This is a genomic window from Methylobacterium hispanicum (assembly GCF_022179285.1).
Classification (GTDB): domain Bacteria; phylum Pseudomonadota; class Alphaproteobacteria; order Rhizobiales; family Beijerinckiaceae; genus Methylobacterium; species Methylobacterium hispanicum.
Map to the genome: position 1 here is coordinate 53696 of NZ_BPQO01000010.1, position 56592 is coordinate 110287.

The 56592-nt window shown below is 73.7% G+C and carries 49 protein-coding genes and 2 pseudogenes (2 of these 51 only partly in view); 40 read left to right on the forward strand and 11 right to left on the reverse strand.

The features are described 5' to 3' along the window. From MFF56_RS13330 to MFF56_RS13405, 16 genes and pseudogenes are all read left to right on the forward strand, one after another. Nucleotides 1–639 carry the 3' end of a magnesium chelatase subunit H gene (locus MFF56_RS13330; RefSeq protein ID WP_066919417.1) on the forward strand. 3111 nt of this gene lie to the left of the window's left edge, so 639 of the gene's 3750 nt are visible here — the last part of the coding sequence; the start codon falls outside the window, past its left edge; its stop codon occupies nucleotides 637–639. Continuing rightward, nucleotides 636–1526, forward strand: coding sequence for a ferredoxin:protochlorophyllide reductase (ATP-dependent) iron-sulfur ATP-binding protein (gene bchL, locus MFF56_RS13335; protein ID WP_066919421.1), 891 nt, complete (start codon nucleotides 636–638; stop codon nucleotides 1524–1526). The genes MFF56_RS13330 and bchL overlap by 4 nt, the downstream gene beginning before the upstream one ends. Continuing rightward, nucleotides 1526–2225: pseudogene (gene bchM, locus MFF56_RS13340) on the forward strand (magnesium protoporphyrin IX methyltransferase); the annotation flags it as partial. The gene bchL and the pseudogene bchM, both read left to right, overlap by 1 nt. Before the next feature lie 322 nt (nucleotides 2226–2547). After that, the gene (locus MFF56_RS13345) at nucleotides 2548–3990 is read left to right on the forward strand and encodes a BCD family MFS transporter (protein ID WP_066920576.1); all 1443 of its coding nucleotides are present in this window, start codon (nucleotides 2548–2550) and stop codon (nucleotides 3988–3990) included. Nucleotides 3991–4008: 18 nt separating this feature from the next. After that, on the forward strand, nucleotides 4009–4803 hold the full coding sequence (gene puhA / locus MFF56_RS13350) for a photosynthetic reaction center subunit H (protein ID WP_066920574.1): 795 nt from the start codon (nucleotides 4009–4011) through the stop codon (nucleotides 4801–4803). Beyond that, a complete protein-coding gene (gene puhB / locus MFF56_RS13355) occupies nucleotides 4800–5471 on the forward strand; it encodes a photosynthetic complex putative assembly protein PuhB (protein WP_066920571.1) in 672 nt (223 codons plus the stop codon). The genes puhA and puhB overlap by 4 nt, the downstream gene beginning before the upstream one ends. Nucleotides 5472–5475: 4 nt before the next feature. Next, a complete protein-coding gene (gene puhC, locus MFF56_RS13360) occupies nucleotides 5476–6012 on the forward strand; it encodes a photosynthetic complex assembly protein PuhC (protein ID WP_238230113.1) in 537 nt (178 codons plus the stop codon). Then, entirely contained in the window at nucleotides 6009–6305 is a 297-nt protein-coding gene (locus MFF56_RS13365) for an O2-dependent cyclase accessory protein (RefSeq protein ID WP_066920570.1), read from the forward strand. Before puhC ends, MFF56_RS13365 begins: the two co-directional genes overlap by 4 nt. Next, nucleotides 6302–7390 (forward strand): magnesium-protoporphyrin IX monomethyl ester (oxidative) cyclase, encoded by a 1089-nt coding sequence (gene acsF, locus MFF56_RS13370; RefSeq protein ID WP_066920568.1) that lies wholly within the window; start codon nucleotides 6302–6304, stop codon nucleotides 7388–7390. Before MFF56_RS13365 ends, acsF begins: the two co-directional genes overlap by 4 nt. A 14-nt stretch (nucleotides 7391–7404) precedes the next feature. Beyond that, nucleotides 7405–8199, forward strand: a complete 795-nt coding sequence (gene puhE, locus MFF56_RS13375; RefSeq protein WP_066920566.1) for a putative photosynthetic complex assembly protein PuhE — start codon at nucleotides 7405–7407, stop codon at nucleotides 8197–8199. A 59-nt stretch (nucleotides 8200–8258) separates the two neighbouring features. Continuing rightward, the gene (gene hemA, locus MFF56_RS13380; protein ID WP_066920564.1) at nucleotides 8259–9476 is read left to right on the forward strand and encodes a 5-aminolevulinate synthase; all 1218 of its coding nucleotides are present in this window, start codon (nucleotides 8259–8261) and stop codon (nucleotides 9474–9476) included. Nucleotides 9477–9829: 353 nt separating this feature from the next. Further along, nucleotides 9830–10801, forward strand: a complete 972-nt coding sequence (gene bchI, locus MFF56_RS13385; protein ID WP_238230144.1) for a magnesium chelatase ATPase subunit I — start codon at nucleotides 9830–9832, stop codon at nucleotides 10799–10801. 158 nt (nucleotides 10802–10959) lie between these two features. After that, complete coding sequence (locus MFF56_RS13390; RefSeq protein WP_238230114.1) at nucleotides 10960–12771, forward strand: magnesium chelatase subunit D; 1812 nt, start codon at nucleotides 10960–10962, stop codon at nucleotides 12769–12771. Beyond that, the gene (gene bchO / locus MFF56_RS13395) at nucleotides 12768–13661 is read left to right on the forward strand and encodes an alpha/beta fold hydrolase BchO (RefSeq protein ID WP_066923762.1); all 894 of its coding nucleotides are present in this window, start codon (nucleotides 12768–12770) and stop codon (nucleotides 13659–13661) included. Before MFF56_RS13390 ends, bchO begins: the two co-directional genes overlap by 4 nt. Before the next feature lie 134 nt (nucleotides 13662–13795). Continuing rightward, nucleotides 13796–15331, forward strand: a complete 1536-nt coding sequence (locus tag MFF56_RS13400) for a phytoene desaturase (protein WP_066923760.1) — start codon at nucleotides 13796–13798, stop codon at nucleotides 15329–15331. Next, nucleotides 15303–16439 carry a phytoene/squalene synthase family protein gene (locus MFF56_RS13405; RefSeq protein ID WP_238230115.1) on the forward strand — a complete coding sequence of 379 codons (1137 nt, stop codon included), beginning with the start codon at nucleotides 15303–15305 and terminating at the stop codon, nucleotides 16437–16439. Before MFF56_RS13400 ends, MFF56_RS13405 begins: the two co-directional genes overlap by 29 nt. Nucleotides 16440–16631: 192 nt before the next feature. Here the strand turns inward: MFF56_RS13405 and MFF56_RS13410 are convergent, their stop codons facing one another. The 3 genes from MFF56_RS13410 to crtD all read right to left on the reverse strand — a co-directional run bounded on the left by MFF56_RS13410 (nucleotide 16632) and on the right by crtD (nucleotide 19566). Beyond that, entirely contained in the window at nucleotides 16632–16901 is a 270-nt protein-coding gene (locus tag MFF56_RS13410; protein ID WP_238230116.1) for a hypothetical protein, read from the reverse strand. A 248-nt stretch (nucleotides 16902–17149) separates the two neighbouring features. Next, complete coding sequence (locus tag MFF56_RS13415) at nucleotides 17150–18007, reverse strand: carotenoid 1,2-hydratase family protein (RefSeq protein ID WP_066918333.1); 858 nt, start codon at nucleotides 18005–18007, stop codon at nucleotides 17150–17152. Continuing rightward, complete coding sequence (gene crtD, locus MFF56_RS13420) at nucleotides 18004–19566, reverse strand: 1-hydroxycarotenoid 3,4-desaturase CrtD (RefSeq protein WP_238230117.1); 1563 nt, start codon at nucleotides 19564–19566, stop codon at nucleotides 18004–18006. The genes MFF56_RS13415 and crtD overlap by 4 nt, the downstream gene beginning before the upstream one ends. A gap of 290 nt (nucleotides 19567–19856) precedes the next feature. On the opposite strand from crtD, the gene MFF56_RS13425 reads away from it, so the two are divergent. The 12 genes from MFF56_RS13425 to pufC all read left to right on the forward strand — a co-directional run bounded on the left by MFF56_RS13425 (nucleotide 19857) and on the right by pufC (nucleotide 31005). After that, the gene (locus MFF56_RS13425) at nucleotides 19857–20759 is read left to right on the forward strand and encodes a polyprenyl synthetase family protein (protein WP_066926290.1); all 903 of its coding nucleotides are present in this window, start codon (nucleotides 19857–19859) and stop codon (nucleotides 20757–20759) included. Next, nucleotides 20759–22000 (forward strand): methyltransferase, encoded by a 1242-nt coding sequence (locus tag MFF56_RS13430; protein ID WP_238230118.1) that lies wholly within the window; start codon nucleotides 20759–20761, stop codon nucleotides 21998–22000. Before MFF56_RS13425 ends, MFF56_RS13430 begins: the two co-directional genes overlap by 1 nt. A 147-nt stretch (nucleotides 22001–22147) precedes the next feature. After that, entirely contained in the window at nucleotides 22148–23086 is a 939-nt protein-coding gene (gene bchC / locus MFF56_RS13435; protein ID WP_238230119.1) for a chlorophyll synthesis pathway protein BchC, read from the forward strand. After that, nucleotides 23083–24081, forward strand: a complete 999-nt coding sequence (locus MFF56_RS13440) for a chlorophyllide a reductase iron protein subunit X (RefSeq protein ID WP_066919351.1) — start codon at nucleotides 23083–23085, stop codon at nucleotides 24079–24081. Before bchC ends, MFF56_RS13440 begins: the two co-directional genes overlap by 4 nt. Before the next feature lie 5 nt (nucleotides 24082–24086). Continuing rightward, complete coding sequence (bchY, locus tag MFF56_RS13445; RefSeq protein ID WP_066919354.1) at nucleotides 24087–25679, forward strand: chlorophyllide a reductase subunit Y; 1593 nt, start codon at nucleotides 24087–24089, stop codon at nucleotides 25677–25679. After that, nucleotides 25679–27133 (forward strand): chlorophyllide a reductase subunit Z, encoded by a 1455-nt coding sequence (bchZ, locus tag MFF56_RS13450; protein ID WP_238230120.1) that lies wholly within the window; start codon nucleotides 25679–25681, stop codon nucleotides 27131–27133. The genes bchY and bchZ overlap by 1 nt, the downstream gene beginning before the upstream one ends. Before the next feature lie 98 nt (nucleotides 27134–27231). Continuing rightward, nucleotides 27232–27432 carry a hypothetical protein gene (locus tag MFF56_RS13455; RefSeq protein ID WP_238230145.1) on the forward strand — a complete coding sequence of 67 codons (201 nt, stop codon included), beginning with the start codon at nucleotides 27232–27234 and terminating at the stop codon, nucleotides 27430–27432. Between the two features lie 144 nt (nucleotides 27433–27576). Further along, entirely contained in the window at nucleotides 27577–27834 is a 258-nt protein-coding gene (gene pufB / locus MFF56_RS13460) for a light-harvesting antenna LH1, beta subunit (RefSeq protein ID WP_066925275.1), read from the forward strand. An 11-nt stretch (nucleotides 27835–27845) separates the two neighbouring features. Then, entirely contained in the window at nucleotides 27846–28028 is a 183-nt protein-coding gene (gene pufA / locus MFF56_RS13465) for a light-harvesting antenna LH1, alpha subunit (RefSeq protein WP_066925235.1), read from the forward strand. Nucleotides 28029–28116: 88 nt separating this feature from the next. Beyond that, nucleotides 28117–28944, forward strand: a complete 828-nt coding sequence (pufL, locus tag MFF56_RS13470; protein ID WP_066925238.1) for a photosynthetic reaction center subunit L — start codon at nucleotides 28117–28119, stop codon at nucleotides 28942–28944. 13 nt (nucleotides 28945–28957) lie between these two features. After that, complete coding sequence (gene pufM / locus MFF56_RS13475; protein ID WP_066925241.1) at nucleotides 28958–29935, forward strand: photosynthetic reaction center subunit M; 978 nt, start codon at nucleotides 28958–28960, stop codon at nucleotides 29933–29935. Further along, entirely contained in the window at nucleotides 29932–31005 is a 1074-nt protein-coding gene (gene pufC / locus MFF56_RS13480) for a photosynthetic reaction center cytochrome PufC (protein ID WP_066925244.1), read from the forward strand. Before pufM ends, pufC begins: the two co-directional genes overlap by 4 nt. Before the next feature lie 365 nt (nucleotides 31006–31370). Here pufC and MFF56_RS13485 read toward each other — a convergent pair whose 3' ends face one another. Continuing rightward, nucleotides 31371–31976, reverse strand: a complete 606-nt coding sequence (locus MFF56_RS13485; protein ID WP_373324068.1) for a YidB family protein — start codon at nucleotides 31974–31976, stop codon at nucleotides 31371–31373. 99 nt (nucleotides 31977–32075) lie between these two features. Here MFF56_RS13485 and MFF56_RS13490 point away from each other — a divergent pair, with 99 nt between their 5' ends. The 5 genes from MFF56_RS13490 to MFF56_RS13510 all read left to right on the forward strand — a co-directional run bounded on the left by MFF56_RS13490 (nucleotide 32076) and on the right by MFF56_RS13510 (nucleotide 39434). After that, on the forward strand, nucleotides 32076–34388 hold the full coding sequence (locus tag MFF56_RS13490) for a sensor histidine kinase (RefSeq protein ID WP_066925247.1): 2313 nt from the start codon (nucleotides 32076–32078) through the stop codon (nucleotides 34386–34388). Further along, nucleotides 34385–35749, forward strand: a complete 1365-nt coding sequence (ntrX, locus tag MFF56_RS13495) for a nitrogen assimilation response regulator NtrX (protein ID WP_066925250.1) — start codon at nucleotides 34385–34387, stop codon at nucleotides 35747–35749. Before MFF56_RS13490 ends, ntrX begins: the two co-directional genes overlap by 4 nt. 214 nt (nucleotides 35750–35963) lie before the next feature. After that, a complete protein-coding gene (hfq, locus tag MFF56_RS13500) occupies nucleotides 35964–36218 on the forward strand; it encodes an RNA chaperone Hfq (RefSeq protein WP_066925253.1) in 255 nt (84 codons plus the stop codon). Between the two features lie 554 nt (nucleotides 36219–36772). Further along, complete coding sequence (gene hflX / locus MFF56_RS13505) at nucleotides 36773–38179, forward strand: GTPase HflX (RefSeq protein ID WP_238230122.1); 1407 nt, start codon at nucleotides 36773–36775, stop codon at nucleotides 38177–38179. A gap of 7 nt (nucleotides 38180–38186) precedes the next feature. Further along, on the forward strand, nucleotides 38187–39434 hold the full coding sequence (locus MFF56_RS13510) for an adenylate/guanylate cyclase domain-containing protein (protein ID WP_066927101.1): 1248 nt from the start codon (nucleotides 38187–38189) through the stop codon (nucleotides 39432–39434). An 18-nt stretch (nucleotides 39435–39452) separates the two neighbouring features. On the opposite strand, the gene MFF56_RS13515 is transcribed toward MFF56_RS13510, so the two are convergent. After that, complete coding sequence (locus tag MFF56_RS13515; RefSeq protein ID WP_238230123.1) at nucleotides 39453–40970, reverse strand: OpgD/OpgG family glucan biosynthesis protein; 1518 nt, start codon at nucleotides 40968–40970, stop codon at nucleotides 39453–39455. A gap of 342 nt (nucleotides 40971–41312) precedes the next feature. On the opposite strand from MFF56_RS13515, the gene glmU reads away from it, so the two are divergent. The 5 genes from glmU (at nucleotide 41313) to MFF56_RS13540 (ending at nucleotide 50878) form a co-directional block, all read left to right on the forward strand. Next, complete coding sequence (gene glmU, locus MFF56_RS13520; RefSeq protein ID WP_066927103.1) at nucleotides 41313–42692, forward strand: bifunctional UDP-N-acetylglucosamine diphosphorylase/glucosamine-1-phosphate N-acetyltransferase GlmU; 1380 nt, start codon at nucleotides 41313–41315, stop codon at nucleotides 42690–42692. 517 nt (nucleotides 42693–43209) lie between these two features. After that, nucleotides 43210–45036 carry a glutamine--fructose-6-phosphate transaminase (isomerizing) gene (gene glmS, locus MFF56_RS13525; protein WP_238230124.1) on the forward strand — a complete coding sequence of 609 codons (1827 nt, stop codon included), beginning with the start codon at nucleotides 43210–43212 and terminating at the stop codon, nucleotides 45034–45036. 262 nt (nucleotides 45037–45298) lie between these two features. After that, nucleotides 45299–46075, forward strand: coding sequence for an ImuA family protein (locus MFF56_RS13530; RefSeq protein WP_066926948.1), 777 nt, complete (start codon nucleotides 45299–45301; stop codon nucleotides 46073–46075). Next, nucleotides 45990–47501 (forward strand): DUF6504 family protein, encoded by a 1512-nt coding sequence (locus tag MFF56_RS13535; RefSeq protein WP_082773331.1) that lies wholly within the window; start codon nucleotides 45990–45992, stop codon nucleotides 47499–47501. The genes MFF56_RS13530 and MFF56_RS13535 overlap by 86 nt, the downstream gene beginning before the upstream one ends. A 50-nt stretch (nucleotides 47502–47551) precedes the next feature. After that, a complete protein-coding gene (locus MFF56_RS13540; RefSeq protein WP_066926950.1) occupies nucleotides 47552–50878 on the forward strand; it encodes an error-prone DNA polymerase in 3327 nt (1108 codons plus the stop codon). A gap of 204 nt (nucleotides 50879–51082) precedes the next feature. On the opposite strand, the pseudogene MFF56_RS13545 reads toward MFF56_RS13540, so the two are convergent. The 4 genes and pseudogenes from MFF56_RS13545 to MFF56_RS13560 all read right to left on the reverse strand — a co-directional run. Then, nucleotides 51083–51175: pseudogene (locus tag MFF56_RS13545) on the reverse strand (integrase core domain-containing protein); the annotation flags it as partial. Between the two features lie 329 nt (nucleotides 51176–51504). After that, nucleotides 51505–52764, reverse strand: a complete 1260-nt coding sequence (locus tag MFF56_RS13550) for a PDZ domain-containing protein (protein ID WP_238230125.1) — start codon at nucleotides 52762–52764, stop codon at nucleotides 51505–51507. Between the two features lie 61 nt (nucleotides 52765–52825). Beyond that, nucleotides 52826–53059, reverse strand: a complete 234-nt coding sequence (locus MFF56_RS13555; RefSeq protein WP_066921280.1) for a helix-turn-helix domain-containing protein — start codon at nucleotides 53057–53059, stop codon at nucleotides 52826–52828. Then, the gene (locus MFF56_RS13560; protein WP_066921282.1) at nucleotides 53059–53664 is read right to left on the reverse strand and encodes a DUF2975 domain-containing protein; all 606 of its coding nucleotides are present in this window, start codon (nucleotides 53662–53664) and stop codon (nucleotides 53059–53061) included. Before MFF56_RS13560 ends, MFF56_RS13555 begins: the two co-directional genes overlap by 1 nt. 244 nt (nucleotides 53665–53908) lie before the next feature. Here MFF56_RS13560 and MFF56_RS13565 point away from each other — a divergent pair, with 244 nt between their 5' ends. Together MFF56_RS13565 and MFF56_RS13570 are read left to right on the forward strand one after the other, a co-directional pair. After that, on the forward strand, nucleotides 53909–54430 hold the full coding sequence (locus MFF56_RS13565; protein WP_238230126.1) for a DUF2721 domain-containing protein: 522 nt from the start codon (nucleotides 53909–53911) through the stop codon (nucleotides 54428–54430). A 115-nt stretch (nucleotides 54431–54545) separates the two neighbouring features. Continuing rightward, complete coding sequence (locus tag MFF56_RS13570; RefSeq protein WP_238230127.1) at nucleotides 54546–55325, forward strand: DUF502 domain-containing protein; 780 nt, start codon at nucleotides 54546–54548, stop codon at nucleotides 55323–55325. Between the two features lie 70 nt (nucleotides 55326–55395). Here MFF56_RS13570 and MFF56_RS13575 read toward each other — a convergent pair whose 3' ends face one another. Together MFF56_RS13575 and recG are read right to left on the reverse strand one after the other, a co-directional pair. After that, nucleotides 55396–55680 (reverse strand): hypothetical protein, encoded by a 285-nt coding sequence (locus MFF56_RS13575; protein ID WP_066924837.1) that lies wholly within the window; start codon nucleotides 55678–55680, stop codon nucleotides 55396–55398. A gap of 271 nt (nucleotides 55681–55951) precedes the next feature. After that, nucleotides 55952–56592 carry the 3' end of an ATP-dependent DNA helicase RecG gene (recG, locus tag MFF56_RS13580; protein ID WP_238230128.1) on the reverse strand. The gene runs 1498 nt beyond the window's last position, so only the last 641 of its 2139 coding nucleotides appear in the window; its start codon lies off the right edge, out of view; the stop codon is at nucleotides 55952–55954.

Genomic DNA, 56592 nt, shown 5'->3' on the forward strand with positions numbered 1-56592 from the left:
CGCCGCAAGTCCTTCGCGTACAACCGCTCGGGCAAGCCGGCGCCGCAGCGCGCCCTGATGCAGGCGGTGCTGGCGCGCGTCGATCTCGCCTACCAGAACCTCGACTCGGTCGAGCTCGGGGTGACCTCCGTCGACCACTATTTCGACGGGCTCGGCGGCGTCGGCCGGGCGGTGGCGCGGGCCAAGGGCGAGGCCGTCCCGATCTACATCAGCGACCAGACCCGCGGGGAGGGCCGGGTGCGCTCGCTGCCCGAGCAGGTGGCCCTGGAGACGCGCACCCGCATGCTCAACCCGAAATGGTACGAGGGTCTGCTCGGCCACGGCTACGAGGGCGTGCGCCAGATCGAGGCGACCTTGACCAACACGGTCGGCTGGTCGGCCACCGCGGGCGCGGTCCAGCCCTGGATCTACCAGCGCATCACCGAGACCTTCGTGCTCGACGACGCGATGCGCGCCCGCCTCTCCGAACTCAACCCCACCGCCTCGGCAAAAGTCGCGAGCCGCCTGATCGAGGCGCATCGCCGCGGCTTCTGGACGCCGGACCCGGCCACCCGCGACGCGCTGGCGCGCGCCGAGGAGGAGCTGGAGGATCGGCTGGAAGGGGTCTTCGTGAACGCCACGCCGGGAGTCGCCGCATGAACATCGCGATCCGCAACCCCGTCCCCCGGCGGGAGGAGGGCAGCGTCCAGGTGGCGCTCGACCCGAACCTCAGGATCGAGGGCGCCAAGGTCTTCGCCGTCTACGGCAAGGGCGGCATCGGCAAGTCCACCACCTCCTCGAACCTCTCGGTGGCCTTCTCCAAGCTCGGCAAGCGGGTGCTCCAGATCGGCTGCGACCCGAAGCACGACTCGACCTTCACGCTAACGAAGCGCCTCGCCCCGACCGTGATCGACGCCCTGGAGGCGGTGAACTTCCACTCCGAGGAGCTACGCCCCGAGGACTTCGTGGTGCCGGGCTACAACGGCGTACTCTGCGTCGAGGCGGGCGGGCCGCCCGCCGGCACCGGCTGCGGCGGCTACGTGGTCGGCCAGACCGTGAAGCTCCTGAAGGAGCATCACCTCTTGGAAGACACCGACGTCGTGGTCTTCGACGTGCTGGGCGACGTGGTCTGCGGCGGCTTCGCCTCGCCGCTCCAGCACGCCGACCGGGGGCTGATCGTCACGGCCAACGACTTCGACTCGATCTTCGCGATGAACCGGATCGTCGCGGCGATCCAGGCCAAGGCGAAGAACTACGGCGTGCGGATCGGCGGCGTCATCGCCAACCGCTCGGCGGCCACCAACGAGATCGACCGCTTCAACGCGGCCACCGGCCTGCGGCGGCTGGCGCACTTCCCCGATCTCGACGTGGTGCGGCGCTCGCGCCTGAAGAAGGCGACGTTGTTCGAGATGGAGGAGACGCCGGAGCTGCGCGCCGTGACCGACGAGTACATGCGGCTCGCCGAATCGCTCTGGTCCGGGGTGGAGCCCTGCGCGGCCACGCCGATGAAGGACCGCGACCTCTTCGAGTTCCTGGGGTTCGACTGATGGGCGGCCCCACCACCTACGACGCCCGCCGGGGCGAGCTGACCACCTATTTCGACCGCACCGCGGCCGACGCCTGGGCCCGGCTGACCTCGGACGCGCCGGTGAGCCGGATCCGCGCCACGGTGCGGGCCGGCCGCGACGCCATGCGGGCGAACCTGCTGGCCTGGCTGCCGGAGGATCTCACCGGCGCGCGGCTGCTCGATGCCGGCTGCGGCACCGGCGCGCTCGCGGTCGAGGCCGCGCGCCGCGGCGCCGCGGTGGTGGCAATCGACGTCTCGCCGACGCTGGTCGGCCTCGCCCGCGAGCGCCTGCCGGAGATCGCCGGGCCCGGACGCGTCGAGTTCCGGGTCGGCGACATGCTCGATCCCGCGCTCGGGCGCTTCGACCACGTCGTGGCGATGGATTCGCTGATCCACTACCGCGCCGCCGACATCGTGCGGGCGCTGGCCGCGCTGGCACCGCGCACCGCGGGCTCGCTGCTCGTCACGGTGGCGCCCCGCACCGCGCTCCTCACGCTGATGCACGCGGCCGGCAAGCTGTTCCCGAAGGGCGACCGGGCGCCCGCCATCGTGCCGATCACGGAAGCGGCGCTGCGGCGGCGCATCGCGGGCGAGCCGGCGCTGGCGGACTTCGCGGTGGCGCGCACGCGCCGGATCGACAGCGGCTTCTACCTCTCCAACGCGATCGCCCTGACGCGCGCTCTCTCTTCCTTCTCTGCGGGGGCGCACGTCGAAGCCGGGCACTCGGGGCAGGGCGACGAGGACAGGGCAGCGACGCCGCAGAATGAGGCGCGGGTCCCCTCTCCCGTGCGGGAGAGGGACAGGGTGAGGGGCCCGGAGCCATCCGGAGAAGCCACTGCGGTTCCGCGGCGGCGCTGCGTCCCTTCCGTAGAGTTCTCGTCCCTCACCCCAACCCTCTCCCGCACGGGAGAGGGGGCGCGTTCCGGTTCACGCCCCACACCGGACGCCGGTTTGTCGTCCAATGAATTGTCGTCCCGGCCCCTCACGGAAGGGGAAGGGCGATGACCGCCCCAACCCAAACCCTCACCCGCGCCCTGATGCGCCTCACCCCCGCGATCCTGCCCTTCGCGGACGCGGCGACGCCCGAGCTGCCGCTCGGCCGCCTCCTGCGGCTCGCGCTGTTCCAGGTCACGGTCGGCATGGCGGCGGTGCTCCTCATCGGCACGCTCAACCGGGTGATGATCGTCGAGCTGCGGGTCCAGGCCTCGGTCGTGGCCGTGATGCTGGCGCTGCCCCTCGTCTTCGCGCCCTTGCGGGCGCTCGTCGGCTTCCGCTCGGACACGCACCGCTCGGTGCTGGGCTGGCGGCGGGTGCCCTACATCTGGTTCGGCACGCTGCTGCAGTTCGGCGGCCTCGCCATCATGCCCTTCGCCCTGCTGATCCTGTCGGGCGACACCACCGGCCCGCTCTGGGTCGGGGACGCGGCGGCAGCGCTCGCCTTCCTGTTCGTCGGCGCAGGCCTTCACACCGTCCAGACCGCGGGCCTCGCGCTCGCCACCGATCTCGCCCCGGCCCAGGCCCGCCCGCGGGTGGTGGCGCTGCTCTGCGCCGCGCTCGTCGCCGGCATGATGGCGAGCGCCGTGCTGTTCGGGCTCGTGCTCGCGAACTTCTCCCCCGTGCGGCTGATCCAGGTGATCCAGGGCGCGGCGCTGCTCACGATGCTGCTCAACGGCATCGCCCTCTGGAAGCAGGAGCCGCGCGCCCCCGCCCGCACCCGCGCAACCGCTCGCCCGGCCTTCTCCGACTCCTGGCGCGGCTACGCAGGGACCGGCCGGGCGCGGCGGCGGCTCGTGGCGATCGGGCTCGGCACGGCCGGGTTCTCGATGCAGGACGTGCTGCTCGAACCCTATGGCGGGGAGATCCTGCGCCTCTCCGTCGCCGCCACCACGGCGCTCACCGCGATCCTGGCGGCGGGCGGCGGCCTCGGGCTCTGGCTCGCCGCGCGCTGGCTCGCCCGCGGGGGCGACCCGTTCCGCGTGGCGGCGGCCGGCTGCGGGGTCGGCATCCTGGCCTTCTCGGCCGTCACCTTCGCGAGCCCGCTCGAATCCGCCCGGCTCTTCGGCACCGGCGTGGCGCTGATCGGGCTCGGCGGCGGGCTGTTCGCCCACGGCACGCTGACCGCCGCGATGAACGCCGCCGGCCCCGAGGAGACCGGCCTCGCGCTCGGCGCCTGGGGCGCCGCCCAGGCGAGCGCGGCCGGCATCGCCATCGCGGCCGGCGGCCTCCTGCGCGACGCCGGCGGGGCGCTCGCCCGTTCGGGTGCGCTCGGCGCGGGGCTGGAGGGGCCCGCGAGCGGCTACCTCATCGTCTACCACATCGAGATCGCGCTGCTCTTCGGCGCCCTCGTCGCCCTCGGCCCCCTGGTCCGCAGCCAGGCCGCACGCCCCGTTCCCGGCCCGGTCACGGGCCGCGACCGCACCCGCCTCACCGAGAGACCCGCCTGAAGAGGGGAGGACGCCACCATGCCGACCGCTCTGCCGAACGCCGTCCCGATCGGGGGACTGACCAGCTATCTCGACGTCGCCCAGGTGGTGCTCTACGCCTTCTGGCTCTTCTTCGCGGGGCTGGTGTTCTACCTGCGCCGCGAGGACCGGCGCGAGGGCTATCCCCTCGAGAACGAGGCGGTCGGGCGCCTGAAGAGGCCGGACCCGATCCTGATCCCGACCCCGAAGGCGTTCCGGCTCACGAGCGGCCACACGATGTGGGCGCCGCAGACCGGCGTCGCGATCGAGACAGAGGTGCCGAGCCGCAAGGTCGAGCCCTGGCCGGGCGCGCCCTACGAGCGCACCGACGCCTCGCTCCGGGCCGGCGTCGGACCCGGCTCCTACGCGCCCCGCAACGACGAGCACGACCGCACCTGGGACGGGGAATACCGCATCGTACCGCTGCGGGTCGCCGACCACTTCGTGGTGCACGAGGACGGCCCGAACCCGATCGGCCTCACGGTGGTGGGTGCCGACCGTAAGCTCGCGGGCGTCGTGGTCGATCTCTGGGTCGATCGGGGCGAGTCCTTCGTGCGCTACTACGAGGTGGAGCTGCCCGGCGGCGGCCGGCGGCTGATGCCGGTCACCTTCTGCCGCGGCCCGCTCTTCGGCCGCAACGTCACCACCGAGGCGCTGCTGGGGGAGCAGTTCGCCGACATCCCGACGACGAAGGACCCGGATTCGGTGACGCTCCGGGAGGAGGAGCGGATCATGGCCTATTTCGGGGCCGGCACCCTCTACGCCACCCCCGCCCGCGCGGAGCCGCTGCTGTGAGCGCGCATTGCGACTTCCTGCCCGAGGGCACGCAACGGGGCCTGCCGGGGCCGCTGCCCACGGGGGAGCGCATCCTCTGGCAGGGCGCGCCCTCCACCCGCGGCCTCTGGCTGCGCGTCTTCCACGCGCCCCTCGCCGGGCTCTGGTTCGCGGTCTGCGGGATCGGCGTCGTCGCGGTGGCCCAGAACCCGGCGGGCACGGCCGCCGCGCTCGCCGGGGTGCTGGGGCTGGCGCTGGCGCTTCTCGGCGTCCTCGCCTTTGCTGCCCACCGCACCACGCTCTACACGGTGACGAACCGGCGCCTCGTGCTCCAGATCGGCATCGCGCTGCCCGTCACCTACAATCTTCCGTTCGGGCAGGTGGAGAGCGCGGAGCTGCGCCTGTTCGGGGACGGCAGCGGGGACGTGCCCCTGCGGCTGAAGCCCGCCGCCCGCATCGCCTACCTGCAGCTCTGGCCGCACGCCCGGCCCTGGCGGATCACCCGGCCCGAGCCGATGCTGCGCAGCGTGCCGGGCGCGACCGAGGCCGCCGCGATCCTGGGACGCGCGCTGGCGGAAGCGCGGGACGCCGAGGTCCGCGCGGCGGCGCCCGGCATCGTGGCCGACCTGCCGGTGATCGTGGCCCGGCCCGGCCGGGCCGCGCCCGGCCGCCTCGTCGCCGCGGAGTAGGCCGATGCGCGCGCCCGTGCATTCCGAGATCCTCGGCTCCGGCCCCGGCCCCGTGCTCCTCGGGGCCGGTGGCCTCCTGGCCTTCACGCTGCTCGCCGTGCTCGCCGGCCGGGGACCGTCCGTGGCGGCCCTGCCGGAGGTCGAGGCCCCGCCCGGGATCGGGGCCCCGCCCGCCGCCGCGCTCGCCTTCCGGGCCGAGGACCGGGACGACGGCTCGATCGCGCTGCGCGAGGCCGAGAGCCTGCGCGTCGTGGCGACCATCCGCCCCGGCGAGGACGGCTTCGTCCGCGGCACCCTGCGCGGCCTCGCCCAGGCCCGCCAGCGCGAGGGGCTGGGGCCGGACGAGCCCTTCCGCCTCGTGCGACACGCCGACGGGCGGCTCGCGCTCGATGACGCCGCCACCGGCCGGCACGTGGCGCTGCAGGCCTTCGGGCCGACCAACGCCGCCGCCTTCGGGCGGATCCTCCAAGATGCCCAACGGCAAGATGCCCAACGGCAAGATGCCCAACGGCGAGATGCCCACCGGGAGGCGCACCCATGAGCTGGCTCACCCGAACCGCGGTCGAGGTGCCCTGCACCGTCGAGATCGAGCAGACCCCCGAGAGCCTGCACGCCCACGTCACCCTGGAGGCCGGCTTCGAGATCGAGCCCGGCGACGCGGTGATCGTGCACGATTCCCCCGTCTCGGTGCCGTACGGCGAGCGCCTGGTCGTGCGCCGCCACGCCACCGTCACCCGCGCCTCGAAGCTCGAGCGCGCCTGGACCAAGCTGATCGCCCATCTCGAGCTGACCGAGCTCTACGAGGTGAGCTTTTCCGAGAGGAGGAGCCTGTGAACGCGCACGTCCACCCCGCCCAAGGCCAGATCGCGCCGAAGCTGCCGATGAACGAGTCCACCCGCGCCGCGCAGGAGACGACGTTCCTGTCCCCGCGCTTCTACACCACCGATTTCGAGGAACTCGACCGCACCGACGTCGAGCCGGTGCGCGCCCAGTGGGACGTGCTGATCGCCGAACTCCGCTCCGACCCGAACAAGCGCCACTTCATCCGGAACGAAGAATTCGACTGCGACCTCTCGCAGATGGATCCGGAACTCCGGAAGGAGTTCCTGGACTTCCTGGTCTCCTCGATCACCGCCGAGTTCTCGGGCTGCGTGCTCTATGCGGAGATGAGGAAGCGGGCCAAGAACAAGGACATCCGCGAGCTGTTCGGCTTCATGAGCCGGGACGAGGCCAGGCATGCCGGCTTCATCAACGACACGCTGAAGGATTTCGGCATCGGCGTGGACCTCGGCTTCCTCACGAAGACGAAGAAGTACACCTTCTTCCGGCCGAAGTTCATCTTCTACGCGACGTACCTGTCCGAGAAGATCGGCTACGCGCGCTACATCACCATCTTCCGCCACCTCGAGCGGCACCCGGACCGGCGCATCCACCCGATCTTCAAGTGGTTCGAACTCTGGTGCAACGACGAGTTCCGCCACGGCGAGGCCTTCGCGCTCCTGATGCGGGCCAACCCGAAACTGACGAGCGGGCGCAACCGCTACTGGATCCGCTTCTTCCTGCTGGCGGTGTTCGCGACGATGTACGTGCGCGACCACCACCGCCCGGCCTTCCACGCCGCACTCGGCATCGACCCGACCGACTACGATTTCCGGGTCTTCCGCATCACCCAGGAGATCGCGCGCCAGACCTTCCCGGTGCTCCTCGACCTCGACGACCCGCGCTTCCGGGCGGGGCTCGACCGGCTGCTCGCCTGCGCGCGCGGCATCGACGCGGCCCGCGCCCGCGGCGGCCTGACGGGCCGGCTCGCCCAGGGCTGGCACGCGGCGCGCGCGGCGCTCACCTTCGGGCGGCTCTACGCGCTGCCGGTGCGCGAGAACGCGATGCCCGCCGACATCCGCCTCGAGCCGGTCTGGTAGGGGGCGTCGTCCGCATGCCGGCGCTCGCCCTCCCGGTCGTCCTCGCGCTGGTCGCCTGGTGGTTCTCCACCGGGCTGATCCTGGCGCTGCAGCACCTGCCCCGGCGCACCCACGCCTGGAGCCTCGGGGGCGCCTCGCTGGTGCTGGCGGGCGCCCTCTGGACGATCGGACGGAGCGCGGACGACACCGGGGAGGCGGGGGCCTATGCGGGGTTCCTGGGCGCGCTCGCGGTCTGGGGCTGGCAGGAGATGGCCTACTACATGGGCTTCGTCTCCGGCCCGCGGCCCGTGGCCTGCGCGCCGTCCGCCCGGGGGCTCGACCGGTTCCTCTCCGCGCTCGCCACCAGCCTCTGGCACGAATTCGCGATCCTGGCCGGTGGCTTGGCCATCCTCTGCCTGGTCTGGGGCGCGCCGAACCGGGTGGGCCTCTGGACCTACGCCGTGCTGGTGCTGATGAACGCCTCGGCCCGGCTCAACCTGTTCCTGGGGGTGCGCAACCTCCAGCTCGAGTTCCTGCCCGCCCATCTCGGCTACCTCGCGGGCTACCTGCGCCAGCGCGCGATGAACGGGCTGTTCCCGCTCTCGGTCAGCCTCGGCACCGCGGCCGCCGTGCTCCTCGGGGCGGCCGCGCTCGGGGCCGGGACCGCGCCGGAGCGCACGGGGCTGGCGCTGGTGGCCACGCTGACCGCGCTCGCGGTGCTGGAGCACTGGTTCCTGATGCTGCCGCTCCCGGCCGCCGCGCTCTGGCGCTGGAGCCTGCCGGAGGCGGACAAGCCCACCGAGGCCGGACCGGCCGGGGAGGGGGCGTGAGCGCGATGCGGGCACCGACGAGACAGCCAACGAAACGACCCACAGGGGAGAGCCGGCCGATGGACTACGAAGCCTTCTTCGGCGCCGAGATCGCGGGCCTGCGCGGCGAGGGCCGCTACCGGGTCTTCACCGAACTGGAGCGCCGGGCCGGCGCCTTCCCGCGGGCGACCCACCATCACGAGGGGGGCACGCGGCCCGTCACGGTCTGGTGCTCGAACGACTATCTCGGCATGGGCCAGCACGCGGGCGTGCTCGCCGCGATGCACGCGGCGATCGACCGCTGCGGGGCCGGCGCCGGGGGCACCCGCAACATCTCGGGCACCAACCACGAGCACGTGCTCCTGGAGGCCGAACTCGCGGATCTCCACGGCAAGGAGGCGGCGCTCCTCTTCACCTCGGGCTACGTCTCGAACTGGGCGGCGCTCGGCACGCTGGCGGCGCGTCTGCCGCACTGCGCGGTGTTCTCGGATTCGGAGAACCACGCCTCGATGATCGAGGGCATCCGGGCGAGCCGCGCGGAGCGCCACATCTTCCGCCACAACGACCCGGCCGACCTCGACGCCAAGCTCCGCCTCGTCGATCCGGCCCGGCCGAAGATCGTGGCCTTCGAGTCGGTCTACTCGATGGACGGCGACATCGCGCCGATCGCGGAGATCTGCGACGTGGCCCAAGCCCACGGGGCGCTCACCTACCTCGACGAGGTGCACGCGGTCGGCCTCTACGGAGCGCGGGGCGGCGGCATCTCGGAGCGCGACGGCCTCGCCGACCGCCTCGACGTGATCGAGGGGACGCTCGGCAAGGCCTTCGGCGTGCACGGCGGCTACATCACGGGCTCGGCCCGGCTCTGCGACTTCGTGCGCAGCTTCGCCTCGGGCTTCATCTTCACCACCTCGCTGCCCCCGGCGGTCGCGGCGGGGGCGGCGGCGAGCATCCGCCACCTCAAGGCGAGCGGGGCCGAGCGGGCGCGCCACCAGGACCGGGTCGCCCGCACCCGGGCCGCGCTCAGCCGCGCCGGGATCCCGGTCCTGCCCAACGACAGCCACATCGTGCCGGTGATGGTCGGCGACCCCGTGCTCTGCAAGGCGATCTCCGACACGCTGCTGGACGAGTTCCGGATCTACGTGCAGCCGATCAACTACCCGACGGTGGCGCGCGGCACCGAGCGCCTGCGCATCACGCCCTCGCCGCTGCACACGGATGCCGACATCGCGCACCTCGTGGCGGCTTTGTCGATCGTCTGGGCGCGGATGGGCGTGGAGCGGCGCGCGGCGGAGTGAGGGCGTGAAACCCTCCCCCCTCTGCGGGGGAGGGTGCCTCGCGGATGCGAGGCGGGAGAGGAGACGCCGCCTCAGGAAGGTGCTCGGCATCGATGCCGCGCTCGTGCCTGAACCGTTGCTCCCCTCTCTGCGGGACTTCGTCCCGATCGACCCGGCCTTACGGCCGGCCCACCCTCCCCCGCAGAGGGGGGAGGGAGAGTTGCGTCGGTGAACCAGGAGCGACGCCCATGGACAGCGTGACCGCACGGCACCGGGACGGCGAGCCGGATACCGTCTTCGAGCCCACACCCGTCGCGTCCGCCCCGCCGCCGGCACCCGTCTTCCCCTTCTCGGCCATCGTCGGCCAGGACGCGATGCGCGAGGCGCTGCTGATCGCGGCGGTCGATCCGCTGATCGGCGGCGTGCTGGTGCTGGGCGACCGCGGCACCGGCAAGTCCACGGCGATCCGGGCGCTCGCCGCCCTGCTGCCGCCGATGCGGGCGGTGGCCGGCTGCCCCTACGCCTGCGACCCGGAGGCGCCCGCCGCCGCCTGCCCGCACTGCGCAGGCGGGGCCCCGCGCCGGGCGGAGACGCGGGCCGTGCCGGTCGTGGACCTGCCGCTCGGCGCCACCGAGGACCGGGTCGTCGGCGCGCTCGACCTGGAGCGGGCGCTCACCCGCGGCGAGCGGGCCTTCGAGCCGGGGCTGCTCGCCCGGGCCAACCGCGGCTTCCTCTACATCGACGAGGTGAACCTCTTGGAGGACCACATCGTGGACCTCCTGCTCGACGTGGCGGCCTCAGGGATCAACACGGTGGAGCGCGAGGGGCTGTCGCTGCGCCACCCGGCCCGCTTCGTGCTCGTCGGCTCCGGCAACCCGGAGGAGGGGGAGCTGCGCCCGCAGCTCCTCGACCGGTTCGGGCTGGCCTGCGAGGTGGCGACGCCGGCCGACATCCCGACCCGGGTCGCGGTGGTGCGCGCCCGCGACGCCTTCGAGCGGGATCCGGCGGGCTTCCACGCCGCGCACGCCGCCGCCGAGCGGGCGACCCGTGAGACGATCCTGGCGGCGCGCGCCCGGCTCGGCGCGGTCGCGGTGCCGGACGCCGCCTTGGAACAGGCCGCCCGGCTCTGCCTCGCCCTCGGCACGGACGGGTTGCGCGGCGAGCTGACCCTGATGCGCGCCGCCCGCGCGCTCGCCGCCCTCGACGGCGCGGCGACGGTCGGCGACGCCCACCTCGCCCGCGTCGCCCCCGCGGCGCTCCGCCATCGCCTGCGCCGCAACCCGCTGGACGAGGCCGGCTCGACCGCCCGGGTCGCGCGGGCGGTGGCCGAGGTGTTCGCCGCGTGAGCGGGCAGACGTCACCGTCCGACGCGGGCGCCGCGCAGCAGCGCGCAGCGGAGACGTCCGGGCATGCGCCAAAGCCGCGCCGCGCCGCCTTTCCCGCACGGGAGAGGGGACCCGCGCTTTCCGCGGCACCGGCGAGCCCTGCCCGGAGCGATGATGCGGTGGAGACGCCCTGGACCACCGCCCTGCGGGTCGCCGCGCTCCTGGCCGCCGACCCGCACGGGTTCGGCGGGGTCGTGGTGCGGGCGGGTGCCGGGCCGGTGCGGGATCGCTGGCTCGACACCCTGCGGACCCTGCTCGACGCGCGTCCCCTGCGCCGCCTGCCGCCGGGGACCGGCGACGACCGGCTGATCGGCGGGCTCGACCTGCCCGCGACCCTGGCGCTCGGGCGGCCCGTGCTCGGGCGCGGCCTGCTGGCGGAGGCCGACGGCGGCGTGCTGGTGGTGCCGATGGCCGAGCGGACGAGCCCCGCCACTTCCGCCCGGCTCGCCGCCGCGCTCGATGCCGGCACGGTCGCGGTCGAGCGCGACGGGATCGGCGCGCGCCATCCCGCCCGGATCGGGCTGGTGCTGCTCGACGAGGGGGAGGGGGACGAGACCGTGCCGGAGGCGCTCGCCGACCGCCTCGCCTTCCGGATCGACCTCGGCGGGATCGGGCTGGGGGAGACGCGAGCGCCGGGCGCGCGCGCCTCTTCATCTCGGGCGGACGGCTCCAGCGCCTTCCCGCCCACCGCAGAGAGGGGAGGGAGCGCGGCGGCCGGTGCGGGCCATGACGTGCCGCCATACGACCACGAAGGCACCCCCGTCCGCGACCCCGTCGCCACGCTCTGCACCACCGCCGCCGCGCTCGGCATCGCCTCGCCGCGGGGGCCGCTCCTCGCCCTGCGGGTCGCGCGCCGGATCGCCGGGGCGGGCGCGGTGGACGCGGCGGCCCTGGCCGAGGCCGCCCGCCTCGTCCTGGCGCCGCGGGCGACCTGCCTGCCGGCTTCCGAGGCGACGGCACCCGACCCGGACGAGACCCCGCAGGACGCGGCCGACGACGAGGCCCGGGACGGATCCGCGACCGAGCCTCCACCGGACGACGGACCGCGCGACGAACCGCGCGACGCCTCCCCCGGGCCCGCCCCGGAGGACCTCGTCCTCTCCGCCGCCCGCGCGGCGATCCCCGCCGACCTGCTCGCGACCCTCGCGGGCGGCGCCTCCGGCAAGGCCGCCGCCCGGGCCGGGCGCTTCGGTGCGGGGGCGCCCGATCCCCGCCGGGGCCGCCCGGCCGGCGCGCGCGCCGGCGACCCGCGCCGGGGCCGGCTCGATCTCGTCGCCACGCTTCGCGCCGCCGCCCCCTGGCAGCGCCTGCGACCGGGGCCGCAGCCGGTCCGCGTCCGGGCCTCGGACCTGCGCGTGCGCCGCCTCGTGCGGGCGCCCGAGACCACCACGATCGTCTGCGTGGACGCCTCCGGCTCGGCGGCGCGCGAGCGGCTGGCCGAGGCCAAGGGCGCCGTCGAGCTGATGCTGGCCGAGGCCTATGCCCGCCGCGACCGGGTGGCGCTGGTGGCCTTCCGCGGCGCGGGGGCCGCGCTCGTCCTGCCGCCCACCCGGGCGCTGGCCCGGGCGCGCCGCGACCTCGCCGGCTTGCCCGGCGGCGGCGGCACGCCGCTCGCCGCCGGCCTCGACGCCGCCGCGGCGCTGGCGCGCGGGGTGGCCCGGGGCGGCGGGCGCCCGGTGGTGGTGGTGCTCACCGACGGGCGGGCCAACGTGGCGCGCTCGGGCGCGGGCGGCCGGGCCGCCGCCCGGGCCGACGCCGAGGCCGCGGCCCGCGCGCTCGCCGCCCTCGCGGTGCCGGTGCTGGTGCTCGATACCGGCGCGGCCGGCGAGGGCGCCCGGGCGCTCGCCGAGGCCGCCCGCGCCCGCTACGTCCCGCTGCCCCGCGCCGACGCGGGCGCCCTCGCGGCGGCCGCGCGGGGGGCGGGCGCGTGAGGGATCCGGACCGGCCAGACTGGTCGCGCGAGGGCGCCGACTGGCCGCATCGCGCCGCGAGCCGCTTCGTCGCGGCCGCGGGCCTCACCTGGCACCTGCAGGAATTCGGCGCCGCGGACGCGCCCGTCCTGCTGCTCCTGCACGGCACCGGGGCGGCGAGCCACTCGTTCCGGGACCTCGCCCCGCGCCTCGCCGGGACCCACCGGGTCCTGGTGCCGGACCTGCCCGGCCACGGCTTCAGCGACCCGCTGCCGGCGGGCCGCCTCTCGCTGCCCGGCATGGCGGCGGCCCTGGCCGAGCTCCTGCGGGTGCTGGGCCTGAGCCCGCGCCGCGTCGCCGGCCACTCGGCCGGGGCGGCGATCCTCGTCCGGATGTGCCTCGACGGCGCGCTCCACCCGGACCGGATCGTCGCCCTCAACGGGGCGCTCAGCCCCTTCCCGGGGGCCGCCAGCCTGCTGTTTCCCGTCATGGCGCGGGCGCTGTTCCTGAACCCGCTCACCCCGCGGCTCTTCGCCTGGAGCGCGGACCGGGCCGCGGTCGAGCGGCTGATCGGGGGCACCGGCTCGCGCCTCGACGCGGCGGGGGTGTCGTACTACCGGCGCCTGTTCGCCAAGCCCGGCCACGTGCGCGGCGCGCTCGGCATGATGGCGAACTGGGATCTGGCCGCCCTCGAGCGCGACCTCGGCCGGCTCGCCGTGCCGCTCCTGCTCGTGGTCGGCGGGAACGACCGCGCCATCCGCCCCGAGGACGCCTTCCGCCTGCGCGACCGCCTGCCCGGCACCCGGGTCGAGCTGCTGCGCGGCCTCGGGCATCTCGCCCACGAGGAGGATCCGGAGCGCGTCGCCGCGCTGGTCGCCGCCGACGAGCCGGCGGGCGGCGCGCCCGGCTGAGCCACGCGGCGGCCCTCGCGGTGCCGGGTCCGCCACCTCGCGGTGACGCCCCGCTCGCCGCGCGGTGGCGACGCGGTGAGCGCGGGGTGCAATCCGGTCTTGCGCGACCGCCAGCCCGCCCGTACTGTCATTCCATGTTGACACTCGTCGACAAGCCACCTTCACACCAGGGCACCGATCCGCGGCCGCACGCGGTGGTGATCGGCTCCGGCTTCGGCGGCCTCGCGGCGGCGGTGCGGCTGGGCGCCAGGAGCTATCGGGTCACGGTGCTGGAGCGGCTCGACCAGCCCGGCGGGCGCGCCCGGGTGCACCGGCAGGACGGCTTCACGTTCGATGCCGGCCCCACCATCGTCACCGCGCCCTTCCTGCTGGAGGAGCTGTGGCGGCTCGCCGGCCGGCGCCTCGCCGACGACGTGGCGCTGGTGCCGATGGACCCGTTCTACCGGATCCGCTTCGACGACGGCACCGACTTCGCCTATACGGGCGACCCGGCACGGATGCGGGCGGAGGTCGAGCGCCTCGCGCCCGCCGACGTCGCCGGCTACGAGCGCTTCATGGCCTTCAGCCGGCAGGTCTGCCGGATCGGCTTCGAGGAGCTCGGCCACGTGCCCTTCGGCCGGGTCCGGGACATGCTGCGGATCGCGCCCGACCTCGTGCGCCTCTCCGGCCACCGCAGCCTGCACGCGGTGGTGGCCCGCCACATCCGCGACCCGCGCCTGCGCCAGGTCTTCAGCTTCCACCCCCTGCTCATCGGCGGCAACCCGTTCCGGGCGAGTGCGCTCTACGGGCTGATCGCCCATCTGGAGCGGGCGTGGGGCGTGCATTTCTGCCTCGGCGGCACCGGCCGGCTGGTGGACGGCCTCGCCGGGCTGGTCGCGGGCCAGGGCGGGACGGTGCGCTGCGGGGCCGAGGTCGCGCGGATCACGCTGGCCGAGGGCCGCGCCACGGGGGTCGCGCTCGCCGACGGCAGCGAGATCCCGGCCGACCTCGTCGTCTCGAACGCCGATTCCGCCTACACCTACGGCACGCTGCTGGCGGGCCGGACCCGGCGCTGGAATCCCCGGAAGCTCGCGCGCGCGCGCTCCTCGATGGGGCTGTTCGTCTGGTATTTCGGCACGCGCCGCACGTACCCGGGTGTCGATCACCACACGATCCTGCTCGGGCCGCGCTACCGCGAACTGCTCGCCGACATCTTCGACCGCAAGGTGCTGGCCGACGACATGAGCCTCTACCTGCACCGGCCGACCGCGACCGACCCGCTGCTGGCGCCGCCCGGCCACGACGCCTTCTACGTGCTGGCGCCCGTGCCGAACCTCGCGGGCGGGCAGGACTGGGCCCGCCTCGCAGAGCCCTACCGGCAGCGCATCGCCGCGCGGCTGGAGGCGAGCGTGCTGCCGGGCCTCGGCGCGTCCGTCGTCACCTCGCGGGTCACCACGCCCCAGGACTTCGCCGACGACTTCCTCAGCGTGTGCGGCTCCGGCTTCGGACTGGAGCCGGTGCTGACCCAGTCGGCGTGGTTCCGCCCGCACAACCGCTCCGAAGAGGTGGAGAACCTCTATCTCGTCGGCGCCGGCACCCATCCGGGCGCGGGCCTGCCCGGCGTCCTCTCCTCGGCCCGTGTCCTCGATTCGCTGGTGCCCGATGCACGCCATATCCGACGCCGAGCCTGAGCCCGAGGTCGGCCCCGAAGTCAGACCCGAAGTCCGGCCCGAAGTCGGGCCCGATTCGGGCCCGGCCGACCGCGCCGCCTGCCGGGCGGCGATCCGGGCCGGCTCGCGCAGCTTCTTCGCGGCCTCGCTGCTGCTGCCCGCCCGGGTCCGCGAGCCGGCCTACGGGCTCTACGCCTTCTGCCGGCAGGCCGACGACGCGGTGGACGGCGCGCCGACCGCCGCCCGCCGCCGCGCCGCGGTGGGGCGGCTGGAAGCCCGGCTCGCGCGCGCCTGCGCGGGGCGGCCCGCCGACCACCCGGCCGACCGGGCGCTCGCCGCGGTCATGGCCGCGCACGCGATCCCCGAGGCGCTGCCGCGCGCGCTCCTCGAAGGCCTCGCCTGGGACGCGGAGGGCCGCCGCTACGCCGACCTGCCCGCGCTCACCGCCTACGCGGCGCGGGTGGCCGGCACGGTCGGCGCGATGATGACCCTGATCATGGGACGGCGCGCGCCCGACGTGCTCGCCCGCGCCCTCGATCTCGGCGTGGCCATGCAGTTCACCAACATCGCCCGGGACGTCGGCGAGGACGCGCGCGCCGGCCGCCTCTACCTGCCGCTCGCCTGGATGCGCGAGGCCGGGCTCGACCCGGAGGCGTGGCTGGCCGCCCCCGTCCACTCGGCCGCGCTCGCCGGGGTGGTGGCGCGGCTGCTCGCCGAGGCGGACCGCCTCCACGCCCGCGCGCAGGCCGGCATCGCCGCGCTGCCGGCCGATTGCCGCCCGGCGATCCGCGCGGCGGGCCTGATCTACGCGGAGATCGGCCGCGCGGTGGCGGCGAACAGGCACGACGCGGTGGGCGCCCGCGCCCGGGTCGGCACGCCGCGCAAGCTCGCCCTCCTCGCCCGCGCGGCCGTGCCGGGCGTCGCGACGCGAACGGCGGGCGCACCCGGCTGCCTTCGCGCGCCGCCGCTCGCCGAGACCGCCTTTCTGGTCGCGGCCGTCGGGTGCGCGCCCGACCCTTCGCGAAAGCTCCCGGCCTGGTGGGACCTGCGCGGCCGGGCGCTGCACGCGCTCGACCTCATCGAGACCTGGGAGATCCGCGACGCGCGAGCCCGCGCCGCGCTGCCGTGAGCGGCGGGGCCGCACACGGCAGAGGGGCCGCCCGGGGGGCGGCCCCTCTCGCGCTCCTCGCCTACCCGGGGCGGCTCAGAGGCCGGCGAGGACGCCGGCCGAGCCCCAGAGGGTCAGGCCGAGACCGGCGACGAACGCGCCGATCATGCCGTACGAGAAGGCCTTCATCATCTTCTGCATGCCGTGTTCCCCTCAGCAGCGGTTCCCGCCCGCGGTCTGGCCGTACTGCTTGACCGGGAAGTTCTGCTGGTTGGCGTTGCCCTCGGCCGCCGAGCTCATCGGGCAGGTGGCCGGGTTGCGGCTGCCGAAGAAGCCGATCGCGCCCGTCGTCTCCACCCCCTCGGAGGCGAAGCCGGTGTAGTGGCCGCGCGGTGCGTCGTAGGGGAAGGCCAGCGCGGACGAGGCCGGGGCAGCAATGCCAAGCATCAGAGCGGCAAAAGCGGCGGCGACACGAGTCTTCATGGTGGTCTTCATCGTCAGAGCACTTTGGCGGCCGGCCGATCCGGTCCGCATCGTCTTGCGTGATCTGAAGATAGGAAGCGCCTTGCCGGCGCGACGTGCCAGGACGCACGTCCCATCGCGGAACCGAAGCCGCCCGGGCGTCGGGCCGGCGGCATGGCCGGCCCGGGGCGCGTCGCAGCCCGATGGCCGAGCCGGGCGCCCGACGAGCGCACCTCGGATGTGCGAACGGCCGCCCCCTTATCCGGGCCTCAGCCCAGCACCCGCGGCATCCGGAACGGCAGCATGAAGCGCACGAGCGGGTTGGTCAGCCGCGTCAGCGACAGGCTCTCGTGGACCGGGCGCACGGCCTCGCCCGCGAGCCGGGCCGAGAGCAGCGAGCGGGCGTAGAACGGGGTGTCCTCGAAGGTCTGCAGCACCCGCGCCTGCCCGTCGTCGCTGCGCGTCGGGCGCGGCATGCGCCAGAACCGCGTCGGCGGCAGGGCGGCGGCCCGCGGCGGCTCGACCGGCCGGCGGCCGCCGTCGCGGGCGAAGCGCAGGGCGAGGTCCTGGACGCTCCCGTCGCGGCGGCGCACGTCGTAGAGGATCGCGGCCCCGTCCGCGAGGTCGGCCCGGCACCAGTTCCAGTCGGTGAAGGCGTCCTCCAGGGGCTCGTCGCCCGCGTTGGTGTCGAAGTAGCCGGTGCCGCGCCAGGAGAGACCCGGCTCGGCGAGGTCCACCTCGACGCGGGACGATGGCGCGATCGGCCACCAGCGGTGGCGCCCGGCCGCATCGAGCGTGAAGGGGCCGGCGGTGATCCCCTCGGGGAAGAGCCGCACCGTGCCGCGGATCGGGCGCGGCAGCGGCGCGCCCCGCTCGTCGATGCGCACGGTGAGCGCGGTGCCGTCCCAGGCGAGCGCGCTCGGGCCGATGGCGAGGTGGGCCGCCCCGCGCTCGAGGGCGGGCGCGCGCCGCTCGGTGAGCGCGAAGCGGCCGGGCCTACCGTACAGCACCACGTTGAGGGCGCAGTGGTCGAGCGGGTTCCGGGCGGGATCGAGGGCGTAGTAGGTCGAGAAGACCGAGCCGACGAAGGCGATGAGCGTCAGCCCGTGCCGCCCGTCCGCGCTCAGGGCATCGACGTACCACCAGACATAGCCGCCCCGCGCGACCGCGCCGTCGAAGCGGAGCGGTGATCCGCCAGAGCGGAGCGGTGATCGTTGAGGATCGCTCGCGCCGCGAGCCCCCCCGAGAGCGCCGCCATCGGCACCCCCGGCCCCGGATGCACGCTGCCCCCCGCGAGGTAGAGGCCCGGCAGGGTGCTGCGCGCGCCCGGCCGCCGGAAGGTCGCGGTGGAACCCCGCGAGGCCCGGCCGTAGAGCGCCCCCATCGTCCCCGGGAACAGGGCGGCGAACTCCGCCGGCCCGGTCGTCGCCGGCGGCTCCGCCTCCGTCAGGCTCAGCCCGAAGGCGGCGAGCCGCGTCCGCAGATTCGTCGCGCATCGTTCGATCTCCGGCGGGGTGGGGCGCTCCGGCCCGTCGGCCGGGGCGTTGACGAGGAGGAGCAGGCGCTCGGGGCGAGGCTCGGGGCCATCCGGGCCGGCGCAGGCATCGTCCCGGTCCTGCGCGCAGACGTAGATCGTGGGCGCCTCCGGCAGCCGGCGCTCCCGCAGGATCTGGTCGAACTCGGCCCGGTAATCGGGCGCGAAGAACACCGTGTGGTGGGCGAGCGGGAAGCCCGAGACGGTGGCCCGCGCGCAGAGCGTCACCGCCGAGAGCGAGCGCTCGTAGGGCTCCAGGCGCTCGCCCGCGGGCCGCGCCTCGGGCCCGAGGAGGCCCGCCCCGAGCGCCGCCGCGTCGGCGTTGCAGACCACCGCGTCGGCGGGGACGCGCTCGCCGTCGGCGAGGTCCACCCCCGCCACGCGCCCGCCCGAGACCGCGAGGCGGGCGACCTCGGCACCGTAGCGCAGGCGCGCGCCCCGCTCCGCGGCGAGGTCCGCCACCGCGCGGGCGAGCGCGCTCAGGCCCCCGTCCACGGTCCAGACGCCCGCCTGCTCGACATGGGCCACCAGCATCAGCGTGGCGGGCGCCTCGAAGGGCGAGGAGCCGCAATAGGTCGCGTAGCGGGCAAACAGCTGGCGCAGGCGCGGATCGCGAAAATCCTCGGCCAGCGCCGACCACAGGGTGGCGAAGGGCTGGATCCGCCAGAGCCGCGGCAGGCCCCAGGGCCCGATCCGCAGCGCGAGGTCCACGGCGCTCGGCCGGTCGTCGCGGATGAAGGGGCCCTCCAGCGTCTCGTAGACCTCGCGCGAGCGGGCGCAGAAGCGGCGATAGCCCTCCGCCTCGCGGGGGCCCGCGAAGGCCCGGATCGCGTCCACGGAGGCGTCGATGTCGGCGAAGAGGTCGAGCCGCGCGCCGTCCTCCCAGGCGTGGCGGGCCAGCAACCGCGCCGGGCTGAGCCGCACGCGGGCGCCAAGATCCGCGCCGCAATCGCGGAACAGCTCCTCGAACACCCAGCGCATGGTGAGGACGGTGGGGCCGGCCTCCACGGCGAGCCCGCCGACGTCGAGGCTGCGCATCTTGCCGCCGGGCGCGCGCGCGCGCTCCAGCACGGTCACGTCCAGGCCGGCTTGCGCCAGGCGGGCGGCGGCGGCGAGCCCGCCGATCCCGGCGCCGATCACCGCGACGCGCATCGGGGCCCAGCCCGTAATCTCCCTCCCCCCGCAGAGGGGGGAGGGAGGATCGCGCGCGGGCTGTCTGCCCGGGATGTCGGAACACCGCAGGGGAAAAGGCCGGACGCCGCTCCCCACCGGCGAGGCCGGGCGCAGCGTCGGGACCGCACCGGGCGGGCTGTCTGCATCGGCCGGCTCCGCTCGGCGCGTCCAGCACGCGCCACAGGAGAACAGGCTTGATCCCGGCCCCCGGCAATGTCAACATATCTTGACACTTGCTTCGTCACAACAAATGGACAGGGAGTGGCACCATGGATCCCGGTCGACGGATCGAGACGGCTCTCGAGGTGGCGGTGTCCTCGGCGGAGGCGCCCGGCGCGCCGCCGCTGCTGGCCGAGGCGATCCGCTACGCTGTCTTCCCCGGTGGACACCGCATCCGGCCGCGCCTCTGCCTCGCGGTGGCACGGGCCTGCGGCGACGACGACCCGGAGGCCGCGGACGCGGCCGCCGTGGCGATCGAGCTGCTGCACTGCGCCTCCCTGGTCCACGACGACCTGCCCTGCTTCGACGACGCCCCGCTGCGCCGCGGCAAGCCGGCCGTCCACGTGGCCTACGGCCCGGCGCTCGCGGTGCTCACCGGGGACGCGCTGATCGTGGCGGCCTTCGAGGCGCTCGCCCGCGGCGCGGCGCGCCGCCCGGCCCGGCTCGCGGGCCTCGTCGGGCTGATCGCCCGCGCGGCCGGCGCCCCCCACGGCATCGTGGCGGGGCAGGCCTGGGAATCGGAGGCGCACGTGGCGCTCTCCGACTACCAGCAGGCCAAGACCGGCGCGCTCTTCGCCGCCGCCACGGTGGCGGGCGCGGCCGCCGCGGGCGCCCGGCCGCTGCCCTGGCGGCTGCTCGGCGAGTGCCTGGGCGAGGCCTACCAGGTCGCCGACGACCTGCGCGACGTCGCCTGCCGCCAGGAGGAGATCGGCAAGCCGGCCGGGCGCGACGTGACGCTCGGGCGGCCCAACGCCGCCGCGCTGCTGGGGCTGCCCGGCGCGCTCGCCCGGCTGGAGCGGCTCTCGGCGGAGGCGGTCGCGGTGATCCCGGACTGCCCCGGGGGCGATGCGCTGCGCGTCGAGATCGAGGCGCAGACGCGGCTGTTCCTGCCCGAACGCTTGCGCGCCGCCGCGCCTCTCGGCGCAGAGGCGCGCGCCGACGCGGCGGCCTGATGGGCGCCGGGGCCGCCCCGGCCTCGCCGCTGCCCCCGGCCCGGCCCGCGCGCTGGCTGGGCCCCTGGCGCGAGCGCTGGCTCGCGCGCTGGCTCTCCTGGCGCAACGCCCGCATCGCCAGCCCGGCCTTCCAGCGCTGGGCGGCGGGTTTCCCGCTGACGCGGCGGGTGGCACGGACCGAGACCCGGGCCCTGTTCGACCTCTGCGCCGGCTTCGTCTACGCGCAGGTGCTGTTCGCCTGCGTGCAGCTCGACCTGTTCCGCATCCTGGCGGCCGGGCCGCAGGAGAGCGACGCGCTGGCCCGGCGCCTCGGGCTGCCGCCCGAGCGGGCACTGGTGCTGCTGCGGGCCGCCGCCTCCCTGAGGCTGCTGCGGGCGCTGCCGGACGGGCGCTTCGCGCTGGCCGACCTCGGCGCGGCGCTCATCGGCAACCCGGGCGTCGCCCGGATGATCGAGCACCACGCCCTGCTCTACGCCGACCTCGCCGACCCGGTGGCGCTGCTGCGGGGGCAGGGCGGGACGACGCAGCTCGCCGGCTACTGGCCCTACGCGGCCGAATCGGCCGGAGCCGCGGCCGAATCGGCCGGAGCCGCGGCCGGATGCGCGGCCGGGCAGGCGGGGGAGGGCGCGCTCGCACCCGAGGCCGTCGCGCCCTACGGCGGGCTGATGGCGGCCTCGCAGGCGCTGATCGCCGAGGACGTGCTGGAAGCCTACCCGTTCCGGCGGCACCGGCAGCTGCTCGATGTCGGGGGCGGGGAGGGGGCCTTCCTGGCGGCGGTGGCCCCGCACGCGCCCGGCCTGCGGCTCGGCCTGTTCGACCTGCCGGCGGTGGCCGGACGGGCGGCGGAGCGCCTGGAGGAGGCCGGGCTCGGCCACCGCGCCGCCTGCCACGGGGGCAGCTTCCACCGCGATCCCCTGCCCCGGGGCGCCGACCTCGCGACGCTCGTGCGCGTGCTGCACGACCACGACGACGGGCCGGCGCTCGCCCTGCTGCGCAGGATCCACGACGCCCTGCCGCCGGGCGGCACCCTGCTGGTGGCCGAGCCGATGGCCGGCACGCCCGGGGCCGAGCCGGTCGGGGACGCGTATTTCGGCCTCTACCTCCTGGCCATGGGCAGCGGCCGGCCGCGCCGGGCCGACGAGATCCGGGCGCTGCTCAGGGAAGCGGGGTTCGGCCGCATCGCCGAGCGCCGCACCCGCCGCCCGCTGCTCGTCCGGGTGATCCAGGCCAGGCGCGCGTGAGCAACCCTCCCCCGCGGAAGGGGGGCGTCGCGGTTCGGGCAACACCGGCCGAACGGCCACTCCGTTAATTCATGTTGACGCAACAAAGTGTCTATATAAGATGACACAACCGACTTCGGTCGGCCACGGACGCGAAAGATCCAGACCATGGACACCCTCGCCGTCGTTCTCGAACAGCCCGAGCGCCTCGCGCTCAGCCGCTTGGCGCTGACGCCCGCGGGGCCGCTCGACGCGGTGGTGGAGATCGCCTGGAGCGGGATCAGCACGGGGACCGAGCGCCTGCTCTGGTCGGGCCGGATGCCGCCCTTCCCGGGCCTCGGCTACCCGCTGGTGCCGGGCTACGAATCGGTCGGCAGCGTCGTCTCGGCCCCGCCCGGATCGGGATTGGCGCCGGGCGACAGCGTGTTCGTGCCGGGCGCGCGCTGCTTCGGGCCGGTGCGCGGGCTGTTCGGCGGCGCGGCCTCGCACCTCGTTGTGCCGGCGGCCCGCCTCGTGCCGGTCGATCCCGGCCTCGGCGCGCGGGGCTGCCTGCTGGCGCTCGCGGCAACCGCGCAGCACGCGCTCTCGCCGATCCTGCCGGGCGAGCGCCCGCTCATCGTCGGTCACGGGGTGCTGGGGCGGCTGCTCGCCCGGCTGAGCGTTCTCGCGGGTGCCGAGCCCACCGTCTGGGAGACCGACCCCACCCGCGCGGCCGGCGCGCACGGCTACGCGGTCCTCGCGCCCGAGGACGACCCGCGCAGCGACTACGCCCGGATCACCGACGTCAGCGGCGACGCGGCGGGCCTCGACCGGCTGATCGCGCGTCTCGCGCCGGGCGGCGAGATCGTGCTGGCGGGCTTCTACGAGGCGCCGCTCGCCTTCGCCTTCCCGCCGGCCTTCATGCGCGAGGCGCGCATCCGCGTCGCCGCGGAGTGGCGGCCCGACGACCTCGCGGCCGTCACGGCGCTCGCGGGCGCCGGACGCCTGTCGCTCGACGGGCTGATCACCCACCGGGCCCCGGCGCGGGAGGCGCAGGCGGCCTACCGCACCGCCTTCACCGACCCGGCCTGCCTGAAGATGGTGCTCGACTGGAGGGCTACCGCATGAACCTGCACCTCAACACGGCGGCGCTCCGCGCGGAGGCGGCCATCGAGCCCGAGGCGCCCGCGACCGGCGAGGCCAAGAACGAAGCCAAGCGCGAGACCCAGATCATCGCGATCTACGGCAAGGGCGGCATCGGCAAGTCGTTCACGCTGGCCAACCTCTCCTACATGCTGGCGCGCCAGGGCAAGCGGGTGCTGCTGATCGGCTGCGACCCGAAGAGCGACACCACCTCGCTGCTCTTCGGCGGCCGGGCCTGCCCGACCATCATCGAGACCTCGACGAAGAAGAAGCTCGCGGGCGAGCAGGTCGCGATCGGCGACGTCTGCTTCAAGCGCGACGGCGTCTTCGCGATGGAGCTGGGCGGTCCCGAGGTCGGGCGCGGCTGCGGCGGGCGCGGCATCATCCACGGCTTCGAGCTCCTCGAGAAGCTCGGCTTCCACGAGTGGGGCTTCGACTACGTGCTGCTCGATTTCCTGGGCGACGTGGTCTGCGGCGGCTTCGGCCTGCCGATCGCCCGGGACATGTGCCAGAAGGTCATCGTGGTCGGCTCGAACGACCTGCAATCGCTCTACGTCGCCAACAACGTCTGCTCGGCGGTCGAGTATTTCCGCAAGCTCGGCGGCAATGTCGGCGTCGGCGGCCTCGTGATCAACAAGGACGACGGCACCGGCGAGGCGCAGGCCTTCGCGGAGGCCGCGGGCATCCCGGTGCTCGCCGCGATCCCGGCCGACGAGGATATCCGGCGCAAGAGCGCGAACTACCAGATCGTGGCCGAGCCCGACGGGCGCTGGGGGCCGCTCTTCGCCGAACTCGCGCAGAATGTCGGGGCGGCCCTGCCCCACCGGCCGCGCCCGCTCAGCCAGGACGCGCTGCTCGGCCTGTTCTCGGGCGAGACGGTCGGGCGCGACGTGGTGCTGGAGCCGGCCTCGCTGGCCGACATGTGCGGCGTCGAGATCGCGCAGAAGCCTTCCCTCGAAGTCGTCTACGACGAGGGCTGACGCGCATGGCCGTCTCCCTCGACATCGCGGACCTGCGGGCGCGGCGGCGGCCCGCCGAGATCCCCGCGGCACCGGCGCCCGTTCCCGCACCGGAGCAGGGCGCCGCGCCGGAGCCCGGCTTCGCGCCGGAACCCGGTTCCGCCGACGGCCTCGGCTGCCACGGCGGCAAGGCCACGCTGCGGGCCGCCGCCGAGGCGGCCGGCCTCTCCGAGACGCTCGCGACCTACCGCCGGGACTACCCGGCCGGCCCCCACGACCAGCCGCAGAGCATGTGCCCGGCCTTCGGGGCGCTGCGGGTGGGCCTGCGCATGCGCCGCACCGCGACGCTGCTCTCCGGCTCGGCCTGCTGCGTCTACGGGCTGACCTTCACGGCGCATTTCTACGGGGCGCGGCGCAGCGTCGGCTACGTGCCGTTCAACTCCGAGACGCTCGTCACCGGCAAGCTGTTCGAGGACATCCGCGAGGCGGTCCACGAGGTGGCCCGCACGGGCGAGCACGACGCGGTGGTGGTGATCAACCTCTGCGTGCCCACCGCCTCCGGCGTGCCGCTCCGGCTCCTGCCCAAGGCGATCGACGGGGTGCGGATCATCGGCATCGACGTGCCGGGCTTCGGCGTGCCGACCCACGCCGAGGCCAAGGACGTGCTGGCCGGCGCGATGCTGGCCTATGCCCGCCAGGAGGCTGAGCGGGGGCCCGTGGCGGCGCCGCGCGGCGGGCGTTCCGAGCGCCCGAGCGTGACGCTGCTCGGCGAGATGTTCCCGGCCGATCCCGTCGTGATCGGGGGCCTGCTCGAACCGCTCGGCCTTGCGGCCGGCCCCGTGGTGCCGACGCGCGAGTGGCGCGAGCTCTACGCCGCCCTCGACGGCGCGGCGGTCGCGGCGATCCACCCGTTCTACGCGGCGAGCGTGCGCGAGTTCGCGGCGGCCGGGCGGCCGGTGGTCGGCTCCGCGCCGGTCGGCCACGACGGCACCGCGGACTGGCTCGAGGCCATCGGCAACGCCTGCGACGTGGCCCCCGCCGTGATCGCGGCGGCCAAGGCCCGCCTGCTGCCGCCGATCCGCGCCGCGATCGCCGCGAACCCGATCCGCGGCCGGATCACGCTCTCGGGCTACGAGGGCTCGGAGCTCTTGGTCGCCCGCCTCCTCGTCGAGAGCGGCGCGGAGGTCCCTTACGTCGGCACCGCCTGCCCGCGCACGCCCTGGTCCGAGCCCGACCGGGCCTGGCTCGAAGAGCGCGGCGTCGCGGTGCGCTTCCGCGCCTCGCTGGAGGACGATCTCGCCGCGCTCGCGGCGTTCCGGCCCGACCTCGCGATTGGCACCACACCGGTCGTCCAGAAGGCCAAGGAGGGCGGCACGCCGGCCCTCTACTTCACCAACCTGATCTCGGCCCGGCCCCTGATGGGCGTGGCGGGCGCGGGCTCGCTCGCAGAGGTCGTCAACGCCGCGATGGGCAACCGCGACCGCTTCGCGGCGATGCGCGGCTTCTTCGAGGGCGTCGGCACCGGCCACGCCGCCGGGATCTGGCAGGAGCGGCCCCGAGCGAAGGCCGCCGTGACGATGGCACGCGCCCCCGAGCGCCCGATCGGGGAGATGGCCTGATGCTCGTCCTCGATCACGACCGGGCCGGAGGGTACTGGGGCGCCGTCTACGTCTTCGCGGCGGTGAAGGGCCTGCAGGTCGTCATCGACGGTCCCGTGGGCTGCGAGAACCTGCCGGTCACCGCGGTGCTGCACTACACCGACGGCCTGCCGCCCCATGAATTGCCGATCGTGGTCACGGGGCTGGCCGAGGAGGAACTCGGCCGCCACGGCACGGAAGGGGCGATGAAGCGGGCGCACGCGGCGCTCGACCCCGCGCAGCCCAGCGTCGTCGTCACCGGCTCGATCGCCGAGATGATCGGCGGCGGCGTCACCCCCGAGGGCACCGGGCTGCAGCGCTTCCTGCCGCGCACCATCGACGAGGACCAGTGGCAGGCCGCCGACCGGGCGATGTCCTGGCTCTGGCAGGAATACGGGGCCAAGCGCTACGCGAAGAAGGGCATCCCGAAGCGGCCCGCGCGCAAGGAGGGCCAGCGCCCCCGGGTCAACATCGTCGGCCCGGCCTACGGCAGCTTCAACATGCCGAGCGATCTGGCCGAGATCCGGCGGCTCGTCGAGGGGATCGGCGCCGAGGTCAACCTCACCTTTCCGCTCGGCTGCCACCTCTCGGAGGTTCCCCGCCTCGTCGAGGCCGACGCCTCGGTCTGCCTCTACGGCGAGTTCGGCCCCGCCCTCTGCGAGAGCCTGGAGCGGCCCTGGCTGCGCGCCCCGATCGGGGTGCTCGCCACCACCAAGTTCCTGCGGGCCCTAGGCGAGATCCTGGGCCTCGACCCCGAGCCCTTCATCGAGGCCGAGCGCCACACCACGATCAAGCCGGTCTGGGACCTCTGGCGCTCGGTGACGCAGGACTTCTTCGGCACGGCGAGCTTCGGCATCGTGGCGACCGAGACCTACGCGCGCGGCGTGCGCCGCTTCCTCGCCGACGAGATGGGCCTGCCCTGCGCCTTCGCGATCGGCCGCAGGCCCGGCGCGAAGACCGACAACGCGGCCGTGCGCGCCGCGATCCACGAGCGCCCCCCGCTCGTGCTGCTGGGCTCCTACAACGAGCGCCAGTACCTCGCGGAAGCCGGGGGCCGGGCGGCCTACATCCCGGCCTCGTTCCCCGGCGCGATCGTCCGGCGGCACACCGGCACGCCCTTCATGGGCTACGCGGGCGCGACCTACCTCGTGCAGGAGGTCTGCAACGCGCTCTTCGACGCGCTCTTCCACATCCTGCCGCTGGGGCGCGACCTCGACGCGGTCGCGGCGACGCCCGCCCGCGAGGCGGCCGAGCTCGCCTGGGAGGAGCCCGCCCGCGCCCGCCTCGACGCGCTCGTCGCGGCCGAGCCGGTGCTGGTGCGGATCTCGGCGGCCAAGCGCCTGCGCGACGCCGCCGAGCGCATCGCCCGGCGCCGCGGCGCGGCGCGGGTCGCAGCAGCCCATGTCGAGGGCGCCCGCGCGGAGAGCCCCGCATGAGCGCCGCGCTCCCGCTTCCCGCGCTTCCCCTTCCCGCGCGCCCGGCCCCCGCGGCCCGGCGCATCCCCCCGCCGGAGACCCGCGCCATGCTGAGACCGATGCCCGACACGGCCCGCCTGCACCGGGAGGCCGTGCAGTTCCGCATCCTGCTCGGGCTGACCTACCCGCTCTTCCTGGCGGCGGCGGTGGCCCAGCGGCTGCGCAGCCCGGCGCGGCCGGCGCTCGCGCCGCGCCGCACGGTGTTCGGCGAGGCGCGGGCGATGGCCGCCCAGGCCGTGCCCTTCGCCTTCATGGGGTGACGCTCACCCCGAGAGTTCCGGGCCGCCCAGCGGCCCCGCGACGCTTCCGTCCGGTGGATCCGGGGAAGGCCCGCCGGGATCGCCTCGGGTTCCGGCGGGGTCCGCTGCCCTCGAATGGGGCGGCCAACAACGGAGGTTCGACCGATGGCAAGCGGAATGCAGTCCGCAACGCAGAGCGGAACACATCTGGAAAGACCGAGCAGCCTGTCCGGGCTGACGGAAGCGGAGGCCAAGGAGTTCCACGCGATCTTCCTGACGAGCTTCATCGTCTTCACGGCGATCGCCGTGGTGGCCCACATCCTGGTCTGGCTGTGGCGGCCCTGGCTGCCCGGCCCGCAGGGCTACGCGTCCCTTGAGGGGGCGGGCGAGACCGTCCGCGCCCTCACCACGCTCATCGGCTGAGGGAGGATCCCGTGCACAAGGTCTGGCTCCTGTTCGACCCGCGCCGCACCCTGGTGGCCCTGTTCACCTTCCTGTTCGTGCTGGCGCTGCTGATCCACTTCATCCTGCTCTCGACGGACCGGTTCAACTGGCTGGAGGGGCCCAAGCGCGCCGCCCAGGCGCAGAGCCTCGTCCTGCCGCAGATGCCGGCCTGACCGACCGGCCGCGGCGCCCCGGCGCCGCGGCCCACACGACCAACCCACGCGCACGGTCTGAAAAGCCCGTCCCGGGAGGAGACGCGCCATGGCGATGCTGAGCTTCGAGCGCAAATACAGGGTCCGGGGCGGCACGCTCCTCGGCGGCGACCTGTTCGACTTCTGGGTCGGGCCCTTCTACGTCGGCTTCTTCGGGGTCACGACGCTGTTCTTCTCGGTGCTCGGCACCGCGCTGATCCTCTACGGAGCGGCGATCGGGCCGACCTGGAACATCTGGCAGATCAACATCGCGCCGCCCGACCTCAAGTACGGGCTGGCGCTGGCGCCGCTCAAGGAGGGCGGCCTCTGGCAGATCATCACGATCTGCGCGATCGGGGCCTTCGCGTCCTGGGCCCTGCGCGAGGTCGAGATCTGCCGCAAGCTCGGCATCGGCTACCACGTGCCCTTCGCCTTCTCGGTGGCGATCTTCGCCTACGTGGTCTTGGTGGTGGTGCGCCCGCTTCTCATGGGTGCCTGGGGCTACGGCTTCCCGTACGGGATCCTGAGCCACTTGGACTGGGTCTCCAACACCGGCTACCAGTATCTCCACTTCCACTACAATCCCGCGCACATGCTCGCGGTGACGTTCTTCTTCACCACGACCTTCGCGCTGGCGCTGCACGGCTCGCTGATCCTGTCGTCCACCAATCCGCCGAAGGACGACAACGTCGTCAAGACGCCCGAGCACGAGGACACCTTCTTCCGCGACACGATCGGCTACTCGATCGGCACGCTCGGCATCCACCGGCTCGGCCTGTTCCTGGCGCTCTCGGCCGGGTTCTGGAGCGCGGTCTGCATCGTGATCAGCGGGCCGTTCTGGACCCGCGGCTGGCCCGAATGGTGGGGCTGGTGGCTGAACCTGCCGGTCTGGCGCTGAAGGGGAGGGGGCCGTGGCCTACTACCAGAACATCTTCACCCAGGTTCAGGTGCGCCCGCGCGTGCCGGAGCACGGCATCCCGGTCGCGGTCGACGCCCGCGTGGGCCGCCCCTTCAACAGCTACCTGTTCGGGCTGATCGGCAACGGCCAGGTCGGGCCGATCTACGGCGGCTATCTGGGCGCACTCTCGCTCGCCTGCGGGCTGATCGCCTTCGAGATCATCGGGCTCAACATGTGGGCGTCCGTGAACTGGGACCCGGTCCAGTTCGTGCGCCAGCTCCCCTGGCTGGCGCTGGAGCCGCCGCTCCCGAAGTACGGGCTCAAGGTGCTGCCGCCCTTGAACGAGGGCGGCTGGTGGCTGATCGCCGGCTTCTTCCTCACCGCCTCGATCCTGCTCTGGTGGCTCCGTCTCTACCGGCGGGCCCGCGCCTTGGGCCTCGGCACCCACGTACCCTGGGCCTTCGCCTCGGCGATCTGGCTCTACCTCGTGCTGGGCTTCATCCGGCCGCTGATGATGGGCTCGTGGAGCGAGGCGGTGCCCTTCGGCATCCTGCCCCACCTCGACTGGACCGCGGCCTTCTCGCTGCGTTACGGCAACCTCTTCTACAACCCCTTCCACATGCTCTCGATCGTCTTCCTGTACGGATCAACGCTGCTCTTCGCGATGCACGGGGGCACCATCCTGGCCTGCTCGCGCTACGGGGCCGAGCGCGAGATCGACCAGATCGTCGATCGCGGCACCGCCACCGAGCGCGCCGCCCTGTTCTGGCGCTGGACCATGGGCTTCAACGCCACGATGGAATCCGTCCACCGCTGGGCCTGGTGGTTCGCGGTGCTCACCACGCTCACCGGCGGCATCGGCATCCTGCTCACCGGGACCGTGGTCGACAACTGGTACCTCTGGGCGGTCAAGCACGGCGTCGCGCCGGCCTACCCGGAGGTGTTCGGGCCGATCCACGATCCTCTCAAAGCCACGGGAGCCACGCCATGAAGACGGTCGGCGCCATCGTCGCGGGCGTGGTGGCCCTGTTCCTCACGATCGCGCAGTTCGGCACGGCGGGCTGGACCAGGCCCCCGATGCTCAACCAGCAGCACGGCTTCCGCGGCACCGGCATGGACGTGATCCAGACGAAGGCCGGCGCCGCGGAGATCAAGGCCGCGAACGTCGCACCCGTGCCGGCCGACCCGGTCGAGGCCGGCACCGACAAGGCCGGCGCGGTCTACGAGAACGTGAAGGTGCTCCAGGACCTCCCGGTCGAGGAATTCAACCGCCTGATGGTCTCGATGACCGAGTGGGTCTCGCCGCAACAGGGCTGCACCTACTGCCACAACACCGAGAACATGGCGGACGACAGCCTCTACCAGAAGCGGGTCGCCCGGCGGATGCTGCAGATGACCCAGCACATCAACACGGACTGGAAGGAGAAGCACGTCGGGGAGGCCGGCGTGACCTGCTACACCTGCCACCGCGGCAACCCGGTGCCGGCCCAGATCTGGTTCGACGCGCCGAGCCCGACGCGGGGCTTCATCGCCCGCAACAACGGCCAGAACCTCGCCACGCCCTCCACGGGACTGGCCTCGCTGCCCTACACCTACCTGCAGGACTACCTCGCAAGGCCCGATCCCGACCAGGGCGCGATCCGGGTGAACGCCACGACGGCCCTGCCCGAGAGCCCCGGCAAGCCGATCCAGGCGGCCGAGCGCACCTTCGCGCTGATGATCCACATGTCGGAATCGCTCGGGGTGAACTGCACCTACTGCCACAACACCCGCGCGGTGGCGGAGTGGTCGCAGAGCGCGCCCCAGCGCACGCTCGCCTGGCACGCCATCCGGATGGTGCGCGACCTCAACGCGAACTACCTGACACCGCTGACGAGCGTGTTCCCGGCCAGCCGCCTCGGCCCCAAGGGCGACGCGCCGAAGCTCAACTGCGCCACCTGCCACAACGGCCAGAGCAAGCCGCTCGGCGGCGCCCACGTGGTCGAGGCCTACCCGGAACTCGCCGTGGCGCCCGCCACCACGAGCGGGCCGCAGGGGGTGCCGGCGCCGGCCGCGCAGTAACCGGATGGCGGGTCTCGGCTCGGCCGGGTGAGAACCGCGCCGCCCTCCCGTGCGCGAGAGGGTTGGGATGAGGGACGAGAACGTTTCGGATCAGGCGAGCCGCCGCCGCGGAACCGCGGAGCCCTGTCCCAAAGGCTCCGGGTCCCACACCCGGCTTTCTGCGAAAGCAGCCCGCTCCCGCTAGAGCGCTCTTGCGCCGAAGTGGACGCCGGTTCGGCGCAAGAGCGCGCGTTGATACAGGAGGTTGGAGCACCCGCGCCTCATTCGCGTTTCCGCGAAGTCTCGTCGAAGCAGATCTCCTCGAAGAGCGTCCGTGGCGGTGCGGAGAGCCGGGTACGTGCCCGCGCTCCGCACGCCTCCGACGATTACTCCGCCGCCATCGTCGCGGCCCGGGTCGCCCCGGTCGTGTCGGGCGCGCCCGGCATCGCCTGCGTGCTGAACTGCGGCTGCGGGCGCAGCGCCCCGTCCGCGCTCTCGCGCGCGACCGCGGCGGGCAGGAACTGGGCGAGCGCCACCGGCACCCGCTCCGGCCGCAGCCCGAGATCGCGGGCGAAGGCCTGGGCGATTGCGGGCGGGAGGAGGCGGGCGAAGGCCTCGGCCGGGACCGGCTCGTTCGCGCCCCGCCCGAGCCAGGACGACACCGCCCCACCGTGGCCGTCCGCGCGCAGCGCGTCCAGCAGGGCCGGCAGGCCGCCGGGGAAGAACTTCGCCGCGGCGAGCGCCAGGCCGTCCGCCCCCTTCGCGTCGAGGGCCTGCTCCAGCCTCGCGCCGAGCCCGCCGAGAACCGTCGTCACGCTGCCGAGCACGTCCATCCTCCGCCGTTGCGGCGCCGGACCGGCGGCGCCGTGCCGCTGCAAGCTCGGGCGCGCGGAGCGGCCGGCAAGGGCGCCGCACGTGCGCTGGCGTACAGGGCGGCGGCAATCCCGGGAAAACCGTCCCGTCGCGCGCGATCCCCCAGCGTGCGGTTGCATCGTCCAAAGCTTTCACAACCGCTGGCGCGTCCGCGAGCGGGGCGCCCGACCACCCCGGTCGTATTAATTCTGCCACACTGTTGTGGCCCCGCATCGGGGATGCCGCGCACGCGAGACAGAACTGAGGAGACGTCCCCCGCGCCCCCCGGCGAGGCCGCCGAGGCGACGCGGGCGGACCCGCGCGGGCCGGGCTGGATCGGGGCCGCCGTGGTGGTCACGGCGCTGGTCTCGGCCACGCTCACCTTCCTGATCCTGGCGGGCGTGATCCAGGTCACCCCGACGCGCACGATCGGCGTGACGCTGCTCGCCATCAACGTCGCGCTGGTGCTCGGCCTCGGGGTGATCATCGCCTGGGAGGCGCGCGTCTTCCTCAAGGCACGCCGGGCCAACGCCGCGGTGGCCCGCCTGCACACCCGCATCGTCGGGCTGTTCAGCCTGATCGCGATCCTGCCCACCATCCTGCTCGCGGTAGTGGCCTCGGTGACGATCGATCGCGGCCTCTCGCTCGGCTTCACCGACCGGGTGCGCGACGTGGTGCTGAAATCCGTGGAGGTGGCCGACGCCTACCAGGAGAACCAGTGCCAGTCGCTCGCCCGCGAGATCCGCATCCTCAACGACGACCTGACGCGCGCCCGGCCGAACTTCGACGTGAACCGCGACTGGTTCGAGAACTTCCTCACCACCCGCGCGACGAATCTCGGCCTGCCGGTCGCCCAGATCATGCGGGGGCCGACCGAGGTGGTGGCCCGCGCCAAGATCGACGTGCTGAAGGCGACGCGCCTGCCCGCGGCCGCGGCCTTCGCGGAGGCGGCCAAGTCGAACGACCCGATCTGCCTGCTGCCGACCGAGGGCCGGGTCTTCGCCGCGCTCCTGCGCATGCCCGCCTACGACGACGCGGTGCTGATGGTGCAGCGGGAGGTGAGCCAGCTCGCCATCGAGTTCCCGGGCGTCTCGCGGGCGGCGGCGGCCGAGTACCTCACCTACGATTCGCTCAGGCGCCAGATCCAGGTCACCTTCGCGTCGATCTTCGTGCTGATCGCGCTGATCGCGCTGCTCTCGGCGGTCTGGTTCGGCATGAACTTCGCCAACCGCTTCGTCGCCCCGATCCGCCGCCTCATCAACGCCGCCGACCAAGTGGCCTCGGGCAACTTCTACGCCCAGGTCCCGGCACGGAAATCCGACGGCGACCTCGCGCATCTGGGCGCCAGCTTCAACAAGATGACGCAGGAGCTGCGCCGCCAGCACGACGGGCTGACGGCGGCCAACGACCTGATCGACCGCCGCCGCCGCTTCACCGAGGCCGTGCTTTCGGGGGTCTCGCCGGGCGTCATCGGCATCGACGCGGGCGGCTACGTCACCATCGCCAACCCGGCCGCCGAGCGGATGCTGGACCTCGCGGGCGAGGCGCTGATCGGGCAGGCGCTGGGGCAGGCGGTGCCCGAACTCGCCCCGGTGCTCGCCGAGGGCGAGAGCCGCCAGCGCGCCGTGCAGCAGCAGATCCAGCTGACGCGCGCGGGCCGCGAGCGCACCGTGACGGTGCGGGTGACGAGCGAGCAGGCCCACGGCACGACCCGCGGCTACGTGGTGACCCTCGACGACATCACCGACCTCGTCTCGGCCCAGCGCACCTCCGCCTGGGCGGACGTCGCCCGGCGCATCGCCCACGAGATCAAGAACCCGTTGACGCCGATCCAGCTCTCGGCCGAGCGCATCCGGCGCAAATACGGCCGGGTCATCACCGCCGACCGCGAGGTCTTCGATCAGTGCACGGCCACGATCGTGCGCCAGGTCGACGAGATCAAGCGCATGGTCGACGAGTTCTCCGCCTTCGCCCGCATGCCCAAGCCCGCCATCGCCGAGAACGACCTCACCGAGATCGCCAAGCAGAACCTGTTCATGATGCGGGTGGCCCACCCCGAGATCGACTTCGCCTTCTCGACGAGCGGCGGGCCCGAGCGCATCACCGCGGCCTTCGACATCCGGCTCCTTTCCCAGGCCATCACCAACATCCTGAAGAACGCCGTCGAGGCGGTGATCGAGGTGCCGGAGGAGATCCTCGGCAAGGGCAAGATCGGCCTCGATCTCGCGGTGGACGAGGGCTTCGCGGTGATCAGCATCACCGACAACGGCAAGGGATTTCCCGCCGAGGGGCGCCAGCGCCTGCTCGAGCCCTACATGACGACCCGCGAAGGCGGGACGGGCCTCGGGCTCGCCATCGTCAGCAAGGTGCTGGAGGAGCACGGCGGGGGAATCGAACTCAACGACAACCCGGCCGGTCGCGGCGGGCAGGTGCGCATGCGGGTGCCGCGCGCGCAAGGACCCGACGCGTCGGCACATCCTGACACAGCGGCCACGACAGTGGAGAAGGGCGCCGCGCGGACGGCCCCCCAGATCGCGGAGATCACCAGATGAGCGCCGATATCCTGATCGTGGACGACGAGGCCGACATCCGCGACCTCGTGGCGGGCATCCTCGACGACGAGGGCCACCGCTGCCGCACGGCCGGCGGCTCCGACGAGGCGCTGGCCGCCATCGAGGCGAGGCGCCCCCACCTCGTCTTCCTCGACATCTGGCTGCAGGGCTCGCGCCTCGACGGCCTGCAAGTGCTCGACCTGATCAAGGCCGGCCACCCGGACCTGCCGGTGGTGATGATCTCGGGCCACGGCAACATCGAGACCGCGGTCTCGGCCATCAAGGCGGGCGCCTACGACTTCATCGAGAAGCCCTTCAAGGCCGACCGGCTCATCCTCGTGGCGGAACGCGCGCTGGAGGCCTCGCGCCTCAAGCGCGAGGTGCGCGACCTCAAGGCCCGCTCGGGGCACGCCAGCCGCATCGTCGGCGCCTCGGTGACGGCGAACCAGTTGCGCCAGACCATCGAGCGCGTCGCCCCCACCAACGCCCGGGTGATGATCACGGGCGCGCTGGGCTCGGGCAAGGAACTCGCCGCGCGCTCGCTGCACCGGGCCTCGGCCCGGGCCAACGGGCCCTTCGTGCTGCTCAACGCCGCCGCGATCCTGCCCGAGACGATGGAGGCCGAGCTGTTCGGCGTCGAGGGCGAGGCGGGGCGCCGGGTCGGCGCGCTGGAGGAGGCGCACGGCGGCACGCTCTACCTCGACGAGGTGGCCGACATGCCGCGCGAGACGCAGAACCGCATCCTGCGCGTCCTCGTCGACCAGAACTTCCAGCGCGTCGGCGGGACGACGCGCGTGCACGTCGATGTGCGCATCATCTCGTCCTCCTCGAAGGACCTCTCCGAGGAGATCGCGGCGGGCCGCTTCCGCGAGGACCTCTTCCACCGCCTCTCGGTGGTGCCGATCCGGGTGCCCGCGCTCTCCGAGCGGCGCGAGGACGTGCCCGAGCTGATCGGGTTCTTCATGGACAACATCTCGGCCCAGACCGGCCTGCCGAAGCGCCGCATCGCCGAGGACGCGATGGCGGTGCTGCAGTCGCACAACTGGCCCGGCAACATCCGCCAGCTCAAGAACAACGTCGAGCGGCTGATGATCCTGACCCAGGCCGACCCGGAGCAGGAGGTCACCTCCGAGATGCTGCCCTCGGAGATCGGCGCGCTCGTGCCGACCACGCCCGCGGGCTCGGGCGGCGAGAAGCTGATGAGCCTGGCGCTGCGCGAGGCCCGCGAGATCTTCGAGCGCGAGTACCTCGTGGCCCAGATCGCCCGTTTCTCCGGCAACATCTCCCGCACCGCCGAATTCATCGGCATGGAGCGCTCGGCTCTCCACCGCAAGTTGAAGTCCCTCGGCATCGGGCCCTGAGAGGTGGCGCGCGCCGTGGAAGTCCTGATGAGGGCGGCGCTTTCGTCACCCGGCAGCGCGGCCCTGCCCTTGCATCGGCCCGGGCTTTGCCGGTGTAATGTTTCCCGACATCGCGCCGGGCCTTGGGGGGCTCCTCGGTGGCCGGCCCCGGCAGGCGCCTCGAAAACCGGATCAAGAATCCAGAATAACAGCCAGGACAACAAAGGATAAAAAAATGGCGGCCGAACGCGCACAGAACCTTCAGGACACCTTCCTCAACCACGTCCGCAAGAACAAGATTCCGTTGACCATCTTCCTCGTCAACGGCGTCAAGCTGCAGGGCGTGGTGACGTGGTTCGACAACTTCTGCGTCCTGCTGCGGCGCGACGGGCACTCGCAGCTCGTCTACAAGCACGCGATCTCCACGATCATGCCGGGCCATCCCGTGCAGCTCTTCGAGCCCGACGAGACCGCGCCCGAGAAGGCGTGAGGGCGTTCAGATCAGGGGGCGGAAGCCGCCGCGTCCTCCCTCCCCCCTCTGCGGGCTATCGTGCTCGCACATCTCCTCGGCGGACCGATTTCCGATATCCACGCTGTCATTCCGGGTTCGCCTTCGGCGCCCCGGAATGACGGGGTGCGCGGCACAAGCTATTGTGTGAATGCGGTTCGCCTCAGCGGGGGAGGGAGCGTGCGGCAAGCGGTCCGGCTCCAGATGATCCGCACCGCTTCCCCGGACGCCCGGAGCGCCAGCGGAGGGTGATCCGGGACCCAGCATCAGGACATCGCGAAGCGTCCGAATCCTCCAGCGACGTATGAAGTTCGAGCCGCTTCGCGGCACTTTCCTCGCTGGATCCCGGATCACCTTCCACTCCGTTCCAGGCGTCCGGGAAAGGGCTCCGCCTCATCCGCGAGGGGCATCGCCTCTGAGCCCCTCCCCGGCGGATCCGGCCTCCGAACCCGCCCCGCCCCGACGATTTCCGTCCCCCGCCCCGCTGCAAAGCGGGAGCGTCCTCCCCAGATAGGCGAGGGGGCGACGGAGACGGAATGACGGACCTGATATCGAGCGGCGAGGCGAGGCTGCAGGCGATGGCCGCGCCCGAGGGCGAGATCGCCGCCGCGACCCACACCCTCGTGGTCGGCCCCTACCTGACGCGGCCCGCGGGCGGCGCCCCGGCCCCGGCCCGCTCGGTCCAGGCCCGGATCGAGGAGGCCGCGGGGCTCGCCGCCGCGATCGAGCTCGACGTGGTCGAGGCGATGCCCGTGACGCTGCCGCGCATCCGGCCCTCGACCTATCTGGGCAAGGGCCGGGTCGAGGAGATCGCCGGCCTCGTGCGCGCCCGCGAGATCGGCCTCGTGGTGATGGATTGCGCCCTCTCGCCGGTGCAGCAGCGCAACCTCGAGAAGGCGTGGGGCGCCAAGGTCATCGACCGCACCGGCCTGATCCTGGAGATCTTCGGGCGCCGCGCCTCCACCCGCGAGGGCACGCTTCAGGTCGAGCACGCGCACCTCGCCTACCAACGCTCGCGCCTCGTGCGGTCCTGGACCCACCTCGAGCGCCAGCGCGGCGGCTTCGGCTTCCTGGGCGGCCCCGGCGAGACCCAGATCGAGGCCGATCGGCGCATGATCCAGGAGCGCATGACCCGGATCGAGCGCGACCTCGACGCGGTCACCCGCACCCGCGGCCTGCACCGGCAGAGCCGGGCGCGCGTGCCCTACCCGATCGTGGCGCTGGTCGGCTACACGAACGCCGGCAAGTCGACGCTGTTCAACGCGCTCACCAAGGCGCAGGTGGTGGCGCAGGACATGCTCTTCGCCACCCTCGACCCGACCGCGCGCGCCACCAAGCTGCCGCACGGCGAGACCGTGATCCTCTCCGACACGGTGGGCTTCATCTCCGACCTGCCGACCTCGCTGATCGCCGCCTTCCGGGCGACGCTGGAGGACGTGATCGAGGCTGACATCCTGCTGCACGTGCGCGACGTCTCGCACGGCGACACGGAGGCCCAGGCCGAGGATGTGGGTCAGGTGCTGCGCGAGCTCGGCATCGAGGACGCGGCGGACCGGGTCATCGAGGTCTGGAACAAGGCCGACCTCCTCGACGCGGACGAGCGCACCCGCCTGCTCAACCTCAGCCGCAAGGGCAACACGACCCAGCGCAACGACCGCGACAGCGCGGCGCCCGTGCTGGTCTCGGCGGTCACCGGGGAGGGGCTCTCCGCGCTGACCAGCCGGATCGAGGCCCGGATCGCGCGTTCCCGCTCGACCTTCGCGGTGGTGCTGCCGCCCGAGGACGGAGCCGCGCTCAACTGGCTCTACGAGAACGCCGAGGTGCTCGACCGGCGCATGGAGGAGGGCGGCACGCTGCATCTGGCCGTGCGGGTCGCGCCCGAGAAGGAGCCGCGCTTCCTCAACCGCTTCGGCGCGGCCCGCCGCCTCACCCGAGCCGAGTAGGCGGCCGATGCGCGGCGCGCAGCACGCCCGCGCCGCCCGGCGGCTGATGCAGGCCGCCAACGGCGGGCGCCTCCTCGCCCTGCGGGTCGTCATCGTGCTCGTGCTGCTGATGGCGGCGCAGGCCTATGACGGCTCGCTGCACCAGCTCAGCCACTGGGTCATCCTCGTGCTCTACGCGGGGAGTTCCGTCTGGTTCGCGCTGGCCGAGCGGGGCGGCGGGCGTCGGGCCGACAGCTACGCCTGGGCCGGCACGCTGCTCAACGCGGGGCTCGCCGTCTACGTCATCGTCGAGCACCTGCTGGCGGGCGCTGATTCCGCGGGCGCGGCCGACGCGGTGAGCCGCCTGCCCGCCTTCCTGCTGCTGCTGCAGACGGCGCTCAGCGTGCGGGTCTGGCACACGGCGCTCTACGCCGGCATCGTGGCGAGCGCCTGGGGGATCGCGCTGCTGATGGCGGCCGCGCACCCGACCGGCATGCTCGGGCCCCATGTCGATCTCTCCGAGCAGGTGCCGGCGCTCCTCACCTTCACGGCGGCGAGCCTCGTGGTGATCGACGGGATCTCGCGCCTGCGCGGGGCGGTGGCCGAGGCCCTGCGCCTGGAGCACGAGCGCACGCTGCTCGCCCGTTTCGTGCCCGAGGACGTCGCCGAGGACCTCGCCCGCGAGGGCGGCCTCGGCAGCGTGCGCCGCCGCCACGCCTGCCTGATGGTCCTCGACATAAGGGGCTTCTCGCGGCTCAGCGCCGAGCACCCGCCCGAGACCATGGTGGAGGCGCTGCTGGCCTTCCGGGCGCTCGCGCAGGGGACGGTCGCCGAGCACGGCGGCCTCGTCGACAAGTACGTGGGCGACGCGGTGCTGGCCCAGTTCGTGATGGGCGAGCCCGAGGATCAGGCCCGCGGGGCGCTCGCCTGCGCGCGCGCCGTCCGGACGCGGGTCGCGGCGCTCAACCGGGCGCGGGCGCAGGCGGGCCGCTTCCCGCTGCGGGTCGCCGTGGCGCTGCACGCGGGCGAACTCCTCGTCGGCATCTTCGACGACGGCGTGCGGGCCGAGTACACGGTGCTGGGGCCGGCCATGAACACGCTGGCACGGCTCGAGGCGCGCACCAAGGCGGCCAACCTCGACATCGCGGCGTCGGGCGAGTTCCTGCGCCTGACCGGCCCGATCCTGCCCGAGAACCTCACCGTCGCGCCGGTGGAGGACGGCGGCAACCCGCCCCTGTTCGCGGTGGGCGAGGGGCGCCGCCGCATCTCGGCCTGAGGGGAGGCAGAGCGCGCCCTACGGCGTCCAACGGTAGAGCCAGGTCTCGCTCACCGGCCGGTCGCCCCGCCGGAGCTGCAGGCGCAGCTCGCTCGCCCGCTCGCTGCCGGGATCGAGCTCGAAGGCGACGCGGGCCCTGGTCCCCGGCGTCTCGGCCCCCGGATCGGGCAGGAGCTGCTGCCGGGTGATCGTGCCGGGGGCGGCCGAGAGCGCGAGGTCGAGCCCGCCCGCCCCGGCGAGCGCCTCCCCGGCGAAATCGACCAGGAACAGGCGGCGCGAGCCCGCGCTGCCGCGCCCGCCCCGGCTCGCCGCGACGCGGGCGAGCGGCGGCGGCGCGGGCCGGTCCCAGCCCCAGTGCTGGCGGTAGGCGACGCGCAACGCGCCGTCCTTGGGGAGGGTCTCCTTCGGCCGCCAGTAGGCCAGCACGTTCTCGTTGGCCTCCGAATCGCTCGGGATCTCGAGGAGCACGACGCTGCCCTGCCCCCAGTCGCCCTGCGGCTCCAGCCAGAGGGAGGGGCGGCTCTCCCAGTGCTGCACGTCGTCCTCGTAGTCGCGGAAGGCGCGGGCCCGCTGCATCAGGCCGAAGCCGCGGGGGTTCGCGTCCACGAAGGCGGAGATCTGCAGGGCGTCCGGGTTGTGCACCGGGCGCCAGATCTGCTCGCCGGAACCGTTGGCGATGGCGAGCCCGTCGGTGGCGTGCACGGCCGAGCGGGCGTCGTCCACGCTGCGCCGGTCGAGGGGGCCGAACAGGTAGCTCGCCTGGCAGCCGCCGAGGCCGACATGGTCGAGCGGCTGGCGGGCGAAGATCGCCGCCTCGACGTCGCAGATCGTGGCGCGCGCTTCCGGGGCGATGCGGAAGCTGAGCGCCGCGACCGCCGACTCGGACTCGACCAGCGCGTGCAGCACCAGCGGCCCGCCCGCCTCCGGCCGCTCGGCGTAGAGCGCGCGGAACAGCGGGAACTCCTCGCCGCGCGCGTCGGCCGGGCGCAGCGTCAGCGAGCGCGCGGTGACGCCGAGCGCCTGGCCGGGGGCGCAGAGCCGGAAGAACGAGGCGCCCTGGAACACCCCGATCTCGGCCGGGTCGCCGCCCGCGATCCGCGCCCGCAGGCGCAGGCCCGAATGGCCCGCCTCCGGGGCGAGGTCCGGCAGGGCGAGCCCCTCCGCCTGGAAGCGCGAGCGGTCGTAGGGCAGGGGGCGGACCTGCCCGCCCTCCACCAGGAAGAGCTGGACCGGGTGGGTGAAGATCGAGCCGCGGGGCAGGGGTTCCAGGGTCCAGCCGGGATCCTCGCCCTCCCAGACCGCGCGGCCGGGCGCGGTGCGGATCGCCGCGTAGGCGTCGCGGCCGAGCTCGCGCGCGGCGGCCGGCAGGTCGTCGGTGCGCGGCGCGACGTAGGGACCGCGCGCCCGCTCGCGGGCATGGGCGACCAGGGCCTCGCGGTCGAAGGGCGCGCCGGGGCCGGGCAGCGGCGGCGGCTCGGCGGCCCGGGCCGGGCGAGACCCGAGCGCGGCTCCCGCGGCGAGGCCCGCGGCCAGCACCGCGCGGCGGGTCGGGGCGGCGAGGGAGGCTGTGTCGGTCGGCAGGATCGGGCGCCTTGTCGGTAGGGAACGGGAGGTTTGGGCACCTCACTAGCACGCCCCGCGCTGAACCGGCCCTTAAGGATGCGGCGCGGACCCATCGCTCCGGAGCCGCGCCCTCTCGCGGAACGGGCGCGCTCGGACATCTCGGGCGGTCACTCCCGCGTCCTCCCTCCCCCCTCTGCGGGGAAGGGAGGAGCGTCGAGCCCATCCGCCGCCCGGCCCGCGCCGCCCTGCCCTTGCGCGCAGACCGCGAAGCCGCCATCCGTGTCCCGATTCTGACAAAGCCCTGAGGACGAGCGGATGAGCGAGCAGACCCGGCGCAGCCTGACGGCGATCGTGCTGGCGGCCGGCAAGGGCACGCGGATGCGCTCCGACCTGCCGAAGGTGCTGCACCGGATCGCCGGCCGGAGCATGCTCGGCCACGTGCTCGCCGCCGCGCAAGAGGCCGGCGCCGACCGGATCGCCGTGGTGGCCGAGCCCGGCCGGCAGGATGTCACCGCCGAGATCGGGCGGCAGGCGCCGGGCGCCCGGGTCTTCGGCCAGGCCGAGCGCCTGGGCACCGCCCACGCGGTGCTCGCCGCCCGCGCGGCGCTGGAGGAGGGCGACGACGTGGTGGTGGCCTTCGGCGACACGCCGCTGATCACCGGCGCCACCCTGGCGCGGCTGCGCGCGCCGCTGGCCGCGGGCGCCGCGGTCGCGGTGCTCGCCTTCGAGAGCGACGACCCGACGGGCTACGGCCGGGTGCTCACCGAGGGCGGGCGCCCGGACGGCCGCGTCTTGGCGATCCGCGAGCAGAAGGACGCGAGCGCGGCCGAGCTTGCCGTGCGGCTGTGCAATGCCGGGCTGATGGCGCTCTCGGGCGAGCACGCGCTCGGGCTCCTCACGCGCATCCGCAACGACAACGCGGCGGGCGAGTACTACCTGCCGGACGCGGTGGCGCTGGCGGTGGCCGACGGGCTCGACGTCGCGATGGTGCCGGTGGCCGAGGCCGAGGCGCAGGGCGTCAACGACCGCGTGCAGCTCGCCGAGGCCGAGGCCGTGATCCAGGCGCGCCTGCGCCGCGCGGCGATGCTGGGGGGCGCGACGCTCATCGCGCCGGACACCGTTTTCCTGAGCTACGACACGGTGTTGGGTCGCGACGTTGTGGTGGAGCCTCATGTCGTGTTCGACACCGGGGTCGTGGTCGCGGACGGCTGCGTGGTCCACGCCTTCGCGCATCTGAAGGACGTGCGGCTGGAAGCCTCCGTCAGCATCGGGCCCTTCGTCCGCCTGCGCGGCGGGGCGGTGCTGGAGGCGGGCTCCGCGATCGGCAACTTCGTGGAGCTGAAGAACGCCCGCCTCGGCCCCGGCGCCAAGGCCGCCCACCTCACCTATCTGGGCGACGCCGAGATCGGCGCGCGGGCCAACATCGGCGCCGGCACCATCACCTGCAACTACGACGGCGTCTCCAAGCACCGCACCACGATCGGCGCGGGCGCCTTCATCGGCTCGAACTCGGCGCTGGTCGCGCCCGTGACGGTGGGGGCGGGCGCCTACGTGGCCTCCGGCTCGGTGATCACCGACGCCGTGCCGGAGGGGGCGCTGGCGGTCGCGCGCGGCCGGCAGGCGACGAAGCCGGGCTGGGCGGAGGCGAAGCGCGCGGCGCTGCTGGCGAAGAAGGGCGAGGTGAAGAAAGCGTAGGTTTATCAGTATTCTGAACCGGCGATCTCAAGCGCCTGCCGAAGTTGCGAACACGCAGATCGGCAACGTGCTCTCTCTCCCGCGCAGAGGCAGGGCGATCGCACATGGGGGGCCTCTCCTGCCTCGGATCGCGCCTGAACCGCACCGCCCCCCCTCTCCCATAGGGAGAGGGTTGGGGTGAGGGGTATGACCTCACAGGACTGAGCCCGCCATCGACGCGCGTTCAGCACTGTGCATTCTCCGGCAGCCTCATACCCCTCACCCTGTCCCTCTCCCTACAGGAGAGGGGACCCACGCTCTATTCGTCTCGGGGGGCGCTTGGCATAGGCGAGCGCCCTACCCGCAGAGGGGGAGTGAGCGCATCGCAGCCGCGACGCGGGCAGGGCTGGCCCCCGGCGGTCCCGATCCGGTACAAGCACGGCCGTGCAGCGGATACCGGGCCTTCAGGTCCGGCAGTCCCGATCCGGATCAGGCCGCGCCCCGCGCGCGGCGGCAACGTGTTTTGAGGGCGCGCAGCATGTGCGGCATCGTGGGTATCGTCGGGCGCGACGCGGTCGCCGACCAGATGGTCGAGGCGCTGCGGCGGCTCGAGTACCGCGGCTACGACTCGGCCGGCCTCGCCACCGTCGCGGACGGGCGGCTCGACCGGCGGCGCGCGGAGGGCAAGCTCGTCAACCTGCAGGCCCGGCTGGTCGAGCGCCCGCTGCCCGGCGCCACCGGCATCGGCCACACCCGCTGGGCCACGCACGGGCGCCCGAACGAGACCAACGCCCACCCGCACGCCACCGCGCGGCTCGCCGTCGTCCACAACGGCATCATCGAGAACTTTCGCGAGCTGAAGCAGGAGCTCGAGGCCGACGGCGTCCGCTTCGAGACCGAGACCGACACCGAGGTCGTGGCGCAGCTGGTGAGCCGCAACATGGACCGGGGGCAGGGACCCGTCGAGGCGGTGGCCGCGGCGCTCCCCCGCCTGCGCGGCGCCTTCGCGCTGGGCTTCGTCTTCGCGGGCGAGGACGGCTTGCTGATCGGCGCCCGCCACGGCGCGCCGCTCGCCATCGGCTACGGCGAGGGCGAGACCTATCTCGGCTCCGACGCGCTGGCGCTCGCCCCCTTCACGGACGCGCTCACCTATCTGGAGGAGGGCGACTGGGCGATCCTGACGCGTGAGGGCGCCGAGATCCGCGACGCCGCCGGGACGGTGGTCGAGCGCCAGCGCCAGCGGATCGCCACCCAGGCCTACCGCATCGACAAGGGCAACCACCGCCACTTCATGGCCAAGGAGATCCACGAGCAGCCGGAGGTCGTCGGCCGCACGCTGAGCCACTACGTCGATCTGGCCAACGGCCGGGTGGCGCTCCCCGAGCCCCTGCCCTTCGACTTCGCCACGCTCTCGCGGCTCTCGATCACCGCCTGCGGCACCGCCTACTACGCGGGGCTGGTGGCCCGGTACTGGTTCGAGTCCCTGGCCCGGCTCCCCGTCGAGATCGACGTCGCCTCGGAGGCGCGCTACCGCGAGGCGCCGCTGGAGCGCGACGGGCTGACCCTGGTCATCTCGCAATCGGGCGAGACCGCCGACACGCTGGCCTCCCTGCGCTACGCCAAGGCGCAGGGGCAGCACACGCTCTGCGTCGTCAACGTGCCGACCTCGACCATCGCGCGCGAATCCTCCGCCGTGCTGCCGACGCTCGCCGGACCCGAGATCGGGGTGGCCTCCACCAAGGCCTTCTCGTGCCAGCTCACCGTGCTCCTGTGCCTCGCCATCCACGCCGGCCGCGCCCGGGGCGTGCTCTCGGCGGAGCGGGAGCGGGCGCTCATCGACGCGCTGATCACCGTGCCGGGCCTGATGGCCGAGGCGCTGACCCGCGAGGCCGAGATCGAGGTCCTGGCCCGCGAGGTGTCGAAGGCCCGCGACGTGCTCTATCTGGGGCGCGGCACCAGCTACCCGATGGCGCTGGAGGGCGCCCTGAAGCTCAAGGAAATCAGCTACATCCACGCGGAAGGTTACGCGGCGGGCGAACTCAAGCACGGGCCGATCGCGCTCATCGACGAGAGCGTGCCGGTGATCGTGATCGCGCCCCACGACGCGGTCTTCGAGAAGACGGTGTCGAACATGCAGGAGGTGGCCGCCCGGGGCGGGCGCATCGTGCTGATCGGCGACGCCAAGGGCGCGGCCGAGCACGGGCTCGACACGCTCGCCACCGTGACCATGCCGGCGCTCGACGCGACGGTGGCGCCGATCGTCTACGCGGTGCCGATCCAGCAGCTCGCCTACCACACGGCCGTCTTCATGGGGAAGGACGTGGACCAGCCCCGCAACCTCGCGAAGTCCGTCACCGTGGAGTGAGGTCCGGGGCGGTCCGAGAGCGGTGTCGAGTGCGGTGTCGAGTGCGGTGGTGACGATGTCGGCGGGCGACCGAGGCCCGTCGGCTCAAGGCTCGGCACGGAACCCCTCCGCCGCAGTCAAGCGCAACCTGCGGTGCGGCGGCTGCGCGTCTCGTCACATGTGGATAACGAGGACGATTCCGGCGGCCGGGTTGCCGGGCCCGCGCTTCGGCGCAGATAGAACAAAAGATGAACAAACGACCGATTGGGAGGGTGTCCCGTGCATGACGTCCAGCGATCCTCGATCGGTCCTCGGCACGCTCCGCGCGCGCATCGCCACCCTGGAACGGGGATCGGGCACCGCGCCCGCGCCGGTCGCGTACCTGCCCTTCGGCCTCTCCGCGATCGACAGGCTGCTGCCCGGCCGCGGGTTGCAGCTCGGAGCCCTGCACGAGGTCGCACCCGCCCAGGCGGCCATCAGCCACGCGGCGGCCTGCACCCTGTTCGCCGCCGGCATCCTGGCGCGGACGCAGGGGCCCATCCTCTGGTGCCTGGCCGCACGCGACCTGTTCGCACCCGCGCTCGCCCGGGTCGGCCTGCATCCCGACCGCGTCATCTACGTCGAGACCTACCGGGAGGCCGAGCTCCTGCCGCTGGTCGAGGAAGGCGCGCGCTTCCGAGGCTTGGCCGGCGTCGTCGGGGAGGTCGCGCGAACGGGCCTCACCGCCTCGCGCCGGCTCCAGCTCTGCGCCGAGGAGAGCGGCGTCACCGTCCTGCTCGTCCGTCGCGCGCCCGCTGCCTCGGATGGTGCGGGTACGACGGCGAGCGCGGCGACGAGCCGCTGGTCGGTCGAGGCGGTGCCGGCATCGCGCCGCGCGGCGGGCTTCGGGCGTGGGCGCTGGCGAGTCGGGCTGCAGCGCTGCCGCGGCGCGGCGCTCGGGTCGGAGCCGGCCTCCTGGCTCGTCGAGGCCTGCGATGAGGCGGGTCGTCTCGCTCTACCTGCCGACCTGGCCGAGCGATCGCATCCGCAGGCGCGACAAGGCCGCGCCGCCGCGGGATAAGCCGCTCGTCACCGTCGTCACGGCCGGCGGAGCGCGGGTCGTCGCCAGTGCCTGCCGGGCCGCGCAGGCGCTGGGCCTGCGCGCCGGCATGGCCGTCGCGCAGGCCCAGGCGATGGTGCCCGGCATCACCGTGCGCGAGGCGACCCCGGAGGCCGATGCGGACGCGCTCGCGCGGCTGGCCGCGTGGTGCCTGTGGTGCGCCCCGCTCACCGCCCCCGATCCGCCGGACGGCGTCTGGGTCGAGATCGCGGGCTCGGCGCACCTGTTCGGCGGCGAGGCCGCGATGCTGCGCACCCTGCTCACGCGCCTGCGCGCTGGCGGCTGCACGGTGCGCCTCGCCGTCGCCGACACGCCGGGGGCGGCCTGGGCCGTGGCCCGCTTCGCGCCGCGCGAGACCTCGCCCCTGGTCGGACCGGGCCAGATGGCGGCCGCGGTCGCGAGCCTGCCCGTGCGCGCGCTCCGGCTCGCCCCCGAGACCGTCGCCGGGCTGGCGGAACTCGGCATCGAGCGGGTGGCCCAGCTCGCGGCGCTGCCGCGCGGACCGCTGAGCCTGCGCGTCGGTCGCGCCGTGCTGCAGCGGCTCGACCAGGTCCTCGGCCACGCCCCGGAGCCGATCGCCTGGGCGATGCCGGCCGAGGCCGCCGTGGTGCGCCGCGCGTTCCCGGAGCCGATCTCGGCACCCGCCACGCTGGAGCGGGTGGCCACGGACCTGACGGGCGATCTCGTCGCACTGCTCGCCCGCCGCGGCCTCGGTGCGCGCCGCCTCGACCTGAGCTTCCGCCGGGTCGATGGCGGCGTCCACGCGCTCTGCGTCGGCACGGCGTCCGCCACGCGCGACGCCGCGCATCTCGCCCGGCTGCTCTGCGCCCGCCTCGCGGAGGTCGATCCGGGCTTCGGCCTCGACGAGGCGTGCCTGGCCGCCGGCCGGACCGAGCCGCTGGCGGCCGTGCAGGGGGAGGGCCTCGATACCGGCGAGACGGCGCAGGTCGATCTCGCCGCGCTCGTCGATCGCCTCGCGGCGCGGGCCGGGGCGCGCCGGGTGTTCCGGGTGGTGCCCGTCGAGAGCCGGGTGCCGGAGCGCAGCCAGCGCCGGGCCCCGCCGCTCGCGCCTGCGGACGGCCGCTCCTGGCCCGCCGATCTCGCGCGCCCGGCCCGCCTGTTCGAGCCGCCCGAGCCGGTGCAGGCGACCGCGCTCCTGCCCGACGCGCCGCCCGCCCTGTTCGTCTGGCGCGGCGTGCGCCACCGCGTCGTGCGCGCGGACGGCCCCGAGCGCGTCCGCGGCGAGTGGTGGGCCGCCGAGGGCGAACTCGCCAGCCTGCGCGACTACTACCGCGTCGAGACCGAGGACGGGGCGCGCTACTGGATCTACCGCGACGCGCCGATGGCGGAGGGGCCGCGCTGGTGGCTGCAGGGGGTGTTCGGGTGAGCTGGCCACCTCCGGCCGCCGACCTCGTGCACTGAGCGGCGGGACCGGCCATGTCCTACGCGGAACTCCAGGTCACCAGCCACTTCTCGTTCCTGCGCGGCGCGTCCTCGCCCGAGGAGCTGTTCGCGGCCGGCCGCCTGCTCGGCCTGCGGGCGATGGCCGTGACCGACCGCGGCTCGCTCGCCGGCATCGTGCGCGCCCACGCGGCCTCCCGCACCACCGGCCTGCCCCTGATCGTCGGCTGCCGGCTCGACCCGACCGACGGGCCGCCGCTGCTGGTCTACCCGACCGATCGCGCGGCCTACGCCCGGCTCTGCCGCCTGCTCACCATCGGCAAGCGCGCGGCCGGCAAGGGCGGCTGCACGCTCGCGCTCGCGGACGTGTTCGCCCGGAGCGGCGGCCTCGTCGCGGTCGCCCTCACGGAGGGCCGGGACGGCGCGACGGTCGCGGCCGACCTGCGCCGGCTGCGCGCCGTGTTCGCCGACCGGCTCTACTGCGGCCTCACCCGCCGCTTCGTGCAGGACGACCACGCCCGGCTGGACGCCCTGACCGCCGTGGCAGGCGCGGCCAGGGTGCCGACGGTCGTCACCGGCGACGTGCTCTACCACGCCGAGGCGCGGCGCATCCTGCAGGACGTCGTCACCTGCATCCGAGCGGGCTGCACCGTCGAGGCCGCGGGCTTCCGCCTCGACGCCCATGCCGACCGGCACCTGAAGGACCCGGCCGAGGTCGCGCGCCTGTTCGCCGCCCATCCGGGCGCGGTGGCGCGCAGCCTCGAGATCGCCGAGCGCTGCCGCTTCTCCCTCGACGAGCTGACCTACCAGTACCCCGACGAGCGCGAGGATCCGTCCGGCACCCCGCAGGACACGCTGGAGGCGCTGACCTGGGCCGGCGCGCGCGCCCGCTACCCGGACGGCCTGCCCGACGCGGTCGCCCTTCAGCTGCGCCACGAACTCACCCTGATCGGGCGCTTCAGCTACGCGCCGTACTTCCTCACCGTGAACAGCATCGTGCGGTTCGCCCGCTCGCGGGGCATCCTCTGCCAGGGCCGCGGCTCGGCCGCGAACTCGGCGGTCTGCTACGTGCTCGGCATCACCAGCATCGATCCGGTGCGGCAGGGCCTGCTCTTCGAGCGCTTCATCTCCGAGGAGCGGCGCGAGCCTCCCGACATCGACGTCGACTTCGAGCACGAGCGGCGCGAGGAGGTGATCCAGTGGGTCTACGAGACCTACGGCCGCGACCGCGCCGCCCTCTGCGCCACCGTGATCCGCTACCGGGCGCGCGGCGCGGTGCGCGAGGTCGGCAAGGCGCTCGGCGTGCCCGAGGACGTCACCGGCGCGCTCGCCGGCCTGGTCTGGGGCTGGTCGGCCGACGGGGTCGAGGAGAAGCACGCGGCCGAGCTCAACCTCAACCTCGCCGACCGGCGGCTGCGCCTCACCCTCGATCTCGCCCGGCAGCTGATCGGCACGCCGCGCCACCTCTCGCAGCATCCCGGCGGCTTCGTGCTGACGAACGACCGCCTCGACGAACTCGTCCCGGTCGAGCCCGCCAGCATGGCCGACCGGCAGGTGATCGAGTGGGACAAAGACGACATCGAGGCGCTGAAGTTCATGAAGGTCGACGTGCTCGGCCTCGGCATGCTCGGCTGCATGCGCCGCGCCTTCGACCTCCTGGCCGCGCACAAGGGCCTGCGGCTCGACCTCGCGACGATCCCGGCCGAGGACCCGGCCACCTACGCGATGATCCGGCGCGCCGACACGCTCGGCGTGTTCCAGATCGAGAGCCGGGCGCAGATGGCGATGCTGCCGCGCATGGCGCCGCGGACCTTCTACGACCTCGTCATCGAGGTGGCGGTGGTGCGCCCCGGCCCGATCCAGGGCGACATGGTCCACCCGTACCTGCGCCGCCGCGAGGGGCGGGAGGCCGTCACCTACCCGACCGAGGCGCTGCGGCGGGTGCTCGGCAAGACGCTGGGCGTGCCCCTGTTCCAGGAGCAGGCGATGCAGGTGGCGATCGTGGCCGCGGGCTTCACACCCTCGGAGGCCGACCAATTGCGACGCGCCATGGCGACCTTCAAGTTCACGGCCGGCGTGTCGAAGTTCCGCGACAAGCTGATCGCCGGCATGGTCGGCAACGGCTACGCCGCGGATTTCGCCGAGCGCACCTTCAAGCAGCTCGAGGGCTTCGGCAGCTACGGTTTTCCGGAGAGCCACGCCGCCTCCTTCGCCCTGATCGCCTACGCCTCCTCCTGGCTGAAGTGCCACCACCCGGACGTGTTCTGCTGCGCGATCCTGAACGCGCAGCCGATGGGCTTCTACGCCCCGGCCCAGCTGGTGCGGGACGCGCGCGACCACGGCGTCGAGGTGCGCCCGGTCTGCCTGAACGCCTCGGCCTGGGACTGCACCCTGGAGCCGACCGGCCGGCCGGACCGGATGGCGGTCCGGCTCGGCCTGCGCACGGTGCGGGGCCTTCGCGACGACGACGGCGCACGCCTCGTGCTGGTGCGAGACCTCGGAGCCTACGCCTCGGTCGAGGACGCGTGGCGCAGGGCCGGCGTGCCGGTCGCGGCACTCCGCCGTCTGGCGGCCGCCGACGCGTTCGGACCGGCCTTCGGCCTGGCGCGGCGCGAGGCGCTCTGGGCGATCCGGGCCCTGCGCGAGGCACCGCTGCCGCTGTTCGCGGCCGCCGAGGCGCGTGCGGGCGAGGCGCGTGCGGGTGCGACGCAAGGGGAGCTGGCGGAGGAGCCGGTGCAGCTCCGGCCGATGACGCCGGGCCGCGAGGTCGCCGAGGATTACCGCGCCACCAGCCTGTCCCTGCGCGGCCATCCGCTGGCCTTCCTGCGCGGCGACCTCGCCGCGGAGCGCTACGTCCGCTGCTCCGACCTCGAGCGGACGCGGGACGGCGGGCGCGTCGCGGTCGCGGGCCTGGTGCTGATCCGGCAGAAGCCGGGCTCGGCCAAGGGCGTCATGTTCATCACGCTGGAGGACGAGACCGGCATCGCCAACCTGATCGTCTGGCCCGGTTTGTTCGAGCGGCAGCGGGCGCTGGTGCTGCGCGCCGGATTGCTCGGCTGCCGCGGTCGGGTCCAGAGGCAGGGCAAGGTCCTGCACCTGATCGTGGAGCATCTCGTCGACCTGTCCTCTTGGCTGGGTCGAATCGGGGGCGACGAGGGGTTCGCGCTGGCGACGGGCCGCGGCGACGAGGCCCGGCACGGTGGCTCCCCCGATCAGCGCGTTGCTCCGTCCCGCTCGACGGTCCCATCGGATCCGCCGTTGGCGCGCGCGCGGGACATTCTCATTCCGGACCTGCATCTCGACGGGCTGCGTGCGGCTCCCGATGCGCCCACCATCCGTGTGGCCTCACGAAATTTCCGCTGAGCTCAAAGCCAACTCTGATTTCTGTAGAGAGCGAGGGAACAACATATGATCGATGGGCTTGGCAGATGAAAAAATATTCACGCGCACACCCGGATCGCAGATATATTGTGATGGACATTGGGCGCACGCCCCGACCTCTATGGATCCCTCCCAGCGACACTGATTGGCGGCTCGGCCCAGGTCGTATCTTCGGGGAGCAGGTCACGTCGCGTCCTTGATCGTGCGGTTCATTCGCTCGACCTGACCGTTGGTCCAAGGGTGACGCGACTTGGTCAGACGATGGTCGATATCGTTGCGGGCGCAGGCAAGCTCGAAGCTGTGGGCCCGGAAGGTCTCGCCGGCTGCAATCGCTTCCTTGATGATGGAGGCGGCTGAGGCGACGTTGCCGGGCCTGGTGAAGTTGCGATCGAGCAGGCCGAGAGAGCCGTCGCGACGGCCATGATCGGTGCCAGCAGGGCTTTGCGGCATCGTTCACCTCTCCCGAATCGGGTTGTGAGTTCCGCTAGGCAGAGTGCTGCAGGATGGTCGCCAGTCTGCGTGAAAGCACCTTCGCCGCGCAGGCTCGGCCCCCGGCGGCTTCGCGGGCATCGAGGGCTTTCCTTTCAGGGGGAAGGTGCCGGCTCGCATCAGAACCTCGCACCCTCGGCTTCGACCCTCACGGCAGCGCCGGCACGGTCGAGTTCCAGTACGCGCTGCTCGCCTGGCCGTGCTGACAACGCGGCGAGCACCGCCTCGGGCGTGAGCCCGTCGAGCGGATGACCGTCGATCCGCAGCAGCCGGTCGCCCACTTCGACTCCCGGGACGAGGGGACGGCCGTCCCGAATTGCGACGGCGGCGACGATGTAACCCGTATCGCGCCGGACCAATGTGAGGCCGACACCGTCGAGATCGCCTGAACTGGCCGCGCGTTGCCGCTCCCAGAAGCTCTTCCCGGCAGCATAGTCGAGCGTCAGGCGGACACCATCGAGCACGTTGTTGCCGAGCCAGCCGACCACCGGCTCACCGACACCGGCCTGCCACGCGTCCCAGAAGATCTCGCCGAGCGCGGCCTCGCCGATCGTGCCACCCACTGGCCCGGTGCCGAGCGCGCCGACATCCGGGATCGACAATCCGGGGAGATCGAGGCGGGGCAGGCGGATCACCGTCCCAGCGGGTTCGAGGCCGAGATCTGCCATCGCGAGGTTGGCACGTCCGACCGCACCGTCCGCCCGACGCCATTCCGGGTGCCGGCCGAGCCACGTCGCGACGGTGCGCCCCCGCAACCACGTGTAGGGTGCACCGATATCGAGAACGAGCGGAACCGTCCGCCCGTCGATCAGCGCGTCCGTCACCGCAATGCCGGAGGCGGAATTGACGCGGACAGGCACAGGCACGCCGCGTGGCCGCAGCATCCCAGGACGCGCCAGGGTCAGAGTTGCAGCACGGGGATCGACCGTGACCAAGAAGTGCCGGAGCACCCCGGCGGGCAACGCGGCCTCCACGGAGCGGGGCGCGAACAACAGGTCGAAGAGATCCTGTTCGCCGATGCGCCCGGGCCCATCGATGACGGATCGTCCACCGACCGTCACGCCGATGGCACCGATCCGCATCGCGAGGTCACGGCCCTCGGTGAGGCCCAGTTCCCGATACAGCCCTTCCGACAAGATCGGAGCGGGCGCACCCATGTTGAGCCAGGCGAGCGCCTGCCGCTCGCTGCCGTCCGGACGCCGGAAGCCGACGGATACGAGCCAGCGGCCGGAGGCGCGCTGCATCGGCAGCGTCACTGCGGTGCCGGCACCTGCCGGCCAGACGACGGCGACCTGATCCACCCTCGGGGCGGAGGGGATGCAAGCCGCGAGCGACACGACGGTAAAGAGCAGCACCAGCGCACGCGAAAGGGTCGGCATGGGCATAGGTCTCCGCTCCCACGGCACGGATGCGCGGGTTCGAGGCCAGATGGCGGGACGGTCAGCCGGCTCGGCGCAGCGCGTCCTCGCCGTCGGGCAGGTATTCGAGCAGGTCTCCCGGCTGGCAGTCGAGTTCGCGGCAGATCGCCTCGAGCGTCGCGAAGCGTACCCCCTGGACCTTGCCGGACTTGAGCAGCGACAGGTTCGCCTCGGTGATCCCGACGGCGCGGGCGAGATCCTTCGATTTCCGCTTGCGTCGGGCGAGCATCACGTCGAGCCGCATCACGATCGGCATCAGACGAACCCGTCCCGGTCGTCCTTGATCGCCTGCCCGGCCCGGATGAGTTCGGACAGGACGATCAGGAACGCCGCGAGCAGGAGGGCGTGGAGCGAGGAGGTGCGCCACCATGCCAGGTCCACCCCATGCCCGACGAGACGGACGAGGATCTGCCCGGCGGCCGGCGCGACGGCATAGGCCAGGAGTCCGATCGCCATGCGGCGCAGGCGGGATGCGTGACCGGCCGCGAAGACCGCGCCGGCCGCGAGATCGCGCAGCAGGGCACGCAGGTGGCAGAGCACGAACAGGACCGGGACCTGGGTCGCGGTGAAAGTCACCGCATAGGCGAGACGGGTCGGCCAAGGCAGCGCCCCGAAGGAAACGAGGCCGGCGATGCCGTCCGGACGCGAGCCAAGGAAGCCTGCTCCCGGCGCGAGCCAGAGGAATGCACCCTGGAAGACCAGCCCGAGCGACAGCACGATCCCGGTGAAGACGACGAAGCCTGCGAGGATCATCGTGACGAGGGAAGCCATGCAACTGGCCCAGCGCCGGAGCGCAGGATAGCCGTCGGGCTCCGGCTGGACCGGCTCGTCCCGGCGCGGAAGGGCAACGACGTTCGGCATTCCGACTCCTACGGGTCGGAGATACCGCAGAAAATACTTTCTGTGCAACGATAATTTCGGCTGCGTACCATCTTCCAGTCCGACGGCAGCGCCAGATGGGCGGAAGTGCCCCGAAAGGCTCGACCGTGAACGTCTGTTTCGGCGGCAGCGGCGAAAATCGCTTTCCTCCGAGCGCCTGTTCGTCCTGGTTTGCCAAGGACGGACCCCATATCCGGCACGGGCCGTTCCAGCTATCAGCCCGCCCATGTTCAGCTCGTCCCTGCCCGGCACCGCCTCCCTGCTCGCCCCCGACGACATCGCCCACGTCATCCAGGTGGCGCTGGCCCCGGCCTTCCTGCTGAGCGCGCTGGCGACCCTGCTCAACGTGTTCTCGACCCGGCTCGGGCGCGTGGCCGACAAGGTCGATGCCGCCGCGGCCACGCTCCGCACCGCCGGCCCGGCCGAGGCCGGCGGCCTCTCGCGCCAGCTCGCCTTCCTGCGCCGCCGCTCCTTCGTGCTCGATCTCGCGGTGGTGCTCGCCTGCGCCGCCGGGGTGATGACCGGTGCCGCGGTGCTGACGCTGTTCGTGGGCGCCCTGCGGGACGCCGCGACCGCCTCGGTGCTGTTCGGCTGCTTCGGGGCGGCGTTGGTCTGCACGGTCGCGGCGCTGACCGCCTTCCTGGTCGAGATCCTGATGGCCGGCCGCGGCATCCGCGACGAGGTGGACCGCCAGCAGGTCCACGCCTCCGACCGCGGCGCCGGGTCCCCCGGCGCCGGGCGGCCGTGAGCTGGGCCGCGCGGCGCCCCGACACGGGCGCCGCCGCGCGCCCTTGAGGCGGACAAGCGCAACCGCTACCTCTCGGGGGTCGGCCCCGGCGGCCGTCGATCGGACAAGGGCAGCCGTGGCCCCACCCATCCCGCCGCTTCCGGAGATCGATCCCGGCGCCCCGCGCAGGCGGGTGAGCGCCCGCGGGCGGCTGCGGACCTACTTCCTCACCGGCATCATCGTGGCGGGGCCCTTGGCCATCACCGCCTACCTGACCTGGTGGTTCATCGCGCTGATCGACGGCTGGGTGAAGCCGCTGGTGCCGGCGAGCTACCTGCCGGACCACTACCTGCCCTTCTCGATCCCCGGCCTCGGCCTCGTCATCGCCTTCCTGGCGGTAACGCTGCTCGGCTTCCTCACGGCCAACCTCGTCGGGCGCTCGGTGATCGAGTTCGGCGAGGTGCTGCTCGCCCGCACGCCGGTGATCTCGGGGCTCTACCGGGGCCTGCGCCAGATCTTCGAGACCCTGTTCTCGGCCAACGGCACCTCGTTCCGCACGGTCGGGCTGGTCGAGTTCCCCGTGAAGGGCACGTGGTCGGTGGTCTTCCTCTCGGCGCCCGCGGCGGCCGAGGTGCAGGAGGCCCTGCCGCGCGGCGAGGGCGCGGGACACGACTATGTCGGGGTGTTCCTGCCCTGCGCGCCGAACCCGACCACGGGGTTCTTCTTCTACCTGCCGCGCTCGGACATCATCGAGGTCGGCATCAGCGTGGAGGACGCGGCCAAGCTGGTGATGTCGGCCGGCGTGATCCAGCCGGAGGACCCGCAGGGGCGGCTGCACGCGATGGCGGCGACCTTGCGGACGGCGCAGCAGGGGGATGGCGAGGCGCGTCCGAAGGCGGAGCGGCAGGACGCCTGAATTCGGGCGGCCGGCGGAGCGCGGCCCCGGATGTCCGGCCCGGCCACACGGGGCCGGGCGGAAGGGAGGCTTAAGAGGCGCTCGCGGTGATGACCGGAGCCTTGGCGACGGGCGCGTTGCGCAGGCCGCCCATCCAGCCCGTCGAGGTCTCGGCCGCCAGCAGCAGAGCCAGCGCCAGGGCGAGGCCGTTGGCCGCGAGGAAGAGCGGGCGCGCGGCGGCGCGCACCGTGTCGGCGGTCGCCTCGGCGGCCGGGGCCTTGGCGGCGGCGCCGTCCGTGATCGGCAGGAGCCACGCCTCGTGCGCGGTCCAGCCCTCGGACGAGCCCGGGAGGCCTTGGAACGGTCCGTTGAGCATCGGCTTGCCCTCCGTCTTTTCGCTGTCGGTCCCCTATGGGTTCAGGAAACCGTTCATCTCGAGTTAAGGTTGGAGCCTGAACGCTGCAAGGGATAATGCCCCCGCCGCGCCTCCGGCACAAGCCGGAATCTGAACGCCACCTGAACCGCTGGGTCGCAGGGAGCGTTCCGCCCTGCGTATTCATCCCGCGTTCACGAGGCCGCGAGAGGGTCGCGGCGTGGCTTTTCCGGGGCGCGGGCGTTCAGGTTCGGCGAGCGAACGCCGGCTCGCCTCAGCCCGCCTCGAGCAGCCGGATCGCCGCCTCGCGCTCGAACAGGTAGAGCAGCACCCGCAGCGCCCGGCCCCGCGCGCTCCGCAAGCCCGGATCGCGCTCCACGATCATGCGGGCGTCGTCGCGGGCGGCCTCCAGCAGATTCGCGTCGCTTTCCAGCCGGGCGAGCCGGAAGGCCGCCACACCGGACTGGCGCGTGCCCAGCACCTCGCCCTCACCGCGCAAGCGCAGGTCCGCCTCGGCGATGCGGAAGCCGTCCTCGCTCTCGCGCATCATCTCCAGGCGCGCGCGCGAGACCTGGCCCAGCGGCCCGCGGAAGAGCAGCAGGCAGGAGGAGGCCGCCGAGCCCCGCCCGACCCGGCCGCGCAGCTGGTGGAGCTGGGCCAGCCCGAAGCGCTCGGCGTGCTCGATCACCATGATGCTGGCCTCCGGCACGTCCACGCCCACCTCGACCACCGTGGTGGAGACGAGGAGCTTGGTCTCGCCCGCCTGGAAGCGGGCCATGGCGGCATCCTTGTCGGGGCCCGGCATCTTGCCGTGGATCAGCCCGACCGCGGCGCCGAAATACTTCTGCAGGTCCTCGAACCGGGCTTCCGCCGCGGCGAGGTCCACGAACTCGGATTCGGCCACCAGCGGGCAGA

What these genes read in the sequence shown, in the direction of transcription:
- crtD (WP_238230117.1), bottom strand. Translation starts at nt 19,566, where the DNA reads ATGCGCGTCGCGGTGATCGGCGCCGGGATCGGCGGGCTCGCCGCCGCC.
- puhC (WP_238230113.1), top strand. Translation starts at nt 5,476, where the DNA reads ATGCGCGCGCCCGTGCATTCCGAGATCCTCGGCTCCGGCCCCGGCCCC.
- pufC (WP_066925244.1), top strand. Translation starts at nt 29,932, where the DNA reads ATGAAGACGGTCGGCGCCATCGTCGCGGGCGTGGTGGCCCTGTTCCTC.
- pufB (WP_066925275.1), top strand. Translation starts at nt 27,577, where the DNA reads ATGGCAAGCGGAATGCAGTCCGCAACGCAGAGCGGAACACATCTGGAA.
- MFF56_RS13540 (WP_066926950.1), top strand. Translation starts at nt 47,552, where the DNA reads ATGTCCTACGCGGAACTCCAGGTCACCAGCCACTTCTCGTTCCTGCGC.
- MFF56_RS13365 (WP_066920570.1), top strand. Translation starts at nt 6,009, where the DNA reads ATGAGCTGGCTCACCCGAACCGCGGTCGAGGTGCCCTGCACCGTCGAG.
- MFF56_RS13565 (WP_238230126.1), top strand. Translation starts at nt 53,909, where the DNA reads ATGTTCAGCTCGTCCCTGCCCGGCACCGCCTCCCTGCTCGCCCCCGAC.
- hfq (WP_066925253.1), top strand. Translation starts at nt 35,964, where the DNA reads ATGGCGGCCGAACGCGCACAGAACCTTCAGGACACCTTCCTCAACCAC.
- MFF56_RS13430 (WP_238230118.1), top strand. Translation starts at nt 20,759, where the DNA reads ATGGGCGCCGGGGCCGCCCCGGCCTCGCCGCTGCCCCCGGCCCGGCCC.
- bchC (WP_238230119.1), top strand. Translation starts at nt 22,148, where the DNA reads ATGGACACCCTCGCCGTCGTTCTCGAACAGCCCGAGCGCCTCGCGCTC.
- bchZ (WP_238230120.1), top strand. Translation starts at nt 25,679, where the DNA reads ATGCTCGTCCTCGATCACGACCGGGCCGGAGGGTACTGGGGCGCCGTC.
- ntrX (WP_066925250.1), top strand. Translation starts at nt 34,385, where the DNA reads ATGAGCGCCGATATCCTGATCGTGGACGACGAGGCCGACATCCGCGAC.
- hflX (WP_238230122.1), top strand. Translation starts at nt 36,773, where the DNA reads ATGACGGACCTGATATCGAGCGGCGAGGCGAGGCTGCAGGCGATGGCC.
- MFF56_RS13510 (WP_066927101.1), top strand. Translation starts at nt 38,187, where the DNA reads ATGCGCGGCGCGCAGCACGCCCGCGCCGCCCGGCGGCTGATGCAGGCC.
- MFF56_RS13440 (WP_066919351.1), top strand. Translation starts at nt 23,083, where the DNA reads ATGAACCTGCACCTCAACACGGCGGCGCTCCGCGCGGAGGCGGCCATC.
- bchY (WP_066919354.1), top strand. Translation starts at nt 24,087, where the DNA reads ATGGCCGTCTCCCTCGACATCGCGGACCTGCGGGCGCGGCGGCGGCCC.
- bchI (WP_238230144.1), top strand. Translation starts at nt 9,830, where the DNA reads ATGCGCGAGGCGCTGCTGATCGCGGCGGTCGATCCGCTGATCGGCGGC.
- MFF56_RS13550 (WP_238230125.1), bottom strand. Translation starts at nt 52,764, where the DNA reads ATGCCGACCCTTTCGCGTGCGCTGGTGCTGCTCTTTACCGTCGTGTCG.
- glmS (WP_238230124.1), top strand. Translation starts at nt 43,210, where the DNA reads ATGTGCGGCATCGTGGGTATCGTCGGGCGCGACGCGGTCGCCGACCAG.
- MFF56_RS13555 (WP_066921280.1), bottom strand. Translation starts at nt 53,059, where the DNA reads ATGCCGATCGTGATGCGGCTCGACGTGATGCTCGCCCGACGCAAGCGG.
- MFF56_RS13560 (WP_066921282.1), bottom strand. Translation starts at nt 53,664, where the DNA reads ATGCCGAACGTCGTTGCCCTTCCGCGCCGGGACGAGCCGGTCCAGCCG.
- bchL (WP_066919421.1), top strand. Translation starts at nt 636, where the DNA reads ATGAACATCGCGATCCGCAACCCCGTCCCCCGGCGGGAGGAGGGCAGC.
- MFF56_RS13405 (WP_238230115.1), top strand. Translation starts at nt 15,303, where the DNA reads ATGCACGCCATATCCGACGCCGAGCCTGAGCCCGAGGTCGGCCCCGAA.
- MFF56_RS13345 (WP_066920576.1), top strand. Translation starts at nt 2,548, where the DNA reads ATGACCGCCCCAACCCAAACCCTCACCCGCGCCCTGATGCGCCTCACC.
- MFF56_RS13400 (WP_066923760.1), top strand. Translation starts at nt 13,796, where the DNA reads ATGTTGACACTCGTCGACAAGCCACCTTCACACCAGGGCACCGATCCG.
- MFF56_RS13535 (WP_082773331.1), top strand. Translation starts at nt 45,990, where the DNA reads ATGAGGCGGGTCGTCTCGCTCTACCTGCCGACCTGGCCGAGCGATCGC.
- puhE (WP_066920566.1), top strand. Translation starts at nt 7,405, where the DNA reads ATGCCGGCGCTCGCCCTCCCGGTCGTCCTCGCGCTGGTCGCCTGGTGG.
- MFF56_RS13490 (WP_066925247.1), top strand. Translation starts at nt 32,076, where the DNA reads ATGCCGCGCACGCGAGACAGAACTGAGGAGACGTCCCCCGCGCCCCCC.
- glmU (WP_066927103.1), top strand. Translation starts at nt 41,313, where the DNA reads ATGAGCGAGCAGACCCGGCGCAGCCTGACGGCGATCGTGCTGGCGGCC.
- pufL (WP_066925238.1), top strand. Translation starts at nt 28,117, where the DNA reads ATGGCGATGCTGAGCTTCGAGCGCAAATACAGGGTCCGGGGCGGCACG.
- MFF56_RS13485 (WP_373324068.1), bottom strand. Translation starts at nt 31,976, where the DNA reads ATGCAACCGCACGCTGGGGGATCGCGCGCGACGGGACGGTTTTCCCGG.
- MFF56_RS13455 (WP_238230145.1), top strand. Translation starts at nt 27,232, where the DNA reads ATGCCCGACACGGCCCGCCTGCACCGGGAGGCCGTGCAGTTCCGCATC.
- MFF56_RS13425 (WP_066926290.1), top strand. Translation starts at nt 19,857, where the DNA reads ATGGATCCCGGTCGACGGATCGAGACGGCTCTCGAGGTGGCGGTGTCC.
- MFF56_RS13575 (WP_066924837.1), bottom strand. Translation starts at nt 55,680, where the DNA reads ATGCTCAACGGACCGTTCCAAGGCCTCCCGGGCTCGTCCGAGGGCTGG.
- puhA (WP_066920574.1), top strand. Translation starts at nt 4,009, where the DNA reads ATGCCGACCGCTCTGCCGAACGCCGTCCCGATCGGGGGACTGACCAGC.
- MFF56_RS13410 (WP_238230116.1), bottom strand. Translation starts at nt 16,901, where the DNA reads ATGAAGACTCGTGTCGCCGCCGCTTTTGCCGCTCTGATGCTTGGCATT.
- hemA (WP_066920564.1), top strand. Translation starts at nt 8,259, where the DNA reads ATGGACTACGAAGCCTTCTTCGGCGCCGAGATCGCGGGCCTGCGCGGC.
- MFF56_RS13530 (WP_066926948.1), top strand. Translation starts at nt 45,299, where the DNA reads ATGACGTCCAGCGATCCTCGATCGGTCCTCGGCACGCTCCGCGCGCGC.